General features: G+C 28.7%; 58 protein-coding genes and 1 CRISPR repeat array (1 of these 59 running past the window's edge). Of the genes, 9 read left to right on the top strand and 49 right to left on the bottom strand.

Annotated features, from left to right (window positions below):
- The 12 genes from prfB to EII29_RS06685 form a co-directional block, all read right to left on the bottom strand.
- A protein-coding gene (gene prfB, locus EII29_RS06730) for a peptide chain release factor 2 (protein ID WP_233573275.1) occupies positions 1-932 on the bottom strand; the annotation gives its coding sequence in 2 pieces (ribosomal slippage) (positions 1-859 and positions 861-932; 1095 coding nt in all) (it extends 164 nt beyond the left edge of the window).
- A 164-nt stretch (positions 933-1096) separates the two neighbouring features.
- Entirely contained in the window at positions 1097-2134 is a 1038-nt protein-coding gene (locus tag EII29_RS06725; protein ID WP_125236769.1) for a 2-hydroxyacid dehydrogenase, read from the bottom strand.
- Positions 2135-2548: 414 nt separating this feature from the next.
- Complete coding sequence (locus EII29_RS06720) at positions 2549-2839, bottom strand: hypothetical protein (RefSeq protein ID WP_125236768.1); 291 nt, start codon at positions 2837-2839, stop codon at positions 2549-2551.
- A gap of 75 nt (positions 2840-2914) precedes the next feature.
- Entirely contained in the window at positions 2915-3274 is a 360-nt protein-coding gene (locus EII29_RS06715) for a hypothetical protein (RefSeq protein ID WP_125236767.1), read from the bottom strand.
- Between the two features lie 850 nt (positions 3275-4124).
- On the bottom strand, positions 4125-4757 hold the full coding sequence (locus EII29_RS06710; protein ID WP_125236766.1) for a superoxide dismutase: 633 nt from the start codon (positions 4755-4757) through the stop codon (positions 4125-4127).
- Positions 4758-4854: 97 nt separating this feature from the next.
- Positions 4855-5532 (bottom strand): response regulator transcription factor, encoded by a 678-nt coding sequence (locus EII29_RS06705; protein WP_125236765.1) that lies wholly within the window; start codon positions 5530-5532, stop codon positions 4855-4857.
- Positions 5533-5599: 67 nt separating this feature from the next.
- On the bottom strand, positions 5600-6400 hold the full coding sequence (locus EII29_RS06700) for an Mrp/NBP35 family ATP-binding protein (protein WP_125236764.1): 801 nt from the start codon (positions 6398-6400) through the stop codon (positions 5600-5602).
- 516 nt (positions 6401-6916) lie between these two features.
- Positions 6917-8965, bottom strand: coding sequence for an NAD-dependent DNA ligase LigA (gene ligA / locus EII29_RS06695; protein ID WP_125236828.1), 2049 nt, complete (start codon positions 8963-8965; stop codon positions 6917-6919).
- 309 nt (positions 8966-9274) lie between these two features.
- Positions 9275-9424 carry a hypothetical protein gene (locus EII29_RS12065; protein ID WP_158612480.1) on the bottom strand — a complete coding sequence of 50 codons (150 nt, stop codon included), beginning with the start codon at positions 9422-9424 and terminating at the stop codon, positions 9275-9277.
- A gap of 322 nt (positions 9425-9746) precedes the next feature.
- A complete protein-coding gene (locus tag EII29_RS12060; protein WP_158612479.1) occupies positions 9747-9884 on the bottom strand; it encodes a hypothetical protein in 138 nt (45 codons plus the stop codon).
- Between the two features lie 312 nt (positions 9885-10196).
- Positions 10197-11159, bottom strand: coding sequence for an ROK family protein (locus EII29_RS06690; RefSeq protein ID WP_125236763.1), 963 nt, complete (start codon positions 11157-11159; stop codon positions 10197-10199).
- A 511-nt stretch (positions 11160-11670) separates the two neighbouring features.
- Positions 11671-12807: an anaerobic sulfatase maturase gene (locus tag EII29_RS06685; RefSeq protein WP_125236762.1), complete on the bottom strand. Its 1137-nt coding sequence runs from the start codon at positions 12805-12807 to the stop codon at positions 11671-11673.
- A 296-nt stretch (positions 12808-13103) separates the two neighbouring features.
- On the opposite strand from EII29_RS06685, the gene EII29_RS06680 reads away from it, so the two are divergent.
- A complete protein-coding gene (locus tag EII29_RS06680; protein ID WP_125236761.1) occupies positions 13104-13613 on the top strand; it encodes a hypothetical protein in 510 nt (169 codons plus the stop codon).
- A 355-nt stretch (positions 13614-13968) separates the two neighbouring features.
- Here EII29_RS06680 and EII29_RS06675 read toward each other — a convergent pair whose 3' ends face one another.
- The 14 genes from EII29_RS06675 to EII29_RS06610 form a co-directional block, all read right to left on the bottom strand.
- A complete protein-coding gene (locus EII29_RS06675) occupies positions 13969-15729 on the bottom strand; it encodes a spherulation-specific family 4 protein (RefSeq protein WP_125236760.1) in 1761 nt (586 codons plus the stop codon).
- A 132-nt stretch (positions 15730-15861) separates the two neighbouring features.
- Complete coding sequence (locus EII29_RS06670; protein ID WP_125236759.1) at positions 15862-17199, bottom strand: TrkH family potassium uptake protein; 1338 nt, start codon at positions 17197-17199, stop codon at positions 15862-15864.
- A 20-nt stretch (positions 17200-17219) separates the two neighbouring features.
- On the bottom strand, positions 17220-17882 hold the full coding sequence (locus tag EII29_RS06665) for a TrkA family potassium uptake protein (RefSeq protein ID WP_125236758.1): 663 nt from the start codon (positions 17880-17882) through the stop codon (positions 17220-17222).
- Between the two features lie 29 nt (positions 17883-17911).
- Positions 17912-18820, bottom strand: coding sequence for a deoxyribonuclease IV (locus tag EII29_RS06660; RefSeq protein ID WP_125236757.1), 909 nt, complete (start codon positions 18818-18820; stop codon positions 17912-17914).
- Positions 18808-19590: an RNA methyltransferase gene (locus EII29_RS06655; protein WP_125236756.1), complete on the bottom strand. Its 783-nt coding sequence runs from the start codon at positions 19588-19590 to the stop codon at positions 18808-18810. The genes EII29_RS06660 and EII29_RS06655 overlap by 13 nt, the downstream gene beginning before the upstream one ends.
- Before the next feature lie 124 nt (positions 19591-19714).
- Complete coding sequence (locus EII29_RS06650; protein ID WP_125236755.1) at positions 19715-20056, bottom strand: histidine triad nucleotide-binding protein; 342 nt, start codon at positions 20054-20056, stop codon at positions 19715-19717.
- 23 nt (positions 20057-20079) lie between these two features.
- Positions 20080-20517 (bottom strand): ribose 5-phosphate isomerase B, encoded by a 438-nt coding sequence (gene rpiB, locus EII29_RS06645; RefSeq protein ID WP_125236754.1) that lies wholly within the window; start codon positions 20515-20517, stop codon positions 20080-20082.
- Positions 20518-20688: 171 nt separating this feature from the next.
- Positions 20689-21078, bottom strand: a complete 390-nt coding sequence (locus EII29_RS06640) for a thioesterase family protein (protein WP_125236753.1) — start codon at positions 21076-21078, stop codon at positions 20689-20691.
- Between the two features lie 9 nt (positions 21079-21087).
- Positions 21088-21330 (bottom strand): KH domain-containing protein, encoded by a 243-nt coding sequence (locus tag EII29_RS06635; RefSeq protein ID WP_125236752.1) that lies wholly within the window; start codon positions 21328-21330, stop codon positions 21088-21090.
- Positions 21331-21514: 184 nt separating this feature from the next.
- The gene (locus EII29_RS06630; RefSeq protein ID WP_125236751.1) at positions 21515-21754 is read right to left on the bottom strand and encodes a DUF4911 domain-containing protein; all 240 of its coding nucleotides are present in this window, start codon (positions 21752-21754) and stop codon (positions 21515-21517) included.
- Positions 21751-22560 (bottom strand): 16S rRNA (adenine(1518)-N(6)/adenine(1519)-N(6))-dimethyltransferase RsmA, encoded by an 810-nt coding sequence (rsmA, locus tag EII29_RS06625; RefSeq protein WP_125236827.1) that lies wholly within the window; start codon positions 22558-22560, stop codon positions 21751-21753. Before rsmA ends, EII29_RS06630 begins: the two co-directional genes overlap by 4 nt.
- Before the next feature lie 54 nt (positions 22561-22614).
- Complete coding sequence (hpt, locus tag EII29_RS06620; RefSeq protein ID WP_125236750.1) at positions 22615-23169, bottom strand: hypoxanthine phosphoribosyltransferase; 555 nt, start codon at positions 23167-23169, stop codon at positions 22615-22617.
- Between the two features lie 402 nt (positions 23170-23571).
- The gene (locus EII29_RS06615) at positions 23572-24420 is read right to left on the bottom strand and encodes an aldo/keto reductase (protein ID WP_125236749.1); all 849 of its coding nucleotides are present in this window, start codon (positions 24418-24420) and stop codon (positions 23572-23574) included.
- A gap of 274 nt (positions 24421-24694) precedes the next feature.
- Positions 24695-24811, bottom strand: coding sequence for a MerR family DNA-binding transcriptional regulator (locus tag EII29_RS06610; RefSeq protein ID WP_125236748.1), 117 nt, complete (start codon positions 24809-24811; stop codon positions 24695-24697).
- 334 nt (positions 24812-25145) lie between these two features.
- Between EII29_RS06610 and EII29_RS06605 the strand changes: the two genes are divergently transcribed.
- The 6 genes from EII29_RS06605 (at position 25146) to EII29_RS06580 (ending at position 30438) form a co-directional block, all read left to right on the top strand.
- On the top strand, positions 25146-26090 hold the full coding sequence (locus tag EII29_RS06605; RefSeq protein WP_125236747.1) for a PASTA domain-containing protein: 945 nt from the start codon (positions 25146-25148) through the stop codon (positions 26088-26090).
- A 12-nt stretch (positions 26091-26102) separates the two neighbouring features.
- Positions 26103-26999 (top strand): ribosome small subunit-dependent GTPase A, encoded by an 897-nt coding sequence (gene rsgA / locus EII29_RS06600; RefSeq protein ID WP_368665479.1) that lies wholly within the window; start codon positions 26103-26105, stop codon positions 26997-26999.
- 118 nt (positions 27000-27117) lie between these two features.
- Entirely contained in the window at positions 27118-27753 is a 636-nt protein-coding gene (gene rpe, locus EII29_RS06595; RefSeq protein WP_125236745.1) for a ribulose-phosphate 3-epimerase, read from the top strand.
- 23 nt (positions 27754-27776) lie between these two features.
- Entirely contained in the window at positions 27777-28439 is a 663-nt protein-coding gene (locus tag EII29_RS06590) for a MarR family winged helix-turn-helix transcriptional regulator (RefSeq protein WP_125236744.1), read from the top strand.
- Between the two features lie 42 nt (positions 28440-28481).
- Positions 28482-30086: an NFACT family protein gene (locus tag EII29_RS06585; RefSeq protein ID WP_125236743.1), complete on the top strand. Its 1605-nt coding sequence runs from the start codon at positions 28482-28484 to the stop codon at positions 30084-30086.
- Positions 30087-30177: 91 nt separating this feature from the next.
- Entirely contained in the window at positions 30178-30438 is a 261-nt protein-coding gene (locus EII29_RS06580; protein ID WP_125236742.1) for an HPr family phosphocarrier protein, read from the top strand.
- A gap of 94 nt (positions 30439-30532) precedes the next feature.
- On the opposite strand, the gene EII29_RS06575 is transcribed toward EII29_RS06580, so the two are convergent.
- The 14 genes from EII29_RS06575 to EII29_RS06510 all read right to left on the bottom strand — a co-directional run bounded on the left by EII29_RS06575 (position 30533) and on the right by EII29_RS06510 (position 46648).
- Complete coding sequence (locus EII29_RS06575; protein WP_199726044.1) at positions 30533-32146, bottom strand: CTP synthase; 1614 nt, start codon at positions 32144-32146, stop codon at positions 30533-30535.
- 293 nt (positions 32147-32439) lie between these two features.
- Positions 32440-33426, bottom strand: coding sequence for a class II fructose-bisphosphate aldolase (locus EII29_RS06570; RefSeq protein WP_125236741.1), 987 nt, complete (start codon positions 33424-33426; stop codon positions 32440-32442).
- A gap of 236 nt (positions 33427-33662) precedes the next feature.
- Entirely contained in the window at positions 33663-34373 is a 711-nt protein-coding gene (locus EII29_RS06565; protein WP_125236740.1) for a GH25 family lysozyme, read from the bottom strand.
- A 27-nt stretch (positions 34374-34400) separates the two neighbouring features.
- Entirely contained in the window at positions 34401-35672 is a 1272-nt protein-coding gene (serS, locus tag EII29_RS06560; RefSeq protein ID WP_125236739.1) for a serine--tRNA ligase, read from the bottom strand.
- Between the two features lie 24 nt (positions 35673-35696).
- Positions 35697-36464, bottom strand: a complete 768-nt coding sequence (locus EII29_RS06555) for a hypothetical protein (RefSeq protein WP_125236738.1) — start codon at positions 36462-36464, stop codon at positions 35697-35699.
- A 36-nt stretch (positions 36465-36500) separates the two neighbouring features.
- Positions 36501-37466, bottom strand: coding sequence for a tetraacyldisaccharide 4'-kinase (lpxK, locus tag EII29_RS06550; RefSeq protein ID WP_125236737.1), 966 nt, complete (start codon positions 37464-37466; stop codon positions 36501-36503).
- 4 nt (positions 37467-37470) lie between these two features.
- On the bottom strand, positions 37471-38376 hold the full coding sequence (gene whiA, locus EII29_RS06545; RefSeq protein WP_125236736.1) for a DNA-binding protein WhiA: 906 nt from the start codon (positions 38374-38376) through the stop codon (positions 37471-37473).
- Positions 38377-38404: 28 nt separating this feature from the next.
- Complete coding sequence (locus tag EII29_RS06540; protein ID WP_125236735.1) at positions 38405-39220, bottom strand: toxin-antitoxin system YwqK family antitoxin; 816 nt, start codon at positions 39218-39220, stop codon at positions 38405-38407.
- 237 nt (positions 39221-39457) lie between these two features.
- Positions 39458-39955: a hypothetical protein gene (locus tag EII29_RS06535; RefSeq protein WP_125236734.1), complete on the bottom strand. Its 498-nt coding sequence runs from the start codon at positions 39953-39955 to the stop codon at positions 39458-39460.
- A gap of 23 nt (positions 39956-39978) precedes the next feature.
- Positions 39979-40494 (bottom strand): flavodoxin, encoded by a 516-nt coding sequence (locus tag EII29_RS06530; RefSeq protein WP_125236733.1) that lies wholly within the window; start codon positions 40492-40494, stop codon positions 39979-39981.
- 767 nt (positions 40495-41261) lie between these two features.
- A complete protein-coding gene (locus tag EII29_RS06525; RefSeq protein ID WP_233573274.1) occupies positions 41262-43445 on the bottom strand; it encodes an alpha-galactosidase in 2184 nt (727 codons plus the stop codon).
- Positions 43446-43601: 156 nt separating this feature from the next.
- Complete coding sequence (locus EII29_RS06520; protein WP_233573273.1) at positions 43602-44480, bottom strand: carbohydrate ABC transporter permease; 879 nt, start codon at positions 44478-44480, stop codon at positions 43602-43604.
- Positions 44465-45370, bottom strand: a complete 906-nt coding sequence (locus EII29_RS06515) for a carbohydrate ABC transporter permease (protein WP_125236731.1) — start codon at positions 45368-45370, stop codon at positions 44465-44467. Before EII29_RS06515 ends, EII29_RS06520 begins: the two co-directional genes overlap by 16 nt.
- Positions 45371-45403: 33 nt before the next feature.
- Positions 45404-46648 carry a sugar ABC transporter substrate-binding protein gene (locus tag EII29_RS06510; protein WP_125236730.1) on the bottom strand — a complete coding sequence of 415 codons (1245 nt, stop codon included), beginning with the start codon at positions 46646-46648 and terminating at the stop codon, positions 45404-45406.
- 119 nt (positions 46649-46767) lie between these two features.
- Here EII29_RS06510 and EII29_RS06505 point away from each other — a divergent pair, with 119 nt between their 5' ends.
- Together EII29_RS06505 and EII29_RS06500 are read left to right on the top strand one after the other, a co-directional pair.
- Positions 46768-47649 carry an AraC family transcriptional regulator gene (locus EII29_RS06505; RefSeq protein WP_125236729.1) on the top strand — a complete coding sequence of 294 codons (882 nt, stop codon included), beginning with the start codon at positions 46768-46770 and terminating at the stop codon, positions 47647-47649.
- A gap of 67 nt (positions 47650-47716) precedes the next feature.
- Positions 47717-48310: a histidine phosphatase family protein gene (locus EII29_RS06500; protein ID WP_125236728.1), complete on the top strand. Its 594-nt coding sequence runs from the start codon at positions 47717-47719 to the stop codon at positions 48308-48310.
- 437 nt (positions 48311-48747) lie between these two features.
- On the opposite strand, the gene EII29_RS06495 is transcribed toward EII29_RS06500, so the two are convergent.
- The 9 genes from EII29_RS06495 to EII29_RS06455 all read right to left on the bottom strand — a co-directional run bounded on the left by EII29_RS06495 (position 48748) and on the right by EII29_RS06455 (position 56558).
- A complete protein-coding gene (locus EII29_RS06495) occupies positions 48748-49350 on the bottom strand; it encodes a flavodoxin (protein WP_125236727.1) in 603 nt (200 codons plus the stop codon).
- A gap of 28 nt (positions 49351-49378) precedes the next feature.
- Entirely contained in the window at positions 49379-49981 is a 603-nt protein-coding gene (locus EII29_RS06490) for a flavodoxin (RefSeq protein ID WP_125236726.1), read from the bottom strand.
- Positions 49982-50006: 25 nt separating this feature from the next.
- Entirely contained in the window at positions 50007-50543 is a 537-nt protein-coding gene (locus tag EII29_RS06485; protein ID WP_125236725.1) for a DUF302 domain-containing protein, read from the bottom strand.
- Between the two features lie 120 nt (positions 50544-50663).
- On the bottom strand, positions 50664-51803 hold the full coding sequence (locus EII29_RS06480) for a Sapep family Mn(2+)-dependent dipeptidase (protein WP_125236724.1): 1140 nt from the start codon (positions 51801-51803) through the stop codon (positions 50664-50666).
- A gap of 1 nt (position 51804) precedes the next feature.
- On the bottom strand, positions 51805-52761 hold the full coding sequence (locus EII29_RS06475) for a N(4)-(beta-N-acetylglucosaminyl)-L-asparaginase (protein WP_125236723.1): 957 nt from the start codon (positions 52759-52761) through the stop codon (positions 51805-51807).
- A gap of 152 nt (positions 52762-52913) precedes the next feature.
- Positions 52914-53432 carry a GrdB-related putative oxidoreductase gene (locus EII29_RS06470; RefSeq protein WP_125236722.1) on the bottom strand — a complete coding sequence of 173 codons (519 nt, stop codon included), beginning with the start codon at positions 53430-53432 and terminating at the stop codon, positions 52914-52916.
- Positions 53433-53964: 532 nt separating this feature from the next.
- On the bottom strand, positions 53965-55308 hold the full coding sequence (locus tag EII29_RS06465) for a PTS sugar transporter subunit IIC (RefSeq protein WP_125236721.1): 1344 nt from the start codon (positions 55306-55308) through the stop codon (positions 53965-53967).
- Position 55309: 1 nt separating this feature from the next.
- Complete coding sequence (locus EII29_RS06460) at positions 55310-55636, bottom strand: PTS sugar transporter subunit IIB (RefSeq protein ID WP_125236720.1); 327 nt, start codon at positions 55634-55636, stop codon at positions 55310-55312.
- A 25-nt stretch (positions 55637-55661) separates the two neighbouring features.
- On the bottom strand, positions 55662-56558 hold the full coding sequence (locus tag EII29_RS06455; RefSeq protein WP_125236719.1) for a haloacid dehalogenase-like hydrolase: 897 nt from the start codon (positions 56556-56558) through the stop codon (positions 55662-55664).
- Positions 56559-56855: 297 nt separating this feature from the next.
- Positions 56856-57671: a CRISPR direct-repeat array (repeat unit 29 nt; unit sequence ATTTAAATACATCATATGTTTCTATTCAA).

Here is a 57671-nt window from a genome sequence, read left to right as displayed (position 1 = left end):
CGGTTCCTTTTATATTTTCCATTTCTTTTTCTCTTTTTTCAAGCTCCATCTCAAATAATCTGGATTTTAAGATTTTTAAAGCTGTTTCTCTGTTTTTTATTTGAGAACGTTCTTTCTGACATGTAACAACCGTATTTGTAGGAATATGTGTTATCCTAACTGCAGAATCCGTAGTATTTATATGCTGTCCTCCTGCTCCGCTCGCTCTATATGTGTCTATTTTCAAATCTTCAGATTTTATATTTATTTCCACATCATCTTCTATTTCAGGAACGACATTTACTGCAGCAAATGATGTATGTCTTTTCCCGTTAGAATCAAAAGGTGAGATCCTTACAAGTCTGTGAACTCCTTTTTCACCTTTGAGATAACCGTAAGCATAATCTCCTTTTATGTTAAGAGTTATACTTTTTATTCCTGCCTCTTCACCTGAAAGTGAATCCAATATCTCTACTTTGAAACCGTTCTGGTTAGACCATCTGTCATACATTCTGTAAAGCATTTCCGTCCAGTCACAGGCTTCAGTCCCTCCTGCGCCTGAATTTATAGTTAATATCGTGTTATTTCTATCATATTTTTCATCAAGAAGCAGTTTTATTTTAAAGTTTTTTATTTCTTTTTCTATCTGACTGATTTTAACTTCCAATTCAGGTTCAAATGAATCATCCCCCATTTCGACAAATTCTATTAACATTAATATGTCTTCATGTATTCCGTTTATTTTTTCATATTCTTCAATCAGTTTTTTTAAAATATTAAGTTCTTTCAATATTTCCTGACTATTTTCACTATTCCAGAATTCAGGTTCAAATGTTTTTTTTTCGAGTTTTTCTATTTTTTCATTTAATACATCAAGGTCAAAGATGCCTCCTGATTTCTTGAATTTCCATATTGTTCTGTTCATTTATCTTTTTTATTTCAAATAAATCCATATATTTTAACCTCTTTTATTATAAAAAAGTTGTCTTAAAACAGAAAATTATTCTTTTTTATTCTGCGATATCTTAAATTAACCTGTTTACAAAAATTCGAGATAATCAGAGTATAAAAATGACAATAAAAACGTATTCAAGACAACTCCTTTTTTATTTTATATTTAATTTTTTCTTAGACCTTCAATAATTTTATTACTTTTTTCATCATACCATACTTCATTTTGTAAAATGTCTTTTTTAGCAAATTTGAGTATATTTTCAAATGTAGTTTCTACTATATTGTTCAATGCTTCGTTAGTAAGAAACGCCTGATGAGATGTTATTATTACATTATTAAATGACAACAATCTTGCCAGTACATCATCTTCAAGAATATTTGCCGATTTATCTGCAAAAAAATAATCTTTTTCATCTTCATATACATCTAACCCCGCTCCTCCTATTTTTTTATCCTTTAAAGCTTCCACAAGTATGCTAGTATCAATTAATGCTCCTCTTGCAGTATTTATAATTATTACTCCGTCTTTCATTTTTTGTATACTTTTATAATTTACAATATGTTTAGTTTCAGGAGTAAGGGGACAGTGTAATGAAATAACATCTGATTTTTCAAATAATTCATCGAGTTCGACATATCTGAAATTTTCCTCTTTTGCTGCCTGTTCATTGGGAAACTTGTCATAAGCAATTACGTTCATTCCCAATCCGTTCAGTATTTTTATAAATATTCTCGCAATTTTTCCTGTCCCGACAATTCCTGCCGTTTTCCCGTTCAAATCCATTCCAGTCAGACCCACTAAGCTGAAGTTTCCGTCTCTTGTCCTATTATAAGCTTTATGTATCTTTCTGTTTACAGTCATCAAAAGAGCAAGTGCATGCTCAGCTACTGCATACGGTGAATATGCAGGAACTCTGAATACTGTTACTCTATTATCGGTTGCAGCTTTTATATCTACATTATTATATCCCGCAGCTCTTATTGCTATAGCTCTGACCCCATTTTTAGAAAGAATATTTATTACTTTTTCATTCAAATCGTCATTTACAAAAGTACAGACTACATCCTGATATTTGGTAAGCATCACATTTTTTAAGCTCAATTTTTCTTCAAAATATGTTATCTTTGCCCCGTATTTTTCGTTCCACTTTTCAAAAAACTCGATATCATAGGGTTTTGCATCGAAAACTACTATTTTCATTCTACATTTCCTCCTATTTTTCTTTTACTTTTTAATTATAGCAAAAAAGTATTTATTAAGCAATTTAATTTTAATTTTTAAATAACTTGAAAAACTTTATATACAAAAGTTGAATTAAAATCATAATTTATTAACACAGCTCTTTATAATCAATAAAACTTCTAACCAAAGTAAACCAAAATATATTTTTCATAAATTCATCCTATGGGATTTAGAAGAATATTTCAATTTTGTTTCCCTTCTTTTTTATATTGAATATATATTTGACTTTATCATATTTTAAAATAATTTTATTTGTTCTGTATATTCATTTCTTTTTCTATTATCATACTAAAGATTAAAATCATTTTTATTTTCTCACATAAAAAATAAAACAGATAAAGTTTATTTATCTGTTTTAAAAATTTTCATTTTTTATTTAAAAAATCCAATTAATTTTTCTTTTAATTCCCTTTCCTTTACATATTTTTCTATGTAAGGAATTGCAATTTCAGCAGGAAGAATAAACCATGTAGGTAATCCTCTTGATTGCGGAGTACCGATATTATCTTTTTCAGCGTTTGTAGTATTCCATCTTGTAGCTATTACATCTTCACCGTCCCATTCAAGAAGAACAATTGAATAATCTTCTTTTTCTACAAGAATTCTGATATTGCCTACTCTCCCTTTCGGCGAAAGTACCTCTTCCGGCTTAATGTAACCCATTAAAATCATCTCCTTTAATTTATTTATAATTAATTAAGTTTCAAATACTTTACCCGTACCTTAGGAATAGATCTCCTACTGCCAAGACATTGTTTGATAAGTTTCTATACCCATAAAATCCCCTGCAATCTCTAATTCATCATTTCCTAAAATATTCATACTATCATCTTTATTAAATATAACATAAATATCATCATTCCATTTGCAGTCATATTCATAACATCTATTTGTAACATACATTCTAAAGGCTACGATATTATAATTTTGTTCTATTATTTGTGCAACTTTACCGTAAAATCTTACTTTTTTATTTTTAAATTCATTTGGATATCGAGAAATGGTAATATAATCCGGCTGTTCCGCATGCATATATTCTTCTTTTTCTCTTTCCTGTCTTTCTTTTTCTGCCAATTCTCTTTGTCGCTGCTCTTCCAATTTCTTTTGTTTTCTTTCCTCATTTTGCTTAGTAAGTAATTCCTCTGTTTTTTTCTTTCTTCTTCCAATTTTATTAGTTCTTCCTGTTTTTTCTTTTCCTCAGTAATTTTCCGTTCAGGTGTAGGTTCTAATAATGATGAAATAAAAAATGAAAATATAAGCATTCCAAGACAACATGTAGAAATAATTTTCTTTGTTTTAGTTAATCCGCTTTGCCAGATTACTATAAACAAAAGCCAAGGAAATAATATGATTCATAATATACCTCACCATTTTTTATACCACTTTTTCTTCATAAATTCCTCCTTTAAAATTTATTTAGTAAATTATATGATTTTACTTTGTAATTGAATAATATCATATTTCCATTATTTTTTCATATTCAATATATATATATATATTAACTCAATATATTTTGTATATGTTTAAAATCAAAAATATTTTATCAGCTCTTCTTCTGTTACTTTCATTCATTTATATTTTTAAAAATTTGTTTACTTTTCAAAGTTCTCTTTACTCTAATATTTTTAATTCAATCATATCAAAATTATTTTATAAACTGAGACTGTCTCATAAGATATGAAAATATATTTAATCATAAACCTTATACATTTTATATTTTTATAAAATCATTAAAAATAATATCTTTTAGTTTTTAAAAATATATAATACTTCTAGTTGGAAAATTATTTTTAACTTATTAGACAGTCCGCATATAACTGGTAATTTTGCTCTATACATAATTTTTTATTTAAATATAAAATTATTTTCATATTTTTATTTTTCCATAAACAAAAAACGTCATTTCAGATATTACCCTTGATGACGTTTTCTATTTATTTCCTAATTATTATTTCACTTCATTATATCTTTTTGCTACTTCATTCCAGTCAATAACATTGAAAAATGCATTTATGTAATCAGGTCTTCTGTTTTGATAATGTAGGTAATATGCATGTTCCCATACATCTATTCCTAAAATAGGAGTCCCGTGTGAACATTCACATGTAGCTCCCGGCATTAAAGGATTATCCTGATTTGCAGTTGATCTGACTTTCAGTTCTCCTTTTTTATTTACTGTAAGCCATGCCCAACCTGAACCGAATCTTGTTGCAGCAGCTTTGGAAAACTCAGTTTTAAACTCTTCAAAACTTCCGAATGTTTCATTTATTTTTTGAGCTAATTCTCCTGTAGGTTCTCCTCCACCATTAGGACCTATTACAGTAAAAAATAAATTATGATTATAGTAACCTCCACCGTTGTTTCTCACTGCTACTCTGATATCCTCAGGTAATGCTTCCAAATTCCCAAGTATTTCTTCAATAGACTTGTTTAAAAACTCAGGTACTTTGTTTTTCAGCACATCATTCAAGTTATTTGTGTAAGCGGCATGATGCTTTGTATAGTGAATTTCCATTGTTTTTGTGTCTATATTGGGTTCTAATGCGTCATAAGAATATGGTAATTTTACTTGTTCGAACATCTAAATCACTCCCTATAATATATTAATTTTTAATTTTGAACTGATTTATTTTAACATACAAACTCCATAAAATCAACATATTATTTAATAATTTTAATTATTCTTTTACAATATACCCTACACTTCTGACAGTTTTGATTATTTTCTTATCAAATCCTTTATCTACCTTTGCTCTTAGAAAATTAATATATACATCTACAATATTGCTTTCAGTTATAAAATCAATATCCCATATTTTTTCGGAAATCATAGTTCTTGTCAATACTCTATTCTTATTTCTTAAGAAATATTCCAACAATAAAAATTCTTTATTTGTTAGTAAAATTTCTTTTCCTGCTCTAATTACTTCTCTATTAATAGGATTTAATGTCAAATCATAGATTGAAAGAACTTCAGAATCATCATTATTTATTTTTTTTGTCAGTATTCTTACTATTGCCTTAAGTTTTGCCGAAAGTTCTTCCAGTCTGAAATCATTATAAATATAATCATCCACTCCATTCAACAATGCTTCAGTTTTAGAATATCTATCATCATTGTTTATTGAAATCAAAATATAACTGTCTTTTTTATTTTTTATAATTCGTTCCATCATTTTAGGAAAATTTGAAAATGATGCTACATCCAAAAAGATTAAATCCAACGAATCTGATTTCATTTCTTCTATTAATTTTTCTTCCGAATCAACCAATAATACACTAAAACTCATTTCTTTAAGTAACTGACCGACCACCAACCTTGATTTTTCGTTTTTATTACATACTAATATTTTCATTTTGTTCCTCCAATTTCATTTTATTTTAAACTCATGTATCTCCAATTAGTCATCTTAATTATATTTATTACATATTTAACTGTTCCAGAATTTTATTTATTATATCATTCATTTTTTTTGCTGCGATAGAATCAGTAGCTATGTATGGAAGTCCTGTATCTCCTGCTTCAACGATTGACACTTCCATCGGGATTGAACCTAAAAAACTCTGTTTTGTTTCAGAAGCCATTTTTTCAGCTCCCCCTTTTTTAAATATATTAACTTCTTTTCCACAATCAGGGCATATAAAACCGCTCATATTCTCAATAATTCCCAATAATTTCATATTTATAAGTCGTGAAAATTTTACCGTTCTTCTTGAATCAAGTAGCGAAACATTCTGAGGAGTAGTCACTACTATTGATTTAGCTTCAGGACCTATATTCTGTGCAATAGTCAATGTTTCATCCCCCGTTCCCGGAGGAAGATCCACAATTAAAAAATCAATTTCTCCCCAATCAATCCCTTCCAACATTTCCATTATAGCCCCCATTTTTTGAGGTCCTCTCCATATAATAGGATCATTATCAGGTACAAAAAAACTCAACGATGAAACTGATAAATTTTCAGCTACTTTCAAAGGTGTTGAAAGATTTGGAAGTTTTACTCCCTCTTTTCCAAACATTAAAGGTATGTTCGGTCCATGAAGATCAGCATCAAGTATTCCTACTTTATATCCTCTCATGTACAATCCATATCCCAGATTTACCGATACTGTAGACTTACCGACTCCTCCTTTCCCGCTCATAATGGCTATCTTATGTTTTATTTTAGACATTTTTGCATTTATTTTCCGCTTTCTCTCATCTATGTTAATATTTCCATGCATTCTGCTCTTCCTCTCTGACAATAATATATTAAAATTAAAACATATATTAAGTTAAAAAACAAGTCATTTTTCCTATTTACTATTTATTGTTTTATCCGATATTCCAATATTTTATTTTAAATTTTTCCTAATTCACGGAATATTTTAAAGTAATAAAGATTTTCTGATTATATTTTTTTAAAAACTTTCATCTTTTTTAAAATAAATCTTTTTAAATTTTAAAGTAAAAATACCATAATTTAATTATTTGTATCTTTTGATACACAGAAAATATTTGTAAATATTCTCTATATTACTATAGTCCATTCATAAAATATAAATCATTTTTAGTAACCATTGTATAAAATAGTTATATTTTAATTTTAATATAAAAAAATCCAAGTTTGACAGTTTTACAATAAAACATTAATCCACCCCTTAGATTTTATAAAATAATACCAAATTAATATTCTTTTTGTCTTAATATTTTCGTATAATTGTATTTGAATGTATATACACTTAAAATTAATCTGTTAATCAATCTAAAAACCCCTTTTCAAATTCATCTTCAGATAATACTTTAACTCCTATTTTAAGAGCTTTTTCAAGTTTACTTCCTGCTTTTTCGCCTATAACAAGATAGTCAAGATTTTTAGAAACTCCTGAGAGATAATCTCCCCCTTTTTTTAAAATAATATTTTTTATTTCCTCTCTTTTATATTTTTTCAATTTTCCTGTAGCTAAAAATTTTTTTCCTTTTATGGGATTATCTTCAATTTCATTTTCTTCAATATTTTTTGAAACAAAATTTAATCCTATATTTTTGAGTTGAATTATTTTTTTCCAATTATCTTCATTTTTAAGATAACTTTGTACGGAAAGAGCAACTTTTTCCCCTATTCCCTTTACTTGAAGTAATTCTTCCATTTCTTTATTTTTTAAATCTTCTATTGTTTTAAAAGTTTCAGTCAGTAAATTTGCAGTAAATTTCCCTACAAAAGGAATACCTAAAGAATAAAGAACTTTACTAAATTCTCTGTTTTTACTTTCTTCTATATTTTTTATAAGGTTATCTATACTTTTTTCCCCCATTTTTTCAAGATTTTCAAGTTCTTTTCGATAATTTTTCAGAGAATATATGTCTACGACTGTTTTTATTTTTCCAAGTTCAATAAACTTTTCAACTATTTTTTCTCCAAGCCCTGAAATATTCATCGCATCTCTTGATACAAAATATTCTATTTCTTTCTTTACCTTTTCAGGACACACAGGATTTAAACATTTCAATGCAACCTGTCCCTCTTCTTTTATTAATATCGTTCCACACACAGGACAGTTTTCAGGTTTTTCTATTTTTCTTTCATTTCCTGTCCTGTCGTCAAATACAACACTTACTACTTGAGGTATTATTTCAGCCGCTTTTTCTATTATAACATTATCTCCAATTTTTATTTCCTTTCTTTCTATTTCATCAAAATTATGTAAACTTGCTCTTTTTACAACCGAGCCTGATAAAGTTACCGGCTCAAGCTCGGCAACAGGTGTAATAACTCCTGTCCTCCCTACCTGAAAAGTGACATTTGTCAGTTTGGTTTTTACTTGAGCAGCAGGAAATTTATAAGCGATCGCCCATCTCGGACTTTTTGTAGTATATCCCAGTTCATCATAATATAAAAACTCATTTACTTTTATAACAAGTCCGTCTGTTTCATAATCAAGCTTTTCCCTTTCTTCTCCCCATTTTTTTATCGCTTGTTCCAGTTCAGCAAAATCACTATATTTTTCAAATACTTTTGTAGTTTTAAAACCTAATTTTTCAATAAATCCTATACTTTCATAATGAGTATTTATTCCGTATTTTTCAGGATTTACAAGATAATAAAGATAACAGTCAAGACCTCTGCCTTTTACTATTCCGCTGTCCAGCTGTCTTATTGTTCCTGCTGCAGCATTTCTCGGATTGGCAAATACATCCTCTCCTGCTTCTTCTCTCATTTCATTGATTTTATTGAAATTGGAAATAGGCAAGACTATTTCTCCCCTAATTTCCAATGTTACAGGCTCTGTCAATTTTTTAGGAACGGACATTATTTCCTTTACATTTTCCGTAACATCTTCTCCTATTTGACCGTCCCCTCTCGTTACCGCCTTTTTAAATAATCCATCTTCATAAAGCAAACTGATACTCAGTCCGTCAAGTTTAAGCTCCAGTACATACTCAAGTTTTTTATCCAGTCCTGTTATTTTTCTTATTCTCTGGTCAAAATCCTTTATTTCAGAAATGTTATACGTATTGGACAAACTTAACATCGGAACTTTATGTAAAACTTTTGAAAATTTTTCTCCTGCTGTACCCCCTATTTTTTCTGTAGGACTTATACTAATATTTTCTTTATGAAAAAATTGTTCCACATTTATACCTTTTAACTCAGGATATTTTTTTTCCATATTCTGTAACTTTTTCATTAAATCATCGTATTCTCTATCTGAAATTAGAGATTTATCTTCATTATAATAATAATGATTATACTTTTCTATGTCACTTCTTATTTTTTTATATTCTTTTTCTATATCTTCCATTTTCATATTTTTTTCATTATCAAATAATTTCACGATTTTCTCCTTATTAATAATAATTTTATGTTTTATTATACTACATTGTTAAAACAAATCAAATAAAAAATTGACTGAAATCAGTCAATTTTTTTACTTAATAACTCTAATAAGGTACAGTTAAAATTATACGGTGGGGATAAAAAGAATCTCTCTCCACGCGATAAGTCCAAACTCTGTCCTCCATTTTTATCCTTATAGTAAATTATTATTTTAATTCCGAATCTATTTTTATTTTAAGTAATTTATGTATTTGATAATCTCATTTTTTTTGAATAAGAATCATATTTTTTTAAATTCTTTAACTTTTTTATTTAATATAAATTTTTCTTTTAATATATTATTTTCATATATTTCTCCTCTTAAATAAATATTCTCTTCTTCATTTTCAGAAGATACGATAATGTCATTCGTCTTTTCGTAACAATCCATATAGAATTCTTTTTCAATACTTTTCTCAATATAATCATATATTTATTAAAACTGCAAATAGGAATACCGAAAATAAGTGCACGGAATATAACATAAGCAATACAACAAATACTGAAATTCTTCTTTTTAATTTTTCCATAATTTATCTCCTAATAAAATCTTTTTCATTCAGCATATTACTCATTGCTTTTAGCTTAAAGTTTTCAAGTATTTTAAGTGTAATTACATTTATTTTATTCTTTTCTATATATTTTTTAAGTCATATTTTCCGGTTTTTTCTCCTTTTTGTTTTGTAGTTTTATCTCTAATTCCTGAACCGTACTTAATATAAAACTGAACATCTGAAAAATATAAACACTTTTTCTTTTAAAACCTTTGACGAATCAGGATTTTCTTCAGGAATTTTCTTTAATATTTTAGAATTTAGTACTTTTCCCAGATTTTCAAATGTATCGGACATAATATTTCTCTTTTTTTATGCATTCTTAATTTTTTAACATTTTATTTTTTTTAGAATAAAAATTTTACATTATACATTTGTATTTTTAAAAAATAATATAAATATATTTTCAATAAAATTATAGCATATTTTTATAAAAAATTAATAGACTGCTATATATTGAAAAACGTAAAAATTGAAATCCACTATACTTCATAAAACTTAAAATATTTTCACAACTTCGAATAATATTCGACAAATAAAAAAGTCATTATCAATAAAAAAATAATAATATTTTACTATTTTTAATAATGACTTTTCTATTCAGAAATTTTAAACATCCATATCTTGTATAATCAATGCCGCTGCACCTTTTATCCCTGCATTTTCTTGAAGTTGTCCAAATGCAAATTTTAAATTATCTATTGTCATTTTTAATGCATATTTATAAAGATGTTTTTCAACTCCTTTTATAATTATATCTCCTGCTTTTGAAACTCCTCCTCCGAAAATTATTATTTCCGGATTTATTATATTAAGAAGAGTTCCTATTCCATGAGCCAGATTATCACAGAAATGATCCACTATTTCTATTGCCGTTTTGTCTCCCTTTTTAGCTTCACTGAAAATATAATATGAATCAAGTTTATTTAAATCTCCTCTTGTTACCTGAAACAATATACTGTTTTTATTATTTTCAAGAATAATTTTTCCTTCCCTTACTATTCCTGTGGCTGAACAGTAAGTTTCAAGGCATCCTCTTAACCCGCACCCGCATTTATGCCCATTCTTTTTTATAACAATATGACCGAATTCACCTCCGGCTCCCGTAGAACCTGAAAGTATTTTCCCATCAACTATTATTCCTGCCGCAATTCCTGTTCCGATAGGAATTGTTATACTGCTTTTATAACCTTTTCCTGCTCCATAAAGCTGTTCTCCCAATGCTATCACTTTAACATCATTTGCTATTTTTACTTTTTTTTCTGTTATTTCTTCAAACATTTTTTTAGCAGGAAAATCATTACCCCATGAGAAATTTGCAGCTATTTTTACAATGGACTCATCTATTACAGGACCCGGTATTCCTACACCTATACCTTCCATATTTGCTATATTTACTGAGTTTTCAACTGCCATTTCCTTTACTGTTTCCCATATTCTTCGTATGGTATTTTCAGGTCCTTTTATAGATTCCGTTTTTATACTTCGGGTATTTAAAATTTCTCCATTTTTATTTAATATTCCAATTTTAGTATTTGTTCCTCCTATATCAATCCCTGTAAAATATTTCATATTTCCTGCTCCATTCTTCATTTAAACATGATTTTTCAAAAAGTTTAGAGTACATTTCGTGACTTTTCCTCTTTAAGTTTCCATTTTCTCTCGGCATGACATTAAAGTGATTATATTTATCAATGAGAATACGAATAACTTAGTTTTCATTTCTATTTTTCCAAACAGTTATTTTTTTACTTTCTATTCAAATTATAACTCATTTTTTTTTAAATCAATAGATTAATACCAGTTTTACTTTTTAACACGAATCTTTATAATGAAATAAAATATTCAATTGAGTTGTTTCATATATAAAAAATGTTATTCTGTCTTGCATTTACTTTATAAAGGGCAATAAAACAATATTTTATGATTTCCAAAAATATACTTTATTTATAAAAGTAAAAAAATAAATTAAAATTATGAACTTTATATTTTTATAAAATCAGTAAAATAACAGTTACAATTTTATTTTAATTGGAAAATAATCTCTTAATCATAAATTTTTCTTTCCATCTTTAAATCAATTTTACTGTATAGTTCTCTCTTGTCTTATTTTATAAGTCAATTTAGCAAGTTCTATCAAATTTTCCAAATTTTTCCTGAAGAAATCCATATATGCATCACAAAATTTATTTTCATACTTATTTTCAGTTCCATCAAAATTTTTATATCTTCTGCAGCCACTTCTACAAATTTTTATATATTTACATTTTTTACATTTTTCACTCATATTCAATGATGTTTTATAAAAATCAACGGCCTTTTCATTAAACAGTATATTTTCAAATTTATTTTCCGTTATATTTCCTAATTTATATTCATCCAATACATAAAAATCACATGGATAAACATCGCCGTTTGATTCTATAACTCCATTTACACTGCAAAATCCCATCATGTCACAGGCTTCAGGCGGTTGCCCTAATAGTATTCTTATTAAATTATCAAAATATCTTATGCTTATAAAATTTCCATCAATAAAATCCTCATACCATAATAAAAATATCTCATTGAGAAATTTTCCGTAGTCTTTTGCCGTTAATGTGAATTCCTTTTCCTTTTTATTATCAAAATCATCAATACAAGGAATAAACTGCATATATCTAAAACCTTTTTCCCTAAAAAATCTATAAACTTTTTTACCATTTTGTGCTACAAGCTTATTTACTACACAAAGAATATTAAATTCCACTTTTGATATTTTCAAATGTTCTATACCTTGCATAACTTTTTTAAACGTTCCTTTATTTTTTCCGTTTATTCTAAAAATATCATGTATTTCTTCATACCCGTCTAAGGAAATTCCTACGAGATAATTATATTTCCTAAAAAGTTCCATCCATCCGTTATTTAACAAAGTTCCGTTAGTTTGTATAAAAAATTCCGTTCTTATATTTTTTTTATTATATTTGTCCACATATTCATGAAATTTTTCATAAAAATTTGTTCCGATTAACGTAGGTTCTCCTCCTTGAAACATAAAATTAATAACAGTATCCGCATATTCAAAAGCTTCCATAACAAGTTTTTCAAGTACTTCAAATTTCATTGGACCATAATTTCTCACTGTTCTGTTATCTGCAACATCATAATAGAAACAATATTTGCAATTTAAATTACAGCCACTTGAATAAGGTTTTATAAGTAAATTCAATGCACGCATAATTCTCTCCCTTTATTCATTTTTTCCTTATACTAATTATAGTATACCCTGATAATTAAAATTTCAAATATTTATTATACAAAAATTTTATTAGTTTCTGGAAATCAACCTATCCATACTATTGAGAAATTTGAACAGTAAAAATAATTTTGAATAAAAAATATTTTTAGTAGCTTTATTTTACAACTTTACTATGATATAATAAAATTCAAACTTATCTTTTGACTTAAAAATAGTAAAAAAGTCTTTCAACGGTTTAAAAAGATATACAAAATAAAATTCGGAGGAAAAACAGTATGAAAAAAATGAAAAACTATTTAACATTTATTGGAATATTATTTGTAGCGATTATTTTGACAGCATGTAATAAGGCAGAGTCAATGACAATAGGAACAGACAATTTAGGCTATGTTACTGTAAAAGGGAACTGGATGGAAACGGAAAAAGACAGTGGAAGCTTATTTTTTAGCGACTCTAAATCGGGAGCAACAATCGGTTTTTTTGATTTTGGTGATATAAATGAACAAAATACTATGGATACCGCACTACAGTCTTTTATTCAGTCCGTTATAGAGGACAATTCCTTGACTGAAGATAAATTTCAGATTGAAAGAGGAATAAAGTTTGCAGGATTTGACGCTTATAAAGTTTCAACTGAAGTAGATGAAACGACATCTATTTTATGGTTATTTACCGATAATGAAAATAATATCCATGCACTATCTCTCGATGTATTATCTAAAAAAGCTGCATCAATAATTATTGATATTGAAAAAACTTTCAGCTTAACTAAGCCGACGGAATAAATTAAATATCCTAAACTTCAAATTAAAAACAGCCTGATTATTTATACTTGACTTTATCTAAAGTATGAATAATTAGGCTTTTAATTTAAAAATCTATATTGCTTTAATTAAAATTTCAGATATTAATATTTTAAAATATAAAAAATATTATAATAGGTTATTTGAAATATATCATAAATCAAAATAATTCCCTGACTATTAATATTATATATTCTTAAAAATTAAAATACACTGTTTTATAATTTTATAAAAATTGAAAATATCGAATTTGCAATTTTTATATTTTCTATCTTAGATAAAAAAACTTTTTTCATTTTTATAAAAAATAAATATTTTCAGATATAGTAAACATTTTTTAAAATTCCGCTTCAAGTCCTAATTTAAATACGTTATTTCTGCTTTCTGATAATTCATAGCTTAGTATTACATTTAACATATCTGACAATTTATATCCTATTCCCAGACCTGCATTAAATACTCCTCTTTTATATTCCAACGGAGCTATATCAAATAATACATTGTATTCTCTTCTGTTATGATAAGATTTTTTTCTCAGCCTCTGTTCATATTCAACATTTCCAAATAAAACCGCATTTCCATAATTCAACTGTGCATATAATCCTATTATACTGTTTAGTCCTGTAGCTGACGTTCCTTTTATTCCGAGTTTAGAAATTTCACCTTCTCTTACACTTGTAATTCCCAATCCTAAATAAGGCTTTATATACCCTTTTTCAAACATATATTTATATCCTATTCTCGTATCAGCATCAAGTATTTTTGAATTATATTTTGCTCCATCCATAAATACTCTCCCATTTTCATTTCTATATTTGTGAATGTTTTCAGAGTATGTAACTACACCTGATAAATCAATATTTTCATTTATTTTATACTTTCCTCCAAATAGAAATTGGAAAGAATCTATATTTTCTTTTATTCCACTAAACTTTTCACCATATCTGACTTTTGATTTTTGATATCCAAAACCTCCTCCTAAATTAAATTTCCCGTAATCTTTAAATATTGAAAGGAGAATTCCGTTACTTGAAGAAGAATATTTTACATTTCCGTTTTTTTCTTTAAAATCTGTTCCAAATTGTCCGATATACACTGTATCAAAAGTAATTCCATCTTCTTTTATATTTTCCATATTTCTGTAAATTGTTCCTCTTGAACTTTTTACAAGGTCAAGATCAACTTTTGATCTTGGAATCGCTATACTTTTTTTATCAAAAACACCTTGAGGAATTCCTGTCTTCGGAATTGAGCCTAAACCTCCTCCCGAATTATTAGGATTGGGAATACCTCCTAAATTGTTAATTAGTTTTGCAATTTTGTTTATATCTGTAGGGAGTCCGTCATATGGATTAGGTTGAGTATCATCAGTTATTATAAGCCAACCTGCATTACGTTCACGAGATAATTTGACTATTGTTTCATACTGATCGGGAGTTGCTCCATAAACAATGTGCATAATATGTCTTGAATTTGCAGAATTATTCTCAAATTCTGATTTTGGAGCCGAAAACCTGTTTATATATTCATCGGCACTTATTTCACTTGTCACAAATATGTCAGCATACGGAGCCATCTTATCATTTATCTGTCTTCCGGGATTTCCCATAACAAGTTTATCTGCTGATTTACTTTTTACATAATTATAAATGGATTCCATATATTCAACACTGCTGTTTTCATCTACTTTAATTTCATCAAAGAAAAAACCGCTTATGTTATTTTCTCCGTATAATCTAAAATAAGTATCAACTTCAGCAACAACTTCGGCAACCGATCTGCCTCTATATTTGGTACGAATATATCCTATACTTTTTATACCCGCATTTTTATTGGCTTCTATTTGTCTTATATAATTTGGATCAGCGTTATTTCCTGAACCGTTATCAGGATTTATAATTACATAAGGAACTTTAGAACCTCCCAGAGCTGTCACGGAATTCCAATATTGATCATTAACTCCGTCAGGATAATTATAAGCCGGTATTATCATTGACTGTTTATCCACCTTACTAGAAAAAGTAGTTGCTGAATTTACATATGCAGAAAAAGTGTTGATACTCAAAACCAATGATGCAAATAATAATAGTTTTTTCATTTTTCCTCCTAAAAATTTCTGTATTATTTTTATACTGTATTTAAATTATAGCCTAAACTTTTTTAAAAAGCAATTCAGAAAGAAATTTTTAAGATTTGTTGTTATATTACTTATATATTTTTTAACATAGTTTTATCCTATGAGCAAGTTCTCTTCAGGATATTTATATTTTCCTTTTTTAAGTTTTTTCGAAATCAATACTAAAGTCATAGTAAGAGGACCTACTCTACCTATAAGCATTGTCAATATTATAAAAATTTTAGAAACATCAGAAAGTAAAGGGGTTATACCTCTTGTCAGTCCCACTGTACCAAATGCAGATACTATTTCAAAAAGTAAATTTTCAAAATTCATATTTTTTTCAATTGAAGTCATTACAAAAAGAATAACTGTAATATACGTAAGGGATATTGTGATTACTGCTACAGCTTTATTAAAATTATGCCAATTAATTCTTCTTCCATTTATTTCCAGATATTCCCTATTATCTATTATATTCCTTATCCCTAGTATAATAAGACCTATTGTGGTAGTTTTAATGCCTCCTCCCGTTGACCCCGGAGAAGCTCCTATAAACATAAGAATAATAAAAAGAAATGTTGTCGAACTTTTCATTTCAGATAATGATATTGTATTAAAACCCGCTGTTCTTGTAGATACACTTTGAAAAAATGAAGCTCCTATTTTTTCATAAATTGTATAATTTCCCATTGTAAGTTTATTAGAATATTCAGTAAAAAATATTAAAATCGTTCCGGCTATTATAAGAAAAATGGAAATATTTATGGATACTTTTGAATTTGTAGTAAGTCGTTTGTCTTTTCCTCTAAAATATCTGTAAACATTCATTAGTGTTGCAAATCCTATTCCACCGAAAAAAATAAGCAGAGGAACGGAAATATTTATTACAGCACTTCCTTTAAACGACATAAGACTATCCGGAAAAAGTGAAAAACCGGCATTGCAAAATGCCGAAATTGAATGAAATAAAGAGTAATAAACCGCTCTTTTAAACTCAAATTTTTGTATAAATTCAAAAAACAAAAAAACTGCTCCTACAAATTCTATTCCAAAAACGGTTATCATCACTTTTCTTATGTAATTCTGTATGTCAAATAGAGTTTCTGTATTTAAATCTTCCTGAACAACCTTTTTTGTGTAATAACTTATTTTTTTAGTTACAAGAAGTACAAACATTGATGAAAATGTTATAAATCCCAATGCTCCCAACTGTATAAGCATCAATATTACAGTTTTTCCAAATAAGTTATAACTGCTGCTTACATCATTTATCGTAAGTCCCGTCACACATACAGCTGAAGTTGCAGTAAAAATACCGTCAATAAATCCGGTTCCCTTTCCATCTACAGTAGATAGAGGCAGTGAAAGAACTATTCCGCCCAAAAATATCATAACTAAAAACGATGTTAGGATTATGACATATGGTGATATTTCTTTATTTCTTTTCATGTAAAAAAGTTCTCCGATTTCTAATTTATTAATTTATCAAGTACTGAAATTTTATTATAATTTATTATTACAAGTAATGTATCATTTTTTTCTATAATTGTCACAGGTTTCGGAATAAAATTTGAATCTTCATTTTCTTTTTTTATTCCTATGATATTCATTTCATATTTATTTCTTAAATCAAGTTCTATTAAATTTTTTCCGATAAATTTTTCAGGAGCTTTGAACTCAAATCCTCCATATTCTTCGGAAAATTTAAAATGTTCCGTTATATTAGGCAGCATTACTTTTACGGCAATTTTTTCTCCCATATCCTCTTCAGGATAAATTACGGAAGAAGCTCCTATTTTTTCGAGAACTTTTCCCTGCATTCTCGTTTTTGCCTTACAAATGACCGTTTCTACTTTAAGTTCTTTCAATGCAAGAGTTACTAATATACTTGCCTGTATATTTTCACCTATACATACAAATGCAGTATCGAAATCATCATTTATAATTCTCTTCAAATCATGCTCATTTGAAGCATCAAGAATTACCGCTTCATTTACAATCCCTCCATCTGTCATCTGCTGTACAATATCTTCATTTATATCAATTGCCAACACTCTCTTATTATAATTATACAGTGTTCGTGCAACACTTTTTCCAAATCTTCCTAAGCCTATTACTAAATAACCTGACATTTAATTTTTCTCCTTTAACTTTATTTTATTCATTGTTTTTTTATTTTTTCCAAAACATCTTTATCAAATTTTTCATTTTTGAGCATTTCTATTTCAAATTTATAAGGTGGTACAGTTTTTGCCCCTTTTTCTTCTGTCAATGCTACATAAGGAGTCTCAAGTATTTTAGGCAATCCTTTAAATTTTTCATAATGAGCAATTTTATTTAAAACATCAAACCCTATTGTTCCGAATCCTAAATTCTGATGTCTGTCTTTCATTGCTCCTTTCGGATTTTTGCTGTCATTTAAGTGAACAACCGAAATCCTGTCAATTCCGACTATTCTGTCAAAATCTTTCATAACACTCTCAAAATTATTTACAATGTCATATCCTGCATCATTTACATGACATGTATCAAAACATACCGAAAGCTTATCCTTCAGTTTTACTCCATCTATTATTTTTGCAATTTCTTCAAAACTTCTACCGCATTCACTTCCTTTTCCTGACATAGTTTCAAGGGCAACTGTTGTTTTCTGTTCCTTTGTCAAAACTTCATTTAAACCCTCAATAATTTTTGCAATTCCTATATCAGGCCCTTCTCCTACATGGGCTCCGGGATGTAGAACTATTCTCGGTGCACCTATGGCATCAGTTCTTTCTATTTCTGTTTTCAGAAATTGTACTGCTATCTCAAAAGTTTCAGGTTTTACAGCATTTCCCAAATTTATTATGTAAGGAGCATGAACTACAATATCATTAACAGAAATATTATTTTCCTTCATTAATTTAAGTCCTGCTTCTATATTCAATTCTTCTATGGGTTTTCTCCTTGTATTTTGAGGAGCTCCCGTATATATCATAAAAGTATTTGCTCCATACGAAATTGCTTCTTTTACTGAACCTAAAAACATTTCTTTTCCGCTCATTCCCACATGGGAACCTATTTTAAACATTTTTCCTCCTGTTTTTCTCTCATTTTATATAAAAATATCCCCGCTGCAACACTTACATTCAGTGATTCAATATTTCCATATATAGGAATTATCGACTTTATATCTGAATTTTCTATGAAATATTCAGATACACCGCCTCCTTCATTCCCAAATATATATGCATTTTTTGACTTCCGATTTATATTTTCATAAGAAATTGAATCTTTATGCAAAGCAGTGGTTATTATAAGATAATTTTTTTCTTTTAAAAATCCTATTATATTTTCAGGAGTTTCGTATATTATGTTTAAATTAAAGATTCCTCCCATTGTTGCTCTGACTGTTTTAGGATTGTATACATCTGCCGACCCTTTTGTTAATATAAGATTTTTGAAATTTGCAGCTTCCATTGTTCTCATTATTGTTCCAAGATTTCCCGGATCCTGAATATCGTCAAGTACTACAACATCTCCATCAATATCTTCTATGGAATTGAGGTTTCTTGAGTAAAGAAAAACTATTCCCTGGCTATTTTCCTGATCTGAAATTTCATCAAATAAATTATCTTTTAGTACAGTTACATTACTGTATTTATCAATTCCATATTTTTCAATAAAATAATCATATTTCGATTCTTTTATAATTATTTTATTGAAATTTATATTTTCATTTAAAAATTTTTCACCTTCAGTTTTAAAAATATTATTTTCATCTCGATATTTTTTCTTATCCAATTTTTTTAATAATTTGTAAAATTTATTATCCGGACTCGCTACTACACCATTTTTCATTTATTCTGTAATATCCCTCCTTTCGATATACTTCTTAAAAATATAACTGTCTTTAATTATTATTGTTCAAAAGGAAAATATTTGAAATAGTTTTATCAGATTTCCTATATTTCTATTATTAAAATTATTTGACTATCATACCCAACGGTTCACCGCCAAGTATATGGTAATGAATATGATAAATTTCCTGTCCGCCGTTTTTATTTATATTTGTGACAACTCTATATCCTTCTTCGGCTATTTCAAGAATTCTCGCAACTTTAGCTACCGTAAGCTGAAGTTTGCCCAAAAGTTCCAAATCTTTTTCAGAAGCATCGTCAAGATTCTTTATTTCCTTTTTCGGTATAACAAGAACGTGTATTTTAGCAGCCGGGTTAATATCATGAAACGCTAAAAATTCTTCATCTTCATATACTATATTAGCCGGTATTTCTTTATCTATAATTTTTTTGAATATTGTTGACATTCTACCTCTCCTTTCACTTTTTACTAATAGCTGCCGTTTTCTATTTTACCCACTCTTTTTGCATGTCTTCCACCTTCAAAATCAGTATTGATAAATGTATCAACACATGATGTTGCCAATTCATCTCCTATTACTCTTGCTCCCAAAGCTATAATGTTAGCATTGTTGTGAAGTCTTGACAGTCTTGCTGTAAATTCGTTGTGTGCAAGAGCTGCCCTTATACCTTTTATTTTATTTGCAGAAATGGAAATTCCTATTCCTGTCCCACATATAAGCACTCCATATTCGGCTTCTCTGTTTATGATTTTTTGAGATACTTCTTTTGCTATATCAGGATAATCAATTGAGTCAAGAGTATCAGTTCCTATATTTATAACTTCATGTCCTTTTTTTCTTAAAAATTCAACAATTTTTGTTTTCAAATCTACACCTGCATGATCATTCCCAATTACTATTTTCATAATTGATAATTCCTTTCAATGTTATTCAGTCAAATAAATTATGTATTTCGACTTTTTATTTATTTTATCATATTATTATATTAATTTCTCTTATAAATACATTATAAAAATATACTAAAATAACTTCATTTACAAAGATTACTTCAGTACATTTTTCAAGAATATTCATTTTTAACCTTTTAATATATTTAAAATATCCTTAGGAAGTCTTTTAAGCTTTCCTTCCCTGTCTATTGTTACATTCAATGTTTCCGCAGTGGCTTTTAATACCTTATCTTTCCCGTAGATTTCATAAAAAAATCTTATTTTTATACTTGTGATTTCCTTAAGTTCAATAATTATTTCCACATCTTCATCATATCCGATTGAATTTATATATTCAATATTTAAAGACTTTACCGGCATCATAATTCCCATATCTTCTATTTCCTTATATGGAAGCACATCCCGAAAATATTCCGTTCTTGCTATTTCCATCCACTTTAAATAATTTGCATGGTATACAACTCCCATATGATCTGTATCATAATAGTATGTTCTTACATTAAAACTTTTTTTCATTTAAATTGTCTACATCTCCTTAACTTCAATTTTTACAATTTTTTTCTCTTTTTTGGCAATTGAAGAAATGAGAACTCTTAATGAACTTATTATTCTTCCGTTTTTTCCGATTATTTTCCCGACATCTTCTTTTATTACATTAATTGTAATATCAACAAACTTTCCTTTTTCATTACTTTCAATTGTATAATTTCCGTTTGAATCCAACAAATTTTCAAGCCAGAAATTTACCGTTTCAAAATATTTGCTCATCGTTAATCTCCTACATTATATGTTATATTTTATTTTTTACTTTATTTAGTCCATATATTTTTCAACATTTTATCATTTTTCAACATAACCGACCGCCATATCATATTATAATGCTGATTCTACAGCATTTTTGATATTTAAAATGATTATAAATACTTCACTAATATTCATGTATATACTGATTTTAAAGTATACCTAACCATTCTCTTTTTTCCATTACTTCTATAAAAATATTTTTTTTTCTCAATCTCTCTATTATATTATCCATATCATCGAGTAAATATAAATTCGTAATAATTTTTATAAGTCCGTTCCTGTTATCAAGTGTTCTTACATTTCCTGTTCCTTCATATGCTTCCACTATTTTATTTATGAAATCAATATGTTCTTTTTTTGTCTGAATTATATATTCCCAACTTTTCAATTTTTATTCTCCCACTTTTTCTTATCTTTTAAAATTTTCACAAAATCAATAAATTCCTGTACTGAAAATTCCTCTGTTCTTGCAAGTTTTGTTTTTCCTAATTTTTCAAGTATATTTCCCGTAGTTTCTTTTGAAAATCCCAACTCCATCAAATTATTTCCAATACTTTTTCTTTTATTTGAAAAAGAAATCTTCAAATATTTAAAATACTCTTCTTCAGATATCTGTTTTTCATATTTTTCATCTTTCAGTACGGCAATTCTTAAAAATGCCGAATCCACTTTAGGAACCGGATCAAATTTTTCCTTCGGAACTGTAAAAAGATATTCCGTTTCTGCATAAAACTGTACCCCGTGAGTAAGTAAACTCATATTTTTACTTCGGGGTTCCGATGTTATTCTTTCAGCAACTTCCTTTTGTACCATAAGATAAATCTCAGATATATTTTTTCTGAATTTAAGGAGTTTGTTTATAATTGGCGAAGTTATATAATAAGGTATATTTGCAACTACTTTTACGTTTTCTTTATTCTCAAGAAACTTTTCAAGATTTGCCTCCATAAAATCTTCATGAACCAACAAAAAATTTTTTTTATTTTTAAATTTTTTATTTAAAATGGGTATCAAATCATCATCTATTTCAAAAGCAGTTATATACTTTGCTTTTTCGATTAAAGTTTCAGTGAGAAAACCAAGTCCCGGACCGATTTCAATTACTTCATCATTTTTTCCTATGGATACTATTTCGAATATTTTATTCAACAATTCATCGTCACTTAAAAAATTTTGTCCATATTTTTTTTTCATATTGTAATTTTCTTTTTTATTTTTTTTCTCAATTTTTCCCAAATTTTTCTCCTGTTATTTATACAGCTCTTCAGATGCAAGTGCAACATAAGGAATATTTCTATATTCTTCCTTAAAATCAAGTCCATATCCGAGGACAAACTCATTAGGAATTTCAAATCCTACATACTGAACATCTATTTCCACTTCTCTTCTCTCTTTTTTATCCAATAGCGTACACAAAGAAACCTTTTTTGGCCCACGTCCTCCAAGTAGTTTCAATACTTTTTTCAAAGTAAGTCCTGAATCGATTATATCTTCAATTACAAGCACATTTTTTCCTTGAACTGAATTTTCCAAATCTTTTAATATTTTAACTTCTCTTGTCGTTTCAAAGCCGTTTCCATAACTTGAAACTTCCATAAAATCCATTACTAAAGGTAGCTTAATTTCTCTGACTAAATCAGCCATAAAAATTATAGAACCTTTTAACAAACCGACTACAATTAGAGGAGCTTCATCATCTTTAAAATCATTTGTAATTTCTTTTCCCAATTCTCTAATTCTGTTAGCAATCGCTTCTTTTGTAACTAATTGAGTAGCAATACCAAATTCCCAATCCTTTTTCATTCTTAATAACTCCGTTTCTTCAAAATATTTTCCAAATAATTTTGTATAAAATATTAAATTATTGTATATTTTGAGAATTATAACACTTTTTTTGTTTTTGTTCAAGATACTAAAAAAAGAAATTATGAAATGATTAAAAGATTTTTTCAAGTAAAAAAATAATAAAAATTTTATTGTTCATCTTCATATTTTTGTTGCCTGTATCTTTTAAAAAAATGATATAAACTATTTTTCCGGGCCTTTTTATAAAACAGTTAAACAAAAAATCTTTCCAAAACTCAAATCACTTAATAATTTTATTACTTCCAATTTTTTCTGATATTCAATATTTTTTTAAAAACTTTTCAATCCGTAGTAGGTGTGCGAAGTCGAAAATAAGACCTCACAGATAAAAAATTCCTTTTACTCCACTTCAAATCCATTTAATCTTTTTACGGTTTCATAATCAGTATGAGATAAAAATAAACTCTCTTTTTTATCCAGTTCTTTTATTTTCTCAATATCTTTACTGGTCAATTCAAAATCAAATACATTAAAATTTTCTTCTATTCTTTCTTTTTTCACTGATTTAGGAATAACTACTATTTCCCTCTGAATTAACCACCTCAATACAACTTGAGCCACAGATTTATTATACTTTTTACCTATTTCTGCTAATACTTCGTTTGTAAATAAGTTATTCTTTCCTTCAGCAAAAGGTCCCCATGATTCTAACTGCACACCGTATTCCTTCATTATTTCCTGTTCTTCTGCTTTCTGATTGAACGGATGCGTTTCGATCTGATTTATTGCCGGAATAATTTCATTATTCAAAATAAAGTCCACCAGTCTGTCAGAATAAAAGTTGCTCACTCCGATTGCCTTTATTTTCCCGGCTTTATAAAGTTCAGTCATAGCTCTCCACGCTCCATAAACATCATTATAAGGCTGATGTATCAAGTAAAGGTCGATATAGTCAAGATCCAGTCTGTCAAGAGATTTTTCAAAAGCTATTTTAGTTTTTTCATAAGTAGCTGAATTTATCCAAAGTTTTGTAGTAATGAAAAACTCTTCTCTTGGTATCCCGCTTCTTTTTATCGCCCTTCCCACAGCTTCTTCGTTTTGGTATGCCGCAGCAGTATCAATCAAACGGTATCCTGCATTTATAGCATTTAAAACTGCTTCTTCACATTCTTTCCCGTCAGGTATCTGAAAAACTCCAAATCCCAATATAGGCATTTTTACTCCATTATTCAAAGTTACATATTTCATAATATCACTTCTCCTTAATTTTATATTATTTGCTAAATACTAAACATTCTTTCATATTTTTAAATTTTTTTCCTCTATTTTTGAAAATATACCATCAATTTCCTTTTTCTGTTCCAACAATCTTCCCTGCTGCTCTTTTAACAATTCAAGCTGTTCAGCTATAATGAAATTTCCTTCCTAAAACTGTTTTAAGATATTTCATAATATCTTCTATTTAAACCCTCGCATTTCCGGTATACACAGCACATTTTACCCAATACGGATCTTCCTCCCTTTAATTTCCTATACTTCCGGATATTCTGATAACAGGAGGTATTATTTCCACTTTTTCATAATACTGTAAAGTATCCCGAGAAATGTTGAATTTTTCACTTATTTCTTTAATAGTCATTTTTCATCTCGCTTAAATTTTGGATTATTTATTTTGAATTTTGAAAAATTCCGACTTTTACAAATCAATTTTTATAATTTTTTTTAAAGTTAGAAATATTAGCATAATTAAATTTTATTACAAAATTATAACTTATTATACTACCTAGAGTAAACTCCAAGTCAAGAAATATTTTTCTAATTATGTAAAAAAATTTCATATAAATAAATTTTACTTCAATGTCGGAAATATTCTAAAAAATTCAGAAACTTTATAATTATTGTCTTTTAGTCTTATTTATGTTATCATATATTACAAACATTAAAATTTAAAAAATGGGCGAAGAGGTGCTAAAATGGCAAAAAAATTTAAATTCAATATTATAAAAACAATAATTACATTAGTATGTCTGATAGTTATCGGAACTATAGGAAAAGAAGTATTTTTCAGACATTTTTTCAATAATAGACATACAATTATACCCAATGTCGTAAATCTTCACGAAAAAGATGCGCTGAAATACTTAAAGGAAGCAGGACTTAAAGTAAAAATCATTAACTCTAAAACTGAAAAAGTTCCTCTTGATACGGTGTTTATACAGTTCCCATTAGCAGGAAAAGAAGTAAAAGTAAACAGAACTGTACAAATATGGGTAAATAATGGAGAAGGACAAGAAGTTCCTAACCTTGTAGGACTTGAACTGCTTGAAGCACGTTCTCTTCTACAGGGACAAAATATTCAGATTGAAAAAATAGATTATCAACCTTCTAACCAAAAATACAATACTATTATCGGAGTATATCCAAGACCGGGAACAAAATTGGAAATCAATCAAAAAATTTCAATACTTGTATCATCACAGAAAATCCTTGATGCTTCAGTAATGCCTAACCTTATAGGACTTGACATAAATGATGCAAAAGTACTTCTTGCACAGATAGGACTGACATTAGGAGGAACATCAAAAGGAGAAGATCCTACTTTACCTGTAAATGCAATTATATCTACTTCACCTGCTCCGGGCACTAAAATATCCAAAGGCCAAAAAATTTCCATTGTAATTAATACAGGAGTAAAAATAGAGCCTACAGGACCGTCTGTAGAAGAAATTATAAATCAAACTAATCAAGATCTGAATAATCAAGAAATTGAAAATATTATAAATGATACCCTCAATAAAATTGAAAAACGTGATAATTCAGGAAATAATCAGAACAACAACGGAAACCAACAGCAAAGCAATCAGAAAAAAATAGAAAATACAAATGAGGAAGTCGAAAGAACTCCAAATGACAATTAATATTCGGAGGTAATACTTATTAAAGGAAAAGTTATTAGAAAAATAAAAGGTTTTTATTATGTATTAGATGAAAATTGTAAAAATCTGAATAAAGAAAACATATATGAATGTAAATTAAGAGGTTCGCTGAAGGTAAAAAACGATAAGCTTAATTGCATTATAGGAGATATTGTGGAATTTAATGAAAATGAAAAAGTAATAACCGACATTGAGGATAGAAAAAATTTCCTGCACAGACCGTTATTATCGAATATTGACTTTATTGGAATCCTTTTATCGGTTATTTCTCCAAATTTTGATTTTACAGTTTTTCAAAAAATGCTTTTAAACGCATATAGTCAGAATATCCCTGTTATAGTAATCATTTCAAAAATTGATCTGATTTCTGATGAAAAATTAACATTATTTTTAAATGAAATAAAGAGGAATTTCGGGAATACTGTTCCTGTTTTTCCTGTGTCTACTGAAAAAAATATTGGACTTGATACTCTTTTATCTTATATAAAGGGAAAATCTGTAACTGTATCAGGACCGAGCGGAACAGGAAAATCAACTTTAATCAACACCCTTATAGGAGAAAACATTCTGGAAACAAATGAAATAAGCAGTAAAACTTCAAGAGGACGCCATACTACTACTGAGAGTAGATTTTTTAAAATAGATATAAATACTTATCTTATAGATACTCCGGGTTTTTCTTCTCTTGAATTTCCAAAATTAAAAGAAAAAAAAGAATTAGAACTTCTATTTCCTGAATTTATGAATTATATACCAAAATGTAAATTTAGAGATTGTCTACATGTAAATGAACCTGACTGTGCAGTTAAAAAAAACGTTACAAAAGGGAATATACCTGAAATGAGATATAATTTTTATTTATATTCTCTAAATAATTTATTCTCCAAATAATTTATTCTCTAAATAATTTTTTTAATATCTTCTTTCAGATATTTATGATAAAATTGTATTATAAAGTCTTAAAATTTAATACTACGCTTAGAAATATATTTAAGAGGTGATAAAATTTATGAAAAAAAAAATTATTATTGCTCCGTCACTACTTGCTGCCGACTTCAGTAAACTGAAAGAAGAAATTCAGGAAGTCGAAAAATATGGAGCAGAATATCTTCATTTAGATGTAATGGACGGTTCATTCGTTCCGAATATCAGTTTCGGAGCACCTGTAATTTCGGCCATAAGAAAGCATAGCAATCTTGTTTTTGATGTTCATCTGATGATTGAAAATCCTGAAAGATTTATAAAAGATTTTGTTGATGTAGGAGCAGATATAATAACAATTCATGCTGAAGCTACAAAACACTTAAACAGAGCAATACAGCTAGTAAAATCTTATGGAAAAAAAGTGGGAATTTCCCTAAATCCTTCTACTCCTGTTGAATTTATAAAACACGATTTGAAAAATGTCGATATGATTCTTATAATGACTGTCAATCCCGGATTCGGAGGACAGGCATTTATAGGAGATATGATTGAAAAAATAAAAAAACTTCGAGCTCTGGACAAAAACATAGATATTGAAGTTGATGGAGGTATAAATGCTGAAACCGGAAGAATGGTCAAAGAAGCCGGAGCAAATATATTAGTTGCAGGTTCATATATATTCAGTGGAGACTATAAGAAAAAAATTGACAGTTTAAAATAGAAAATTAAAACGGGAGGCAGAAAATGTACTCAAAAATTGAAGCTTTATTAGATGAATTTTACAAAACATATTATAAAATTGAAGAGATTAATTTAAGTCAAGTTATAAAATGTTTAACAACAACTGAACTTCATGTTATCGAAGCCATTGGAGAAAACTCTCTTACAATGAATGAGCTTTCTGAAAAATTGGGAATTACTATGGGAACAGCTTCAGTAGCTGTAAATAAACTTACTGACAAATATTTCATTGAAAGAAGCAGGTCAGAAGATGACAGACGAAAAGTTTTTGTCCGTCTTTCAAAAAAAGGGCTGATAGCCTTTAAATATCACGGGAATTTTCATTCCAACATTTTGGAAAAAATAACTTCAGAAATTTCTGAAGAAAATTTGAGTACATTTATCGATGTATTTCAGACAATTGTTAATAACCTTAATATAATTAAAAAAGAAATTCAGCCTGAATCCATATTGAATTTTGAAAAAGGAGAAACAGTACAGGTTTCTTCTATTAAAGGAAGTCCTGCAATAAGAAAATATCTCAATGAAAAAGGTATTGTTCTGAAATCTCTTATTAAAATAATTGATATTGATAAGCATATCATCATGTTACAGGTTGATGGGGATGAAAAAGTAATAAATATTGATGATGCTACAGATATAATGGTTACTAAAAATTATGTCTAATGTAACTTTTTCAAAATTTCATATATACACGGAGGAAAAATCATGCTGTACATGGACGGTATAGGAATATCATTTTTAGTGAAGGAAGTAAAGGAAAGAATATTGAATTATAAACTTACGAAGATTTATCAGTATGATAAATCTTCTCTTTCATTTTATTTCGGAAAAAATAACTTATTATTTCAAGTAAAAGATAACTCTACTATTTTTTATTTAAAAGAAGAAAAAGATTTGAATACCGATTTTCAATCAAAGTTTCTCCTTTCTCTTAAAAAATATGTCTTAAACTCCATTTTGATAAACATAAGACAGGAAAGTTATGACAGAATAGTTTATTTTGATTTTGAAAAGCTTAATCAATTTGGAGATATTGAAAAATATACCCTCATATTTGAAATTATGGGAAGAGCAAGTAATATATTCCTAACTTCAGAAGAAAAAATTTTATCTGCTTTATATTTTTCTTCTTTTGACGAAGGTAAGCGTATTATTATGACAGGAGCAAAATACATCTTACCTTTTGAAAAAAAGAAAGTTTCTCCGTTATATTTAGAAAAGGAAAATTTTCCTTTTTATTCTTCTGAAGATTTTATTAATAAAATAGAAGGAGTAGGAAAAATATTTTCAAATGAATGTTTTTCAGATTACGATGTATTTAAAAAATACTTTTCTGAATATTGTCCAATTATATACGAAATCATTTTAAAAGGAAAAAAACAAAAAATTTTTACATATAACAAATTTTCTGAATATTCCTTCAAGACACAAAGTTCATTCAAAATTTTTACTACTCTCAACAAAGGATTAAATGAATATTTTAAAGAAACTATTACTTCTAACATTATAAATGAAAAGAAAAAAACTTTATTAAAATATGTAGATTCTCAAATGAAGAAATTTGAAAAAATACTGAAAAATATAAATATTGATTTAAGCAAAAATATTAATCATGAAAACTACAAAAAAATCGGAGATATTCTTGCTGCAAATATGCACACTTTAAAACAGGGAATGGATAAAGTTGCTCTTTTTAATTTTTATGATAATAATGAAATAACTATACAGCTTGATCCTTTATTGTCTCCAAATGAAAATCTCAATATTTATTATAATAAACATAACAAAGGAAAGCGTACTGTTGCTGCTCTTAACTCAAGGCTGAAAGATATTAAAAATGAAATCAGATATTATGACGAGATTAAACTTTTTATTGAAAAAGAAAATGATTTTATAGGAATAGAAGAAATTGAAAATGAAATTAATTTCAACAATAAAAATAAAATTAAATTAAATAAAACTAAAAAAAGAGAATTACTTTCTTTTGAACATAACGGATTTAAAATTTTTGTGGGACGAAATAATAGAGAAAATGAAGAAATATCTTTTTCCAAAGGTAGTCATACCGATATATGGTTTCATGTTAAAAGCATTCCCGGAAGTCATGTACTTCTTATAAAAGATAGTAAAATCCCTGACAGCGAAACTTTAAATTATGCTGCCAATCTTGCTGCAAAATATTCTAAAGCAACAGAAGGTGACAAAGTCACTGTAGATTATTGTGAAAAAAAATTTGTCAAAAAAATAAGAAATTCAAAACCGGGAAATGTAACTTATTCAAACTTCAATTCTATAAATGTAATCATTTAAGTTATATATGATAAAACGATTAATTTTATTGACAAATAGCTAAAACTAATGTAGAATTAAGTATATAAATATATTCAAGGAGGAAATATAAATGGCAAGTAAAACAGTAGTTATGACAAATCCTACAGGATTACATACTAGACCCGGCGGAGTATTTGTGGCTAAAGCAAAGGAATTTGAAAGTGATGTTTTTGTTGAACATGACGGTAAAAAAGTAAACGGAAAATCATTATTAAAATTATTATCCATAGGAATTAAAAACGGTTCTGAAATTACAGTTCATGCTGAAGGGGCAGATGCTGAACAGGCAGTTGAAGTTTTAGGGGAATTACTCGCTACAATCAGAGACTAATTTATTTATAAACTTAAAAATATAGCAAATAAGTTTTACACTAATAAATCTAAAAAACAGTAAAAATCAATATAAAAAGAGGCATATGCCTCTTTTATTTATATTGTCTTTTCTTCAATGCCGCTTTTATCCAACCTGTAAATAACGGATGAGGTTTTGTCGGTCTACTTTTAAATTCAGGATGATACTGGACTGCAAGAAAATAAGGATGTTCTTTTATTTCCACTACTTCCACATATTTACCATCAGGTGAAAGTCCTACTATATCCATTCCCGCTTTTGCAAATTCTTCTCTATAGCTGTTGTTAAATTCATATCTATGCCTATGTCTTTCATTTACTAATGTCTTTCCGTAAACTTTTACTGCCAGACTGTCGTCTTTCAGCACACATGGATAGGCTCCCAATCTCATAGTCCCCCCCATGTCTTCAAGTCCTTCCTGTTCCTCCATTAAACTGATTACAGGATATTTACTTTCCTTATCAAATTCCGTTGATGTTGCGTCTTCATATCCAAGTACATTTCTTGCAAATTCCACACACGCCATCTGCATTCCGAGACATATTCCAAAAAACGGGATTTTATTTTTTCTTGCATAAGTTATGGCTTCAATTTTCCCTTCTATTCCTCTGTCTCCAAATCCTCCCGGAACAAGTATTCCATCATAATTTGAAAGTTTTTCAATATCAAAATTTCCTGCTTTCAAATAATCTATTTCAACTTTTGTATCTAAATCAAACCCAGCATGCTCAATAGACTCTGTAATACTTATATATGCATCTTTCAATTCTACATATTTCCCAACTACTGCAACTTTTACAAGCTTTTTCGGATTTTTAAATTTTTCAACCATTTTTTCCCATGAAATAAGAGCAGGTTTTTTATTTTCAATTTTAAAATGTCTGCATATTACATCTGCAAGCCCTAATTTTTCCATTGTTAAAGGTATTTCATATAATGTTTCGGCATCAAGGGACTCTATTACTGCTTCTTCATCTATATCACAAAATAGAGATATTTTTTTCTTTATATTTTGATCCACGGGATGTTCACTTCTTAAAATAATTATATCAGGAGATATTCCAAGTCCTTGAAGCATTTTTACACTATGTTGGGTAGGTTTTGTTTTAAGTTCACCTGCCGCTTTTAGATATGGAAGTAACGTAACATGGATATAAGCAATATTTTCTCTTCCTACTTCTCTTTTTAGCTGTCTTATTGCTTCTATAAAAGGATCACTTTCTATATCTCCTATAGTTCCTCCTATTTCAGTGATAACTATATCCGAGTCACTTTCTTCCGCCGCTTTGATAATATTGTATTTTATTTCATCTGTTACATGAGGAACTGTTTGTACAGTACCTCCTAAAAATTCTCCTCTTCTTTCCTTGGAAATTATTTTCGACATAATTTTTCCCATTGTTAAGTTATTATACTTTGTTAAATCCTCATTTATAAATCTTTCATAATGACCTAAATCCAGATCAGTTTCAGCACCGTCTTCAGTTACAAAAACTTCTCCATGCTGATAGGGACTCATCGTTCCCGGATCTACATTTATATATGGGTCAAATTTTTGAATAGTTACTTTATATCCTCTTTCTTTCAACAATCTACCTAATGAAGAAGCTACAATACCTTTTCCCAGTGAAGAAACAACTCCACCTGTAATAAAAATAAACTTTGTTTTGTCAATCCTTACTCTCATTTTTCCTCCTATATAAATTTATTTATTTTAAATAAAAAAGATGAAAAAAAAAATTTTCACCTTATTTCAGTAAATTTACATCTATATATGTATAAATTCATATAAAATTGCATAAAATAGAAATATTTAATACTAATTTCTATTTTTAATTTTCGATTATTTAAAACTTTTTACTTAAAAACTGTTAAATAATCGAATTATGAGGGAGATATTATCTCCCCTCATAAGCAATCTTTCTTATTTTTTTAATTTTTTACATTTCAAATTATTTAGTTCGATAAATATTAAACTTTTTATTTTCTTGGAGTTCCTTTTTTATATGCTCCTTCAGATCCAAATACAGATACTATTTTTTCTTTATAATACTCTTTCATATAATTTTTAGCAGGACCTATGTATTTTCTCGGATCAAATTCTCCCGGCTTAGCAGCTAAAACTTCTCTTATTCCGGCAGTGAACGCCAATCTTCCATCAGTATCCACATTTATTTTTGAAACTGCCGATTTTGAAGCTTCTCTTAATTGCTCATCAGGTATACCTATTGCATCTGCAATTTGCCCTCCGAACTTATTAATCATATCTACAAACTGTTTAGGTACGGAAGATGAACCATGAAGAACTATTGGGAATCCCGGTATTCTCTTTTCTATTTCTCTTAAAATGTCCAATCTTATTTGCGGTTTATCTCCAGGCTTAAATTTATGTGCTCCGTGTGAAGTTCCTATTGCTATAGCAAGTGAATCTACTCCGGTTTTCTTTACAAAATCTTCTACTTCATCAGGCTGAGTATATACATGGCTTTCAGCTACTACATCATCTTCTACTCCTGCCAATACTCCCAACTCAGCTTCTACAGTTACATCATGCTTATGTGCAAAATCAGCAACTTCTTTAGATTCTTTTACATTTTCATCATAAGGGTGATGTGAAGCATCTATCATTACTGAAGAAAATCCATATTCTATACAATCTTTTGCCACTTCAAAATTCGGTCCATGATCTAAATGTAATGCTACAGGTATATCGGAGCCTGCGGCTTTTACATATTCAGTTGCAGCTTTTGCAAGCCAAGGTAACATTTCTTTTCCTATATAATCTCTTGCCCCTGTTGATACTTGAAGTATTACCGGTGACCCCATTTCAACACATGCTTCAATTATTCCTTGTAACTGCTCTAAATTATTAAAATTAAAAGCCGGAACAGAATAACCTTCCTTGTTTGCTTTTGCAAACATTTCTCTTGTGTTGCTTAGTCCTAAATCTTTAAAATGATATTTCATTTTAGCCTCCTAATTATATTTATATTTAATTTACTTCTCAATTTTCTTTTAAATACATATTATCAAATTTCAGACTAAAAATCAACATTTTATTATATATTTAAAAATTTTCAAATCTTGAAAAATTAAGATAAATAATTATTTTATAGATTTTTATTGATTTTCCGAAATTTATTTCTATATTTTTTAAAAACTTTGAAAATCTCCCTCAACTTTTTCAGAAAAAGAATTAAAAATCAATTTTCTATTCTGCTACTTTCTATAAGCTCTTCCACCGTTCCAATTCTTAATACATTTTTATCAGTAAATCCAGGTATTCCTTCTATTCTTCCTCTATTAGAAAATTGCCATATTATCCATCTGTCATTTTCCTCCAGCTCAGGAATAAACTTTATATCCCTTATCCAAAGTTTATTTTCAAGAAATTCTCCTTTAATATACGCTTTATATGTATGATAAGTCACATATATTACTGCTCTTTTTTTATAATGATTTTCCAATTTTTCTATCATATCCCCTAATTCTTTCAACACCATTTTTTTAGGATACTTTGTCGGTATTTCCAAATCTATCACCGGAGGAAAAGCTTTGTCATAATCAGGAACTTTACTTATATAATAATCTGCCTGTGCTTTTCCGGTACTGAGCATTGAAAAGAAATGATACGCTCCTACAGTAAAACCATTCAACCTTGCATTATTCCAATTATAGAAAAAGTCAGTATCTAAAAAATCTTTTCCCTCAGTTGCCTTCATTATTACAAATTTATATTTTTTACTTACTTTTTTCCAGTTTATTTTTTCTTGATGATGTGATACATCAAGCCCTTCCACTTTATATAATTTGGCAAGAATATCATTATGATACAAATATCCTGATAACTCCAAATAAATTGCGGCACTTCCCAAGACTGCAAGAAAAAATAAAGTTTTTAAAATTTTCTTCATTTTATCTCCTATCCATAGCCATGAGCATTATTTTATAACAGTCATCCCTCCCATATAAGGAACTAAAACATCAGGAATTTTTATACTTCCGTCTTCCTGTTGATAATTTTCCATAATAGCAAGCAATGTTCTTCCTACAGCTAACCCTGAACCGTTTAATGTATGAACAAAATAACTTTTTCCATTTTCTTTTGATCTGTACTTTATCATACTACGTCTCGCCTGAAAATCCTCAGTATTTGAACATGAAGAAATTTCTCTATACTTATTCTGACTTGGTACCCATACTTCTATATCATAAGTTTTTGCGGCACTAAATCCTATATCTCCACTACATAATACAATAACTCTATAAGGTAATTCCAGTTTCTGTAAAATTTTTTCAGCATTGGCAACCATTTTTTCAAGTTCATCATAAGAACTGTCAGGATGCACTAATTTTACCATTTCAACTTTATTAAACTGATGCTGTCTTATAAGCCCTTTCAGATCTTTTCCACCTGATCCCGCTTCTTTTCTAAAACACGCAGTAAATCCGCAATAATATTTTGGTAATTCTTCTTCATCAAGTATTTCTCCACTATGAAGATTTGTCAATGTAACTTCCGCAGTAGGAATAAGAAATAATTCTTCTCCTTCCACTTTATACATATCATCTTCAAATTTAGGTAACTGTCCTGTTCCCGTCATTATTTCACGCTTTGCCAATTGAGGAGTCAGTATTTCATTATAACCGTGTTCAGATGTATGAGTATCCAACATAAAATTAATCAGTGCTCTTTCAAGACGTGCAGCCTGTTTTTTATACACTGTAAATCTTGAGCCGCCTATTTTTGAACCTCTTTCAAAATCCAAAATCCCCAATTCTGTACCTAATTCATCATGAGATTTAGGTGTAAAACTAAATTTTCTCGGCTCTCTCCATTTTCTGATTTCAATATTGTCATTTTCATTTTCTCCCATGGGAGTTGTATCGTGAAGTTTATTCGGTATTGTAAAAGTCAATTTTATCTGTTTTTCATCTATTTCCGCCAGAGCCTGATCCAGCTTCTTTACTTCATTGCTCACTTTTTGCATTCTCTCCAAAAGTTCAGTTGCATCTTTTCCCTCTTTTTTATATTTCCCTATTAATGCACTTGACTCATTTCTTTCTTTTTTCAGCATTTCCACTTTCTGCAAAATATTTCTACGTTCTTCATCAAGTTTGAGAAGTCCGTCTAAGTCAAAATCACTATTTCTATTTTTCAAATATTCTCTGACTTTTTCAGCATTTTCTCTTATATATCTCATTTCCAACATACTTTCCTCCTACTTTTACTGGCTTTATTTTTTTAAATAACTATATAAATATTGTTTACTTTGTGACATTTCTTCGTATTTTCCGTTATCTGTTTTAAATTTTATTTTAGGCATGTTATCTATATTATATTTCTTTATAATTTCATCATATTTCTTAATATATATTACTTCATAAAGCAAATCTACTTTGTTTTCAACAAAATACTGCACATTTTTTTCATCCGAATAATTTATAAATTCACTTTCAGATTTTACAAAATAGTTAACTGTATTTCTTATAATTTCATCAGTCCAACTTCTATTTTTAAACGACTTTTCCATATTCTCCAAAAGAATTTCCATAAAAAATGTTTTTATAAGTTTGTTACAATCAGCTGATATTAAAGAAAATTTGTACATTATTTCAAAAAATTCATCTTTATTCCTATGAAATATTTCATTCCCAAGTTTAACCGAATGTACAGTATCTTTATTTACTAAAGAACGTCTAAAACTTTCTTTAAGTTTTTCTTTTTCCAATTTTGACATTCTATCTATTCTTTTGTCTTTTTCTTTGTACGTATTGGAAAATTCCTCTTTTATAATATCTTCTATTTTTTTATCTTTTATTTTATAATATATGTATGCCAATTCCAGAATAAAAGACGGTTCCTTTTTTATAAATTCAAATTTTTCATTTATTATAAAATATTTTCTTTTTTCAAAACGATTTTTATATAAATCAATAAATTCTGCAAATGTTTCAGTAATAGCAAACATATCACTTATCTCTTTACCCTTTTCCAATATCATAATCCTCCCTGGTATTATTCTGTGTTAATAATTGTACTACTTTTTCTCAATTATTTCAAACCCCATTTTTAAAATAAGGAGATTATCAATTTTTCTATTTATTTTCGCCATATCCTTTTCAGTCGTTACAACATAGTCATAATTTTTACTTTCCCTATATATTTCCTGCATTTCTTCTTCACTGTATAAATGATGATCATTGAATTTTATTTCATCAATTTTTGCAGGTTTTAGTTTTTTTACTGTCATATAAAATGTTTTAGGATTAGCTATAGACGAAAAAATCATTATTTTTTTATCTTTTATTACATCCAATTTATAATTTTTTCTCATATAATCATAAAAACATTTTTCTTTATAAATTGCAACAGAAATCGGCTTATTATATTTTACAATTTTATTTTTTATTAAATCTATTATAGAAGTTTCTACATAATTACTTTTTGTAATTATTATTTCATCTGCCCTTTTCAGTTCGTTTATTGACTCACGAAGTCTGCCTTTGGGAAGATATTCATAACCTCCGAAAGGATTAGTCGCATCAATGAGTACTATATTTTTATTTTTTTTTAATTTTCTGTGTTGAAATCCGTCATCCATTATTATAATATCAACATTATAGTTGTTCCTTAGATAGACAGCACCGTTATATCTGTTTTTGGATACTACTACAGGTATTTCAAGATTTAACCCATGAAGATATGCTTCATCTCCTGCTTCCAGAACTGTAGCTTTTATTTCATTTTCATCTCTGACACTCATTGTATCTATGTTTCTTTTTCCTTTATACCCTCTGCTTAAGATCCCAACTTTTTTATTTTTATTTATATATTTCTCTGCAAAATACTGAACAGCAGGAGTTTTTCCGGAACCTCCTGCAACAATATTTCCTATACATATAATTTTAACATTTTCCACTTCTCGAGATTTAAGGATACCTGTATCATACATTTTATTTCTTAAAAAAACTGCAAAACCGTATATTAAAGATAAAAATTTCATTTTTTCACCTTTTTTCCTTTAAATTAGTATAAACTTCTTCAATCCTTCTAAACCTGTTTCTTATTCCTGACTTGGATACTTCCATTAAATCAGCCAGTTCCTGTAATGAAAGCTCTTCATTTTCGAGTCTTGTTTCAGCTGTTTCTCTTAAAATACCGGAAAGCTCTGAAAGTCCTATTTCTTTATCAATATATTTTATCATTTTTATCTGTTTTTCCGATGTGGAAAGTTTCTTTGCCTCATTGGCAATTTCCCAGTTCATATTTCTGTTTATTTTATTTCTTATTTCTTTATTAACAGTCACTTCTTCAAACTCAAAAAAAGAAATAATTCCCCCTATAAGAAATATAATATCAAGAATATCTTCAGAATTTCTCAAATAAACCAAACTTTTCGACTTTTTGTCCGTCTGAAATACTTTTTTTCCCATCTGTTTAAATAAATAATATAAAAATGTAGCAGAATCTTCAGTATCTATAAAAAAATCCAAAGCATACCCTTTTTCAGGAGACTTTACATAACCACAACTTATAAAAAAACCTCTTATTATACCTGCGAGCTCATTTTCAGTCTTTTCATTCGAAAAATTTTTATATAAAAATAGCCTTTTTAATAATTCCCCATATTCTTTCTTATTCTTTTCAGTAATTATAACTTTGATCTCATATACTTTATGAGTACCAAGTCTGTTACTTATAGAATATTTTAAGTAAATATCCATTTTCACAACCGCTTTTAAATTTGAATAGACTCTTTTGGCCAATGAAGCATTTTCAGTTCTGAAATATATGCCATTTTCAGTTATAATATCTTTTGAAATGAATATTCCAAAAAGTTCTGCATAAATTTCTTCTTTTTCTTTGATTTCTTTATTAAAAAGCTCTCTTTTCAATGTTGCTGAAAAAGACATTTTCCCCCTCCATTTTTTTCGATTTAACTTAATATTCTATTTTATTGAATAAATTGCCTGTATTGTCATAATAGTTCCATGTTCCGATTCTTCTACTTTCTGTCACTTTCCCCTCAAAGCTGATTTTCCCGTTCTGATGGTATCCTTTTACATTTCCTTCTCTTCCTTTTATATCCGCTTCATAAAATAATATACCATTTTCATAATAAACATTCATTTTTCCGTTTATTTCATCATCAATATAACTTACATCAGATTTTTTAGTTCCATTGATAAACCATTCGACAAATATTCCTATTTTTTTACCGTCTTTATATGTTCCGCTCTTTTTTCTGCTCCCGTTTGCATAATATTCGTTCCATATTCCGTCAGGTTTATCATTTTTATAATTTCCCACGATTTCTCTCATACCCGTATTTGTGTAATAAGAAATATATTGCCCATTCAATTCATTATTCTTATACTCGTAACTTTTCCATAACTGACCTTTTTCACTGTAAATTTTCCATGACCCTTCTCTTTTTCCGTCACTATATTTCCCTGTTGTAAATAAATTTCCGTTACTATAATATTCATTATACTGTCCTTCAATAATTCCATCTTTTAAAGCTATGTCAAGTTGCCTTCCCCCGCTATCAAAAATTCTAAAATTTCCTGTTCCCAAAATTTCATGACTAAAATTATCTGTTCTTTTTAATTTTAAATTGTCATTTTCTCTCTGTACATAATTTGTAATATAAATTTTATTAAAATGCACTCTATAATCGGCAAATATATCCTGTCCGTAAGAAATTACAGAAAACAGAAAGAATACCGCTATAAAAAATATATTTTTTCTTTTCATTGTTATCTCCTCAATAGTAAATTTAACACATATTACATTTATAAAAGCAAATTTTATATTTATTATTATACCAAATTTTTATAATTTTTGGAAATTTTATTCTTTTTCTAGTAAAGTATATTTGAATATTTTTTTTATTTTGACCATGATTTTTTTATTGACTCAATTTAAAAGCAAAGCTGTTTTTAATAACTACAGGATATCCTGAATTATTTAAAAACAACTTTCTTTTTTCATTTAATTTGCAATACTGTCAAGCCACAACAAATGCTCTTTTATTCTTTTCTGAAGATTATCTTCAAGTTTTCTTGCATTTTTTTCTTTTAAAAATTCTTCAAGTTGAGAAAAAGATAACGACTGATAAGTTATTCTCTCATGTTTTTTTCCATCTTTAATATAACTTCCCGGCTGAGCTGAAAAATATGTAAAATGAACTTTTTCAAAATCCTTTGTTATATATTCCAGTTTGGGATAACCGTTTTCATCATAATATTTAGGTGAGTCGGTTTTTAAATAACTATATGCTATTTTATATTCTTCTCCATCTTTAAATACATGAATAATATAATTTGTATCTTCCCAGTTATCATCCTGCATTTCAAATCTGAAATTTGCAGGCATTTTTTTATTTGTATTGTAAATCACCGCTTCAGGTGAATTAAACTTTTTACTTTCAAATGTAAATGAAAGTATACTTATTACAAATACTAAAATCGTCACTAATTTTCTGAACACAATATTCTCCTATAACTTTTAAACTATATTTTACTTTTTTCAAGCCAATCTTTTATAAGCTGTTTCGCTTCAGGTACTTCAGAATTGTTTACTGAAAGTCCTTTATATACTTCTGAATTCGGACATAGCTTTTTTATGTCAGAAATACTGTTTCCAACTCCGCCTCCTCCATTTGTACATATAGGTTTTATAGTTTTTCCTGAAAAATCGAATTCCTCTAAAAACGTAAACACTACCATAGGCATTGTATTACAGTAATTAGGATATGCCAAATAAATGGTATCATATTTCTCAAGTTCCTGAGGATATTCATCCAATTCAGGTCTCGCATTATTTTTAAAATCCTCATTTACTTCTTCTGCACACTTGTTATAATTATCAGAATACTCAACTAGCTGTTTTATCTGAAATACATCCGCACCTGTAAGCTCACGAAGCTTTTCTACAACTATTTCAGTATTTCCTTTTTCCACATTTTTTATAATACCGTCAAAATAATTTTCTCCCCTTCTCGAATAAAAAGCTATTAACTCTGCCATTGATACATCTCTCCTTTAAAATACATATTCAATTTTCCGATTTCTACCTATCATTATAATTATATCACATTTTTTAGGAAATTTCTTTTTAGAATCTTATAATTTTAAATACAGAAGTTTTTCTATTTTTTTATCCTCAACATTCTAATTCAAAAGCTTTTTTCCTGCAAGAATTTATTCTTGCTTTTGTAATTTTTTTCCATACTTTAAATTGAAAACTTAGTAAAAATCTCCAAATTTTTTTACAAAAAGTTTGAAAAAAATTTACCAACTCTAATTATTTCATACTCAAAAATACTTCTTTCACTAAAAACTCACAAATTTATTTTAATCAAACAACGATTTTTCTTTGCATTTACTTTATTATTTTTTCCGTTAAATATTTTGAATATTGAGATTTTTTCTTCTATTTCAGTTTTATGTTTCTATTGCAATTATAATTTAACTATAATTTAAGTTTAAAATTATTTTATTTCATCTTTAAATTCTTCCAATGTTCAAAAATTTTTTTGAAAAAATATAAAATTATTCTGATTAGGAAAACAGCTGTCTAAGTATTGTAAGTTTTATCTTTTCAGGCATAATGAATATTTTTGAGGAATTAAAAACTTTCCAGTTGTTAGTATATGTATGAAGGCGACACTTTCATGAAAAAAATATAAATACCCGAAATTCTCACAAATCCGTTTCGGGTATAAAATTATTTTATAAAGATGTTGGTTAATTAAATTATAAATTTTATAATTCCGTAAATCTAGAAGCTTAGTCTATTCAACTTTTAAATAATACAGTTCCGTATAATAATCTCCCTGCATATCTTTATGTTCACTATATGATTCATTTACAAACAAACCTATGTTCATAAGTTCATCTCCACCTATTATTTTTGCAGTTTCCTTATTTTTTTTATAAATTTTGTAATCAAAACTGTTATCAAGTCCTGTGAGTCTCACTCTTTTAAATCCTCCGTTTACTTCAACAAGCTGTCTATAATATCCTACCAGCGCTTCTTTTTTATCCTCATTTACTATCATCCATACAGTTTCATTCCCCTCAAAAGGAGATTTTATCCTGTAAAAATCACCTGTTGCTATTAATTGTCTATATCTCTTAAATTCTACTATCTGTTTTTTAATTTCTTCCTTTTCATCAGAAGTCAAGTCTTCAGGGTCAAGCTCATATCCGAATGTTCCGAACATAGCTACATTCCCTCTCATATCAAGGCTTGTATTTCTTCCGGTCTGATGATTCGGAGTTATAGACACATGAGCTCCCATTGACGGTATAGGATAAACCATTGAAGTACCATACTGTATTTTCAACCTCTCTACTGCATCTGTATTGTCACTCGTCCATGTTTGAGGCATATAATAAAGCATTCCCGGATCAAATCTATTACCTCCGCTTGCACATGATTCAAAAAGAACATTCGGAAATTCATTTACAAGCTTTTCCAGCACTGAATACAATCCGAGGATATATCTGTGAGCTGTCTCTTTCTGTCTTTTACCTTCCCTACCATGTGAATATATTTCAGTCATACATCTATTCATATCCCATTTCACATATTCTACATTCGCTTCTCTCAAATTTCGAGCAACTGATTCATAAACGTAGTCTGCCACTTCTTTTCTTGATAAATCGAGAGTATGCTGATGTCTTCCCGGAGTCTGAAACCTCTCAGGTGCAGAAATTATCCAGTCAGGATGCTCCCTGTATAAATTACTGTTCTTATTTACCATTTCAGGCTCAAACCATAATCCAAATTTTAATCCCATTTCATTTATTCTTTCAGCTAATCCTTTTATTCCGTGAGGAAGCTTTTCCAAATTTGCTTCCCAATCTCCAAGCCCTTGAAAATCATCATTCCTTGTCCCAAACCAACCATCATCCAGTACAAAAAGTTCTACTCCTAATTTTTTTGCATTTTCAGCTATTTTCAATATTTTTTCTTCATTAAAATCAAAATAGGTACCTTCCCAGTTATTTAAAAGTATAGGTCTTATTTTATTTTTATAATATCCTCTTATTAAATTATTTTTATACAAATTATGGAAAGTTTGGCTCATTCCGTTTATACCTCTGTTTGAATATACAAGTACTGCTTCAGGAGCCTGAAATTCTTCTCCCGGTTCCAGACACCAGTTAAAATCAAAATGATTTATTCCCATATTTACTCTTGTAACATTATACTGATCCACTTCCACAGCTGTAGAAAAATTCCCACTGTAAATGAGATTCAATCCGATTATTTCTCCTGAAATTTCAGTCGTATCTTTTCTTTTCAGACTTATAAACGGATTATTCAAGGCACTGCTTGTACCTCTTTTACTGTCTATTATCATTATTCCTCTTTTTATTTCACTTTCGACTACATGCCTCTCTCTCCCCCATGTACCGCTTAATTGGGTAAGTATATAATCCGAATCAGGTAAATCAATAGACATGCTCATTATCTTTTCTATATTAAGTTCTTCTTTACCTTTATTTATAATTTTTACGCTTCTCATTATAGCAGAATATTTTTCAAAAATTGAATAACTCAATATAATTTCCGCATTAATCACTTCATCTTCCAATATAATTTCCAATGTTTCAGCTTCATCATCTTCATTTAAATATGTTGACGGAAGTCCGTTAAGTTTTCTCTTCCCTTTTATAATAGAGTGATTTTTATATTTAAAATCCGTTATTCTGCTTCCATTTTCCTGTAATATTTTAAATGCAGGTTCTCTATAATCCCCTGTTCCGTAGCTTGGATATTCCTGCTTCACAATATCGAGAGAAAATCCTTTCTCATCTATTGAAGGAGTAATAGGAGGTTCTGCTGCAATTTTTTCAAATAAATGCGAAAAATTATCCTTATGTCTTACTTTTTTCCCGAAATAATAATGTCCTATGTGTCCGTTTTTAAGTATTCCCATTATATAACTCAGACTAGCATTAGACAAATGAAATTCTCCCGTTTTCTCATTATACTTTATCACTGTTTTTCACGCTCTCTTTAAATTAAAATATTTTATTCTGCTTTTATATTTTTCAGAAAATTGGTTTTATTTGCCAACTTATCTTTAGCTATCAATTACTATCCGTTCTTATTTTTGATATTATTTTCCACCGCTAAGCGCCACTCCGCTTATGAACTGTTTCTGAAACAGTATGAAAACAATTACCATAGGTGTAATAGCAAGTATTGACCCGGCCATAAGCACAGGATAATCTGTAAAAAACTGCCCTATAAGTTGTGCCAGCCCTGCTGAAAGAGGCATTTTTTCTAAATCACTGTTGACTATTAATGGCCACATAAGGTCTTTCCACGCAAACAGTGCCGTAAATATGCTTAACGAAATCATTCCGGATCTTGCCAGGGGAAGCATAATTTTCGTAAATATCTGCCATTTATTTGCTCCGTCAATAATTGCAGCTTCTTCAAGTTCCATAGGCAATCCCATGAAAAACTGTCTTAAAAGAAAAGTTCCAAATGCCGTTACAATTCCCGGAAAAACCAATGCACCTATACTGTTCAGCATTCCCAACTTCTGTACTATCAAATACTGAGGAATAATAAATATCTGTGTAGGTACCATCATCTGGATAAGAACAAACATAAACATTATATTTCTTCCCGGAAATTTTATTCTTGCAAAGGCGTATGCTGCCATTGCTGCAAAAAATGTCGAAACAATAACTCTTATAATTATTACTGCTATCGTATTAAAATAAAATCTGAAAAACGGTAAAGATTTCAAAGCCTTTGTAAAATTACTGAAATTATAATTTTCAGGTAATATTGTAGGAGGTACCTGAATAGCTTCAGGCAACGTTTTGAATGCAGTCAGAATAGTCCATATAAATGGAATAAACATGAATATTGATCCTATTATCAGTAAAGTGTGTATTGTCAATCCGTTTTTATATTTATATGTAGATTTTTTCATTACTATATCTCCTTTCCCTTTTTCAGAACTTTCTAATAATGAACCCATTTTTTCTGTAATTTCAGTTGAACATAAGTTATTAAAAGTATTACAAAAAATAACATTGTTATAATTGCTGAACCATATCCCTTCATATTTCTTTCAAAAGAATATCTGTAAAAAAGTACAACAACTGACTGTACTTTCGGCAATACGGCATTTGTTCTTTCTATCATCATATAAATAAGATCAAATACCTGTAGCGAACTTATAAAAGTAGTAATTATAACAAAAAACAATGTCGGCGTAATTAGAGGTAACGTTATGAAAAAAAATTTTCTTATTGGTCCTGCACCATCTATTTCAGCCGCTTCATAATATGTGGGCGATATTTCCTGAAGTCCTGCTAAAAGGACTATCATATTATATCCTATCATAGACCATATCCCTACTACTACAATGGCTATCATTGCAAATTTCGGCTCAGTCAGCCAATTTATACCTTTTACACCTAATAATGAAAGTATATTATTTATAAATCCGAATTTTGAATTAAATATCCATCTCCATACGAGAGCAACTGCCGCAGGTACGGAAACAACGGGAAGAAAAAACAATGTTCTGTACACTGTTTTTCCCTTTATTTTTGAATTTAGAAGGACTGCCGCAGTCAAAGACAGAAATACTCCTACAGGTACTGTTAATATAGTATAAATAAATGTATTCAGGAACGACTGTATAACAAGTTTATCATGAAATATATCTATATAGTTTTTTAATCCTATAAATGTAACCTTACCAAAAGCTCCTGATTTTGTAAGACTCAAATATAAAGTCTGAAATATGGGAAAAATATTAAGAATAAATAAACCTATCATTGTAGGGGCTATCATAAGATAACCCCAATATATATTTCCCATTTTTTGGTTTTTTAAATAGTTTGATTTTCTGTTATTCATAATTTCCGCCTCATTTCATTTTACCCGTTTCTTTTATTTCCCTTCTATCATTTCATTCATTCTTTTTGCATATTCATCAGTCGCAGTTTTAACATCGACTTTTCCTGCAAATACCGGTGCAAATATTTCATTCTCCAAATCTCTCCATTTTCCTCCGTTACTTGCTACAGGATATATTACTCCATATTTCAACTGTTCTACAAATACTTTCAAATCCATATCTTTATTATGATCTATCCATGCCTGCTGTGTTCCTTCATATGCAGGAATTGCCGAAACATACTGAGCCTGTATTACATTTGCTTTTTCTGAAGCAAGGAATGTTAAAAATTTCTTCACTTCTTCAGGATATTTTGTTTTAGCTGATCCGGAATACCCAAGTCCGTTATATATTGTAGCCCGATTCTTTCCTTTAGGTAGATAAGCCACTCCTACATTTTTAGCAAACTCTTTATTTTCTTCTATAGCAGGTAAGTTCCATGACCCTAACTGAACCATAGCCACTTTTCCTGATGTAAACATCAGATTAAATCTTACTTCATCAAATTCTTTCTGAGTAGGTGATACTTTTTCTTTTAAACTTAAATCTACCCACCATTGAATAGCTTCCTGTGTAGCAGGATCGTTATAGCCTGATTTATTATCTTTCACTACATATCCGCCATTCTGGTATATAAGATTCCAGAAACCTTCTTGAGCACTTAAAGGAGCGGCCAATCCATATACTCCATCTTTTGTCAGTTTTTTAGCAGCTTCAAGATATTTATTCCAATCCCATGTTTCATCAGGATAAGGCACACCTGCTTTGTCAAATAAAGCCTTATTATAAAATAATCCTATTGTGTCAAAATCCTTAGGTACTGCATACTGTTTTCCGTCAAACTGATATAATTTCACTAAATCTTGAGGAAAATGCTTAAATCCTTCATCTATCCCTTTATCCACTTCCATAAGCATTCCATTTGCAGCATAATCATAGAATCTTTCCGAATGCATCCAAAATATATCAGGCAAAGCCCCTCCTGTTGCTGCCGCTTCGAGTTTTGTCCAATATTCATCCCAGCCTATTACTTGAAGTTTTACTTTGATATTAGGATTTTCCTTTTCAAATTCCTTTATTATTTCACTCATTCCCGGCTCCTGATTTTTATCCCAAATCATAAAACTCAATTCTTTTGTCCCTTCTTCGACATTTCCTTTTGAACTTTCCGATGATTTTCCAGCACCGCAGCTCAATAAAAATAAAAATGTTACTATTAAAATAAGAAATTTTTTCATTTCTGTAACCTCCGAAAATTTTATTTTTTATTTGTTTTAATAAACAATGTATTGTATAATATATAATAACCTGATTTCTTAATAAGAAAAGAGTAAAAAAATAATATAGGGGTAAAAAAATGCTGAAAAAAGATAAAGAATGGGTACTTAATATATTTCAATTTAAAAAACCTTTTCCCATTGCTACAATAAATGCCATAGGACGACACAAAATCACTGATCCTCAATATTACTGGGATAATATGAATCGTTCTAAAGACGGCACATATTGCCTGTTTCAATATACTATAAACGGACATGGAGAAATAAAAATTGATGGAAAAACTTACAAAATAGGTAAAAATGAAGCATTTTTTGTAAAAATTCCGGGAAAACACGTTTATTATCTCCCTGAAAATGCTTCTTCATGGGAAGTTCTTTATGTGGAATTTTCCATCGAAGTCGAAGATTTTAGAAAACAGATTACTGAAAATGCAGCTTCGGACATTTTAAAATTTACTCCTGATTCTAAATTTGTATCTTTACTTTGGGAAACATTTTATGCTGCTACAAGTCGTGAAATTCACGATATTTTCCAATGTTCCCGATATACATATAACCTGATTTTTGAACTTCTGAACGGATACAATAAAGTGGAAAAAAAGAAAAACTCATTAGTTACTGAAAATATAAAAAAATATATTAAAAAAAATTATGCAAAACCTCTGTCTATAGAGGATATTTCCAATTATACAAGTTTATCAAAATTTCATTTAACAAGAAAATTTAAAGCTGAAACAGGAATATCTCCCGGACAGTATCTCATAAAAACTCGTTTAAAAAATGCAACTTCATTATTATTAAATTCAAATATGACTATTGAGGAAATTTCTGAAAAGGTAGGATTTTCATGTGGAAATTATTTTGCTAAGGCTTTCAGACACAAATTCAAAATATCTCCTACAAAATATCGGAATTATTACAAAAATTTCTACAAACTGAATGTATTATCAAATGAATGAATAGATAAAATCTAAAGAAAGGAGAGTATGATATTTATATATCTAAATATTTATCATACAAAAAAATATGAAAAAAACACTTTATTTAATGCGGCATGGACAGACGCTTTTCAATTTAAGAAGAAAAATTCAGGGAGCATGTGACTCTCCTCTTACTGACGAAGGTGTAAAACAGGCAAAAATTGCAGGACTGTATTTCAAAGAGAACGGAATTACCTTTGATCATGCTTACTCATCCACACAGGAAAGAGCTTCAGATACTCTTGAAATAGTAACAGATTTTAAAATGTCCTATGAAAGACTAAAAGGAATTAAAGAGTGGAATTTCGGTTTATTTGAAGGAGAAAGTGAAGACCTGAATCCACCTCACGAACCCGGTGATAAAAGTTACGGAAATTTCTTTCTAAAGTTTAAAGGAGAATCTGAAAAAATAGTGGAAAAAAGAATGACTGAAACACTGACAAATATTATGGAAAAGGAAGATCATAATACCGTCCTTGCAGTAAGTCATGGAGCAGCGTGCTATGCTTTTTTTCTCAGATGGGCTCCTGAATTTCCTTTTACAGGCATCCCCAACTGTTCCATTTTTAAATATGAATACGAAAATGAAAAATTTACTCTTATTGAATTAATAAAACATGATTTTAATAGAGAAGTATAGTTTTTTCATTTTTTTAAAAAATATATTCGAAAACTGTTTCATAAGTTAAAAATAATCCCGTAACCATAAACAATATATATTTAAAAAAATAAAAATTTTATTTATTTTTACTAAACTTTATAAAAATTAAATATGTACAAAATTTATCATTCTACATATTTTTGTACTTTAAGACAGCATTCAAAAAAACAATTAAATGTACTTTTATTAAGACTCAAAAATAATTGCTTACTCTGAAATTTTTGAATATTGAATCGAAAGTCGGAAATTACAAAAATAGCTTTAAATAAAAAAATATAGTAAAATTATGATAACAATAAAAAACACAAAATCAAAATTTTATAAAAAATAAAAGAACCTTTTAATAACAATTTTTTACCACTTACTGTCATTTAAAACGGTTCTTTATTTATTATTTGTTCTTAAAATTTCAAATTTTATTTTAAAGTTTTAACCCAAACATCAAGTTCTTTTTCAATTCCATTTTTTACCTGTCTTCCACTGAATGCTATTCCTTTTTTTATTTCTTTAGCTTTCACATTTTTTTGAAAATCAGTCAGTAAATTTCCATATGTTCCTCCATAAGTTGTAAATACTGCTACCGTTTTTTCTGATAAATTCTGCTCTGATAAATATGTCTGTACAGGTAAAGCCACTTCTGAAAACCATGCAGGTGTTCCTATAATAATAGTATCATATTTTGAAAGGTCTTTATTAATTTTTTTTATTGCCACTTTTTCTTTATTTGCCATTTGTTTTTTTACTAATGCTTCTAATTTTGGTATAGAAGATATATTATACGGTTTTTGTGTTTCTATTTTTAAAATATCTGCTCCTAATTTCTCCTGTACCATTTTAGCTACTTTTTCCGTTGTTCCTGTTAAAGAATAGTAAACTATAAGTACTTTGCCGCTATCTTTCATCATATCAGATTTCATATTGTTTTTCATCATAGCTGCTATTCCTGTATTTGTATAACCGAAAAATGACAGTATGACTAAACTTAACATCATTAAAAAATGTCCTTTAATTTTTTTCATTTTTTCTCCTAATTATTATTTTATCCTTTTATTTTAAAGTTTCAAGCCAAGCATCGAGTTCTTTTTCAATACCTTCATTTACCTGTTTTCCACTGAATGCTATTCCTTTTTTTACTTCTTTAGCTTTTACATTTTTTTCAAAATTAGTCAGTAAATCTCCATATGTTCCTCCGTAAGTTGTAAAAACTGCTACCGTTTTTCCTGATAAATCCTGTTCAGATAAGTATGTCTGTAATGGTAAAGATACTTCTGAAAACCATGCAGGCGTTCCTATAATAATAGTATCGTATTCTGAAAGATCTCCCTCAACTTTCTTTATTGCCACTTTTTCTTTATCTGCCATTTGTTTTTTTACTACTTCTTCTATTGTTTTCAAATCATACTCATTTTCAGGTTCAATTTCTAAAATATCTGCTCCCAATTTTTCTTTTATCATTTCAGCTACTTTTTCTGTTGTCCCTGTCATTGAATGATAAACTACAAGTACTTTTTTCATTGTCATTTTATCATCTTTCATATCAGATTTCATATTTTCTTTTGCTGTATCTGATGAGTTCCCTTTTGAACATCCTAAAACTGTTAAAACAACTAAACTTAACAATACTAATATTTTTGACTGAATTATTTTCATTTTCTCTTTTTCTCCTTCTGCTATTTTATTTTTTATTCATATTTTTCATATTATCTTTTTTCATGTCATTCATCTTCATGTTGTTCATATTATTTTCCACCGGAACAATATAATCATAAAGTTTTGATATATTTTCCAAAATCTCGATATTCTTTATGTTAAATTTTTTTCCCCATAATCTCACATCATAATAAACTACCTGAACTTTTCCTTTTTCATCTTCATATATGGAAATTTTTAAAGGGAGTTCAAAAGATACTTTTTGATCTTCCTGCATTAACAATGTCCCCACTTTAGGATTTCCGAAAATAATAACAGTTGTAGGTCTAAGCTTAAGCTGAACTCCATTTGCATTTTTCTTGTGATCTACTGTTGAAAAAATTGTAACTTTTTTTTCTGCAAGTCTATTTTTAATAGTTTCCACTGTTTTTTCAAAATCAAATAAACTCTGTTTTTGAATGTACACTTTTTCAAATCTTTTTTTCGTTTCCGATTTTTGATTTGAAAATGTCAACCCAAAACATAACATCAAAACTAATGATATTAAAATTTTCTGTGTCATACATCATCCTTTCTTTAAACATTTTACTTTTATTTAATATATTTTTATCACATAAAAAAAATAAAATCAAGTAAATATGATTATAATGTAAAATAATATTTTAAAAATATAAAATTCACATTATTTTTTATTTTCCAAAAATTTATTTATTTCATATAATGCCATTGTGTATATTTCAGTAATTTTTTCAAGATCATTCAAATCCATCCATTCATCAGGGAGATGTGCTATATTTTTCTGTCCCGGAAAGCTTGGTCCGTAAGCTATAATATTAGGTATAATTTTTGCATAAGTTCCTCCAGTCGTTGTAACAGGTTCCGAATTAAATCCTGTAATATCATTATAAACTTTCTGCAATATTTTTACGTATTCAGATGACTTATCATATAATACGGGATTCCAGTTAGATACTTCTTCTATTTTCAAATTTTCTGTCAGACATTCCTTAATAAGCTCAATCAATTTTTCTCCTGTACAATTTCCGGGATAACTCATTGTCCATTCAAAATAATGCTTATTATCAGAAATACCAAATTTGTATCCTCTCAGAATCATTTCTCCAAAATCATCATCTTTAAAATCTATACCTAATTTTACTCCATTATTCGGTGCAGATAAAATATAGTCATTTACAAATTCATAAAACTCCTTTACATAACTGTATTCTGCCCAAATTCTTACTTTTATTCTACCTCTTTCTCCATATACAACAGGCCATTTACAATCAGGAGTCCAGCCGAAAATCGGAGGTTTTTCTTTTTTCAGATAATGCTTTACACAGTTAAATCCTGTCTCTTCATTTGTTCCAAATACAATTCTCACAGGAATTTTAAAAGTTACATTACACTTTTTTAAAATATATAGAGCATATAAATTCGCGAGAATAGGACCTTTATTATCCAATACTCCCCGTCCGTATATTCTGTTATTTTTTATTTTACTTTTTAAAGGATCATATTTCCACCCTGTTCCTATAGGAACAACATCTACATGTCCGAAAATCCCTATATAATCTTCGTCTCCGTCTCCATATTGTGCATATCCTACCTTATTATCTATATTTTTTGTATAAAATCCCATTTTTTGAGAAATTTCCAAGGCTTTGTCAAGAGCAAGACGAGGTCCTTCTCCAAAAGGAGCATTTTCAGAAGGAGAAGACTCAACACTGTAAATAGATACAAGCTCTTTTAAAGAATTTAAAAGTTCTTTCTGTATTATTTTTACTTTTTCTGAAATTTCTCTTTTTTTTCCATTATCCATTTTACTTCTCCTCCAACGGTTCCATTCTTTTACTCATATATTCTTCTATCCACTCTTTTGAAGCAAGTTCACATATCGTTTTTCCGTTAATCCGCTTTGCACGATAAATTTTTATATCAGACAACTCATTTGCTACTACAAATGAAAAATTATCAATATTTGTTGAAACACCCCATTCTCCTTTATTATTCATTGCAACCACTGATATATCTCCTATTTTCCCTCTTTTTTTCATCATTTTTCTTTCAAAATTATATACAGTTCTATCACACGCTGTCTGAGGATCTGCTCCTGTTTCCATCATCCTTACTATTTCATAGGAAATAATACCTTTCATTATATCCTCTCCTAAGCCCGTAGCACTCGCTCCCCCAACTTCATTATCCACATATAATCCTGATCCGATTATGGGAGAATCTCCTATCCGCCCCCTTTTCTTCATAAAAAGACCACTTGTAGATGTACCTGAAACCATATTTCCATATACATCAAGACATACCATTCCTACTGTATCATGTCCGGAATAAGGTTTTAGTTCGTACTCTGCAATATCTTTTATTCTATTTTTATAATGAATCTTTGCTCTATCTGTAAGCATATTTTTTCTTTCAAATCCTTCCTTATGAGCATAAGCTTCTGCTCCCGAACTTACAAGCATGTTATTTTCACTAAGTTTACTCAGTTTTTTTGCCACAGATATGGGATTTGCAAAATCCTTTATGGCACATACCGCTCCAAAATTAAAAGTGGAGCCGTCCATATAAGCAGCATCAAGCTCTACTTCCATTTCTTCATTAGGTAATCCTCCATATCCTACAGATTTATAATAGGGAAAATCTTCCACATCCTTTATTGCAATTTCTACAGCATTTTCAGCCTTTTCCTTATTTTTAAGCATTTTTGTTGCTTTTTCGACACCGTCCCGTGCCATACACCATGTGGCAATTATTCCCCACATAAAATTTCACCTCATTTCATAAATTTATGAATAATACTATTCTTTAATTTCCAAAAAAGAACTGAAAATCAAATTCAGCAAATATATTGTATTAATTGTATATAAACTTCAGGCTTTAATATTTTTGTATTTTGTTTAAAATCAATTTAAAATTAATATATATAAGCTGATATAGATTCTTTCTTTTCCTTATTATATATTGACTTAATTACTTTTGCCATATTTTTCAATGATTCTCTTAAACCTACACCGCCTTTTTTAGGCATTTTCACTATTACTATTTTATCTTTATATTTTTGAATAATATCTTCATTTTCTTCAGAACATACTATAATAGGTGTACATTCTGTATGTTGCTTTACGTACTCTGACAAAATAGCTGACATTTGAACATATCCATCATAATTAAAACAAGGACCGCACAAAAGTATATCCGCTTTTACTTTATTTAAAAATCCCTCCATTTTAGATAATACTGTTTCCTTGCTTTCTCTAAAATAACTATCACTGCAATAAGTAGTCGCTAATACTGATGCACCTATTTCTTTCATATATTCTTCAAACATCATATACGAACCTATTCCTCCCTTTTCAACAGTCAATTCTACATTGGAATTTTCTTTTCCTCCTGTTCCTGACTGTATCTGGTCAAAAAACAATACAACTCTCACTGGTATACACCTCCATAATTTTAAAATTTTATATGTTTAATCTGTCCTAATTTACCGTAACTTTAATTTCTCCAAGACTATAAATTTCCGGAAAATATAAATTATACTGATTAAGAAAAATTTCTCTGGACATAGTTTGTTTATTTTTTCAAACATAATTTATATTTTTGAAAATTGGAAAGTTTTGTAATCAAAGGAGAAATACATGAAATCAAAAATTTCATAAAAAAACACTTTTTAACCAAACAGCTTTTTTCCCTGAACTATCTCATAAATCAAAAATAATTATCTAACAATAAACTTTATATTTAGAAAATCATAAAATACTGATTTTACTAATTTTATTTTTTTAACTCAATATATTTTCTGTTTTATGAAATATTCCAAAATTTTTTTAAGTATAAAATTATTTTTATCAATCATAAAATATTTTTTGAAAACTCCCGTATCGTTTTAAACTTTATTATACAAGCTTCAGATAACGGGAGTAAAAAATATTATTAGTTTTTTCAGGTAAATTACTTTAATATTGTTAATCAAACGATATATCTTCAAGAGAAATATCATTAAGATCGTCTTTTTCCTCAATCGGTTTAGTTTCATCTTTTAGATACTGATTATCCAAAACTTTGAAAAAAGGATAGTAAATTAAGCATCCTAAAGCCACCAGACCTATCTGAAAAAATCCTGCAATTATACTTCCTGTAGACAACCATCCTGAAAAAAATAAAGGTGTTGTCCATGGCAGTGATGCTCCTGTTGTATAAGGTATAATACCTATTACTGTTGCAATAGTAGACAAAATAATATTCACAAGAGGAACGAGCAGAAACGGAATTACAATAATCGGATTAAGAACTACAGGAAGTCCGAAAATAACCATTTCATTTATTCCAAAAATTCCGGGTACAATAGATAGTTTTCCAAGTTTTTTCATACGTTGAGATTTTCCTGCAAACAGCATAAGGAGAACAAGGGAAAGTGTACTTCCTCCACCACCGAAGTTACCGAAGAAATCCCCAAAAGGACCTGTAAATATATTAGGTAACGGCTGCCCCGCATTAAATGCTGTTAAGTTTTCTGTAGTCAAGGCCAGATGTATCGGACCGAAGATAGTATTTGTAACCGCAGGACCGTTAATACCAAAAAACCAGAATAATGTTGACAAAAATTGATAAATAGGCTCAAAAATCAAACTTTGACCGAATCCCATCAATGGTGTCTGTAAAACTTTATATATAAAATCGTGAGCATATTTATATTCAGTGAAATTAAATACCAGTCTTACTACAAAAAATGTCAGCATTACAAACATACTCGGTATTAATGCTGCAAAAGAATTTATTACTGCTGGCGGTACTCCTTCAGGAAGCTTTATAGTCCAACCTCTGTCTTTAATTTTTACAAATATTGATACTGAAATCAGTGCAGTAATCATTGCAAGAAAAAGTCCTGCAGAACCTAAATTACTGAATGCAAATCCTCTAAACGACTTCCCGTCCTGATTTACAAAAAACGGATGAGATTGAGGGCTTAAAATCAGAAATGCTACAAGAGATACTGCTGCTCCGGCTATTCCTTCAATACCTCTTGCTTTTCCATAATAATATCCTATCCCTATTACTCCAAGTAAAGCTACTACTCCAAATGTCGAATTTACAACTGAATCAAGATATCCTTCCCAGTTTTCTCCGAAAATCCTCGCTAAAAATTCAGAATATCCGGGAATAGGAAAATTTGCTACAACAAGAAAAATTGAAGCTACTATAATTAAAGGAGTGGCTACTAAAAAACCATCACGAATTGCTGTAAGCACCTTATTACTACTTAACTTAACTGCTACAGGACCTAAAATTTTTTCCAATTTATCAAACATATTATTTAGCCTCCTTCTCTTTCAAGATTTTTATTGCTCTTTTTAAAATGCGCTCTCCATCAACATTTCCATAGTCTTCCAAATCAATAACTTCTACAGGAATTCCTTTAGATTTGTATTTAACTCTTGTTTCTTCAAGTTTAAATTTCACCTGAGGTCCTAATAAAATAATATCCGGATGAAATTCTTCTACCGTAATATCCAATTTATGATCAGGAAAAGCCTTGACCTCAATAGGAAGTTTGTAACTATCTGCTACTTCCTGCATTTTCTTTGCTACTAAACTTGTTGACATTCCGGCATTGCAAAATAAATAAATTCTTTTCATAAATCCTCCTTGTAATTATATATTTTTATCTGTCATTTGAAGCAGAAATCATTCTTAATGTATGTCTTACTCCTCTTACGGCTATAGACAGTTCCATTATATTTTCAAAAGGAGCTACTCCTGCATAACCCGCATCTCCTATATGCTGAATATCTACTCCTGCTATTTTATTCATTATTGCTATTTCTCTTATAGTTTCCCTTGTAGAGCTCTCCTGACTTGTACCTATTGCAGACATTACAAGTCCCTTGTTTTCTTTGATGTATTTTACCGCTTTTATCATTTCATCGTGAGTAAATCCCGGTATAGTCCCTACAGCAGGAAGCATAATAACATCAGCTCCGTTTTCTAAAAACTGTTTTATGATTTCTGTATCCACAACCGGTTCATTTACTCCTGCCCCATGCATTTTTCCAGCTATTATCATTCCTTCAAAAAACTGTTTTGCAAGTTTTGTTCCATTTAAAATTTCTTTATTTGTAACCCCTGTTCCGGGATTTCCGGTTAGACAAACAAAATCAAATCCCATTTCAGTAGCTTTTTGCAATGTCATTTTTGAACATATTCTACCTTCAGGGATAATTTCCATCTCTTCCAGCATTTCCGCCTCTAAATCTACAGGCTCAAGATTTAGTCCTACGAGTCTTCCTGTAAGTTTTTTCAATAATTTTATCGGTTCATCAGTTTTAGGTAAAGCAGCTATGATCGGATTATAGACATCCAATCCATTTAGTAAAATTAAATCCGCACCAAAAGCTCTTGCCAATTCACTATTTGTAATATCACCTGTGACAGTTCTCCTGTCTGCAACATTTTCTGAAAGAATTGTTCTTCCCTCACTTGCTTTAATAGCATTTTTTAAGTCATCTTTTCTCATTTTCCTAAAATCACTGGCAAAGCAGTTTAATAATCTTTTTTTCATAATTCCTTCCTTTCTTTATAAATTTTTCTGTTTTTGATTATCATACTTTTTTGCTGTACTTCAATCTAATTTTATTATACCTTGTTTTTTTTCTTTTTCAATTATTATCATAATTTTTTAATTAAAAATATTTCAAAATTCTTATTTTTATTTGCTATATGTAGAATATATAATATTTTTATATTATTATTTTTTTGTAAATTATTAATTCTGTATTTCACTTTAAAATCAATTCTTTTAAAAAGCTATATTTCTATTTAATACTTAAATTAAAAAAAGCGGCTTTCTTAAACCGTCATTTAAATATATTATAGGTTTCTATTCAATTGGTATTTATCAAAAAACTCTTTTTCTCCAATGTTAATTTAAATACATCATATGTTTCTATTCAATCTGTGCTTTTGGTATATGGTATCTTTTGTAATTTATTTAAATACATCATATGTTTCTATTCAATGCATTTTTAATGAATAAGACAACTTATACCGTAGATATTTAAATACATCATATGTTTCTATTCAATTTTAGTAGTAAATTTATTTTTATTATTTAATTTATAATTTAAATACATCATATGTTTCTATTCAATAATACCAGCCAAACACATAACCAAATCCCCATTGTTATTTAAATACATCATATGTTTCTATTCAATACCACTATAGCTATAACTCTTTCCATCTACTACAAGATTTAAATACATCATATGTTTCTATTCAATGTAAACTTGTAAGACGCTTCTTCCGTCTTGCCAAGATTTAAATACATCATATGTTTCTATTCAATCTCCTGTTGGTGTTTCACTTTCATATTGCGTCAGCATTTAAATACATCATATGTTTCTATTCAATAACAGCACATATACAAGGAGACGCAGAAAGAACCATATTTAAATACATCATATGTTTCTATTCAATCTGCCTTTTACTTAGTTCCAAAGCGGAATTATCCAAATTTAAATACATCATATGTTTCTATTCAATATACATGGATATTCTCCAGAGGAAGGAAGCGAACAATTTAAATACATCATATGTTTCTATTCAATCTATACATTGTACACAAAGGAAAATTGTGTATACTGATTTAAATACATCATATGTTTCTATTCAA

It is taken from the genome of Leptotrichia sp. OH3620_COT-345 (assembly GCF_003932895.1).
Taxonomy (GTDB): Bacteria; Fusobacteriota; Fusobacteriia; order Fusobacteriales; family Leptotrichiaceae; genus Pseudoleptotrichia.
The sequence above is the reverse complement of the archived record's forward strand: the minus strand, read 5'-3'. Positions and strand labels throughout refer to the sequence as shown.

Excerpts from the sequence above, each read along its gene's own strand:
- EII29_RS06725 (WP_125236769.1), bottom strand. The coding sequence starts at position 2,134 with ATGAAAATAGTAGTTTTCGATGCAAAACCCTATGATATCGAGTTTTTT.
- EII29_RS06720 (WP_125236768.1), bottom strand. The coding sequence starts at position 2,839 with ATGGGTTACATTAAGCCGGAAGAGGTACTTTCGCCGAAAGGGAGAGTA.
- EII29_RS06710 (WP_125236766.1), bottom strand. The coding sequence starts at position 4,757 with ATGTTCGAACAAGTAAAATTACCATATTCTTATGACGCATTAGAACCC.
- EII29_RS06705 (WP_125236765.1), bottom strand. The coding sequence starts at position 5,532 with ATGAAAATATTAGTATGTAATAAAAACGAAAAATCAAGGTTGGTGGTC.
- EII29_RS06700 (WP_125236764.1), bottom strand. The coding sequence starts at position 6,400 with ATGCATGGAAATATTAACATAGATGAGAGAAAGCGGAAAATAAATGCA.
- ligA (WP_125236828.1), bottom strand. The coding sequence starts at position 8,965 with ATGAAAATGGAAGATATAGAAAAAGAATATAAAAAAATAAGAAGTGAC.
- EII29_RS12065 (WP_158612480.1), bottom strand. The coding sequence starts at position 9,424 with ATGGATTGTTACGAAAAGACGAATGACATTATCGTATCTTCTGAAAAT.
- EII29_RS12060 (WP_158612479.1), bottom strand. The coding sequence starts at position 9,884 with ATGTCCGATACATTTGAAAATCTGGGAAAAGTACTAAATTCTAAAATA.
- EII29_RS06690 (WP_125236763.1), bottom strand. The coding sequence starts at position 11,159 with ATGAAATATTTTACAGGGATTGATATAGGAGGAACAAATACTAAAATT.
- EII29_RS06685 (WP_125236762.1), bottom strand. The coding sequence starts at position 12,807 with ATGCGTGCATTGAATTTACTTATAAAACCTTATTCAAGTGGCTGTAAT.
- EII29_RS06680 (WP_125236761.1), top strand. The coding sequence starts at position 13,104 with ATGAAAAAAATGAAAAACTATTTAACATTTATTGGAATATTATTTGTA.
- EII29_RS06675 (WP_125236760.1), bottom strand. The coding sequence starts at position 15,729 with ATGAAAAAACTATTATTATTTGCATCATTGGTTTTGAGTATCAACACT.
- EII29_RS06670 (WP_125236759.1), bottom strand. The coding sequence starts at position 17,199 with ATGAAAAGAAATAAAGAAATATCACCATATGTCATAATCCTAACATCG.
- EII29_RS06665 (WP_125236758.1), bottom strand. The coding sequence starts at position 17,882 with ATGTCAGGTTATTTAGTAATAGGCTTAGGAAGATTTGGAAAAAGTGTT.
- EII29_RS06660 (WP_125236757.1), bottom strand. The coding sequence starts at position 18,820 with ATGTTTAAAATAGGTTCCCATGTGGGAATGAGCGGAAAAGAAATGTTT.
- EII29_RS06655 (WP_125236756.1), bottom strand. The coding sequence starts at position 19,590 with ATGAAAAATGGTGTAGTAGCGAGTCCGGATAATAAATTTTACAAATTA.
- EII29_RS06650 (WP_125236755.1), bottom strand. The coding sequence starts at position 20,056 with ATGTCAACAATATTCAAAAAAATTATAGATAAAGAAATACCGGCTAAT.
- rpiB (WP_125236754.1), bottom strand. The coding sequence starts at position 20,517 with ATGAAAATAGTAATTGGGAATGATCATGCAGGTGTAGATTTGAAAACA.
- EII29_RS06640 (WP_125236753.1), bottom strand. The coding sequence starts at position 21,078 with ATGAAAAAAAGTTTTAATGTAAGAACATACTATTATGATACAGATCAT.
- EII29_RS06635 (WP_125236752.1), bottom strand. The coding sequence starts at position 21,330 with ATGAGCAAATATTTTGAAACGGTAAATTTCTGGCTTGAAAATTTGTTG.
- rsmA (WP_125236827.1), bottom strand. The coding sequence starts at position 22,560 with ATGAAAAAAAAATATGGACAAAATTTTTTAAGTGACGATGAATTGTTG.
- hpt (WP_125236750.1), bottom strand. The coding sequence starts at position 23,169 with ATGAAAAAGGATTGGGAATTTGGTATTGCTACTCAATTAGTTACAAAA.
- EII29_RS06615 (WP_125236749.1), bottom strand. The coding sequence starts at position 24,420 with ATGAAATATGTAACTTTGAATAATGGAGTAAAAATGCCTATATTGGGA.
- EII29_RS06610 (WP_125236748.1), bottom strand. The coding sequence starts at position 24,811 with ATGACTATTAAAGAAATAAGTGAAAAATTCAACATTTCTCGGGATACT.
- EII29_RS06605 (WP_125236747.1), top strand. The coding sequence starts at position 25,146 with ATGGCAAAAAAATTTAAATTCAATATTATAAAAACAATAATTACATTA.
- rpe (WP_125236745.1), top strand. The coding sequence starts at position 27,118 with ATGAAAAAAAAAATTATTATTGCTCCGTCACTACTTGCTGCCGACTTC.
- EII29_RS06590 (WP_125236744.1), top strand. The coding sequence starts at position 27,777 with ATGTACTCAAAAATTGAAGCTTTATTAGATGAATTTTACAAAACATAT.
- EII29_RS06585 (WP_125236743.1), top strand. The coding sequence starts at position 28,482 with ATGCTGTACATGGACGGTATAGGAATATCATTTTTAGTGAAGGAAGTA.
- EII29_RS06580 (WP_125236742.1), top strand. The coding sequence starts at position 30,178 with ATGGCAAGTAAAACAGTAGTTATGACAAATCCTACAGGATTACATACT.
- EII29_RS06575 (WP_199726044.1), bottom strand. The coding sequence starts at position 32,146 with ATGAGAGTAAGGATTGACAAAACAAAGTTTATTTTTATTACAGGTGGA.
- EII29_RS06570 (WP_125236741.1), bottom strand. The coding sequence starts at position 33,426 with ATGAAATATCATTTTAAAGATTTAGGACTAAGCAACACAAGAGAAATG.
- EII29_RS06565 (WP_125236740.1), bottom strand. The coding sequence starts at position 34,373 with ATGAAGAAAATTTTAAAAACTTTATTTTTTCTTGCAGTCTTGGGAAGT.
- serS (WP_125236739.1), bottom strand. The coding sequence starts at position 35,672 with ATGTTGGAAATGAGATATATAAGAGAAAATGCTGAAAAAGTCAGAGAA.
- EII29_RS06555 (WP_125236738.1), bottom strand. The coding sequence starts at position 36,464 with ATGATATTGGAAAAGGGTAAAGAGATAAGTGATATGTTTGCTATTACT.
- lpxK (WP_125236737.1), bottom strand. The coding sequence starts at position 37,466 with ATGAAATTTTTATCTTTAATATACGGTTTTGCAGTTTTTTTAAGAAAT.
- whiA (WP_125236736.1), bottom strand. The coding sequence starts at position 38,376 with ATGTCTTTTTCAGCAACATTGAAAAGAGAGCTTTTTAATAAAGAAATC.
- EII29_RS06540 (WP_125236735.1), bottom strand. The coding sequence starts at position 39,220 with ATGAAAAGAAAAAATATATTTTTTATAGCGGTATTCTTTCTGTTTTCT.
- EII29_RS06530 (WP_125236733.1), bottom strand. The coding sequence starts at position 40,494 with ATGGCAGAGTTAATAGCTTTTTATTCGAGAAGGGGAGAAAATTATTTT.
- EII29_RS06520 (WP_233573273.1), bottom strand. The coding sequence starts at position 44,480 with ATGGGTTCATTATTAGAAAGTTCTGAAAAAGGGAAAGGAGATATAGTA.
- EII29_RS06515 (WP_125236731.1), bottom strand. The coding sequence starts at position 45,370 with ATGAATAACAGAAAATCAAACTATTTAAAAAACCAAAAAATGGGAAAT.
- EII29_RS06510 (WP_125236730.1), bottom strand. The coding sequence starts at position 46,648 with ATGAAAAAATTTCTTATTTTAATAGTAACATTTTTATTTTTATTGAGC.
- EII29_RS06505 (WP_125236729.1), top strand. The coding sequence starts at position 46,768 with ATGCTGAAAAAAGATAAAGAATGGGTACTTAATATATTTCAATTTAAA.
- EII29_RS06500 (WP_125236728.1), top strand. The coding sequence starts at position 47,717 with ATGAAAAAAACACTTTATTTAATGCGGCATGGACAGACGCTTTTCAAT.
- EII29_RS06495 (WP_125236727.1), bottom strand. The coding sequence starts at position 49,350 with ATGAAAAAAATTAAAGGACATTTTTTAATGATGTTAAGTTTAGTCATA.
- EII29_RS06490 (WP_125236726.1), bottom strand. The coding sequence starts at position 49,981 with ATGAAAATAATTCAGTCAAAAATATTAGTATTGTTAAGTTTAGTTGTT.
- EII29_RS06485 (WP_125236725.1), bottom strand. The coding sequence starts at position 50,543 with ATGACACAGAAAATTTTAATATCATTAGTTTTGATGTTATGTTTTGGG.
- EII29_RS06480 (WP_125236724.1), bottom strand. The coding sequence starts at position 51,803 with ATGGATAATGGAAAAAAAAGAGAAATTTCAGAAAAAGTAAAAATAATA.
- EII29_RS06475 (WP_125236723.1), bottom strand. The coding sequence starts at position 52,761 with ATGTGGGGAATAATTGCCACATGGTGTATGGCACGGGACGGTGTCGAA.
- EII29_RS06465 (WP_125236721.1), bottom strand. The coding sequence starts at position 55,308 with ATGTTTGATAAATTGGAAAAAATTTTAGGTCCTGTAGCAGTTAAGTTA.
- EII29_RS06460 (WP_125236720.1), bottom strand. The coding sequence starts at position 55,636 with ATGAAAAGAATTTATTTATTTTGCAATGCCGGAATGTCAACAAGTTTA.
- EII29_RS06455 (WP_125236719.1), bottom strand. The coding sequence starts at position 56,558 with ATGAAAAAAAGATTATTAAACTGCTTTGCCAGTGATTTTAGGAAAATG.